This window comes from Rathayibacter festucae DSM 15932 (genome assembly GCF_004011135.1).
In the GTDB taxonomy this organism is placed as follows: Bacteria; Actinomycetota; Actinomycetes; order Actinomycetales; family Microbacteriaceae; genus Rathayibacter; species Rathayibacter festucae.
This window is the reverse complement of the sequence record NZ_CP028137.1, coordinates 221,038-277,084: the sequence shown is the minus strand read 5'-3', so window position 1 is coordinate 277,084 and position 56,047 is coordinate 221,038. Positions and strand designations below refer to the sequence as shown.

The window sequence follows — 56,047 nt, the reverse complement described above, 5'->3', positions numbered from 1 at the left end:
CGAGTCAGCCCTACATCTCATTTAACGTTCCCCTGAGCAAAACTACCCAACCCGCTACGCCGCAAGAGACCTGCACCTCTTTCGAGGGCGACAATTCGACGCTTGAAGAGCGGTCTATTGCAAATCCCTCACGTGGATGGCACGGTAGCATCGAGTGGCGCCGATTGAGCGTTGCGTCATGACCAGATGGGGGCTCTGATGACGAAAACCATTGCAATGTTCAACAACAAAGGCGGCGTCAGCAAAACGACCACGACGTTCAACTTGGGGTGGATGCTCGCGTCGCGTGGCAAAACAGTGATCATGGTGGACGCCGATCCCCAGTGCAACCTCACAGGAATGGTCCTTGACCTGAAGGAGGAAGACGCCCTCGCAAAGTTCTACGGGGACCATCCCAAGCAGAATCTTCGCGATGCGCTTCAACCAGCTTTCGCATCTCGACCCGTTCCCCTGGAAGCCGTTGACTGCATCGAAGTTGAAGGTCGTTCAGGACTTTTCTTAATTCCTGGCCATGTTGGCCTGGCCGAAGACGAAGTCTCGCTAGGCATAGCACAGCAGCTATCCGAATCCGTACAAGCACTTCGAAATTTACCGGGAAGCTTCCACCGGCTGTTCGCTCTCACTGCCGAGAAGTATCATGCTGATTACATCATAGTCGACCTGAGCCCTGGTCTTGGCTCAATTAACCAGAATTTAGTGTCGACCGCCGACTACTTCCTGGTCCCGGCAAGCCCCGACGTGTTTTCCGTAATGGCAATGGACTCTCTTTCGCGAGTTCTGCCACGCTGGGCCTCATGGGCCCGCAGTGCGTCACAGCTTGAAGCACTAATTGAGGCAGACTATCCCTTTCCGGAACCTAATTTGAAGTTCCTAGGCTCCGTAGTTCAGCGGTACAGGCTCCGCGACGGATCACCAACAAAGGCCTTCAAGTCCTACTTCGACGCATTGGATGCCGCACTCGACAAGTCACTGCTGCCCGCTCTCGAGAAAGCTGGGCTTTTACTTGAACCAGCCGAATACACCGAAGCGGGTCTTGAAGGAACCCTCCGATTGGCCTCTATTCCCGACTTTAATACACTAATCGCGGAGTCACAGAAGCTTCGCAAGCCCGTATTTACTCTGACCAAAGCGGAACTGGCGACCCGAGGGGTTGTCTGGGACAACTACGAACAAAGCATCGACTCTTTCTACAGTATTTTCACGACGCTCGCAGAGCGAGTTGAAAAACTTACGGGTGACCAATGAGCACTCGGCACGCAATCTTCATGCAGAATGCCACGAGAGCGCGGGATCTTGTGGGGTTGGGTCAGGCGACTGTAACCCTGACCACAGGGCGCGTCGATGGGTCGGAAATGTATCGCTCGGCGGTCGTCCTTGCCGTAGCGGCGCTAGATTCTTATGTCCACGGCATTGTTATCGACCGATCCGTAGATATTATCCTCGGCAAGTTGCCCTCGGGATCTTTCGATAGGAAGATTGGCCTACACTTCAAGGCGGTCTTTCATATCGTCTCTGCAGCGTCTGAAGGAGACATGGAGTTGGCGGCTAAAACGCAAGTCGCTCAGCGCATGTCTCTGGAGACGTTCCAAACACCCGATGATATCGCCAAAGCTTTAGCGACGGTCGGGATCGGAAGGGTTTGGTCGACACTCTTCCCAACAACAGCAGAAGCAGAGAAGACTAAGCTCAGTCTCGTCGTGCGCCGTCGGAACGCAATAGCACATCAGTGCGACCTCGACGCAATTAATCCGTCGTCACTCACGCCAATGACGGATTTTGATTCGTTGTACTCGATTGAAGTCGTCGAGAAGTTAGTAGCAGCCATCGATACTCTTGTCTAAATATTAAGAGCTGGATTTCGTTCGAGCATAGTTGTAAACAGAGGCCTGTACAATCGCGCAGACTTCGTCAGTTGCGGTTCAGCTCGAATGCCCAATCCCCATCTAATACTCGAGCCAGCGGATTAGCTTTAGTGATTAGCACACACGGCGAACTGCCGAACGTCGGCCGCCCGGTGGAATGAAGAACGAGCATGAAGGAGCATCTTCGCGGCTGCGAGCGCTCGACGGAGGCAATCCCGGCGAAAGATATTATTGATCGGTCATTGCCCGGTGAGCGCGTGCGCTAACCGACCGGAAGCGCTGAATGGGCGGAACAAGCCACGACGAAAAGATTAGCGATGAGCCGCGCCATCTCTGTCGTCATTCTCAACTCGAGTCACGGCAAGCCCATCGATGTGGTGCACGTTCTCGAGATGATCGACCGGCAGGTGCGCCCTACCGTCGAGATCGTTGTGACCGGGGGCATTGCCAGCGCACCCGACTTCGGCCGACGCCTGTCGAGTACGTGGGCCCGAAGATCAGCCTCCGAGAGCCTTCTTTACGACCCCAAGCCGAAGTGACGCAAACCGTGCTCGGGGGCCTCGCGCTTACTCCGACGGGAGAGACTGCTCTTAGACCTCGGGTTGGCGGTTCGAGCCACGCTGGACTCACCCAAACACATGTATCCCGCTCGGTCGGAGTCCGCATTCAGCCTTGCGCGAAGCGCGCCGCTGGAGAGCAGGCGGTAATTGAGCTCGTCGCCGTAGGACGGCGGCGTCCGCGCTTACTCGTGGCAGAGGGACCAGGCGGCGTCGGGGTACTCGCGCTCCTCGCCGTCCTCGGTCGAGAGCAGGCGCCAGACGCCGTCGTGGTGCTCGAGGAGGCGGCCGCGGACGATCTCGGACTGCCAGCCGTCCACGGTGCGGAACCAGCGGACCAGGCGGACGGTCGTGCTCTGGTGGGGCTGGAGGCGGTGGGTCATCGGGGGGTGTCCTGTCGGGGCGGGGTGGTGGGTGCGTCGGGTGGTGCTGCTCGGGCGGTGGGCTGGTCTCGATACGCCGCCTGCGGCGGCTACTCGACCAACATGGATCGGTGGCGGGGAGGGGCTGCTCGAGAGTCGGGTCGACTGGGAAGAGAGGCCGCAGATCTTGCTGGTCGAGTAGCCCCGCAGGGGCGTATCGAGACCCACCTCCCCAGGAACCTCGGTCTCCTCCTCGCCCTGCGATGGCGGCTGAGCGATCAGCAGGGGTGGCCGCGGGGCGGGGCGACCGGCGGAAGGGGACACCGTCGGCCGCCCCTGCGGGTCAGCGCGTGGGGTCGACGCGCCAGTGGCAGACCATCGTGGTGGTCGAGCGGTAGGAGTAGGTGACTGCGTCGACCCTCGGCACCTCGCGCTCGTAGTCCGGGTAGAGCTCGGAGGCGGAGTCGACGCCGGGCGGGAGGCACGAGCCGAGGGAGACGTACCGGGTGAGCCGGGTCGGCGCCGTGTAGTCGTCACCGGTGACCGTGTCGTCGGCGGGCACGAAGGCGGGGATGCCGGTGAAGACGCAGACGAGCGTCAGCGACGTCCCGGACCGGACGAAGCGGTAGTCCTTCGTCTGGAGGCTGTAGCCGGGCGCGGCGGGCAGCAGGGCGCCGTAGTAGCAGGAGCCGTTCGACGAGATGTCGGTCGAGGCGTAGCCGTCGAGGTTGGCGCCGGCGTTGTGATCGGCGAGGGCGGGGGTGGCGGCGGCGCCCACGAGGGCGACGGAGGCGGCGAGGGCGAGCAGGGTGGAGCGGAAGGACGGCATGACGGTCTCCTCATCGAGACGGCGTCGGCGCTGAGCGTCGGCAGGGAGCGGTCGCTCGTCGTGCGAGCGGACGGCGGGCCCGGTTCGTGAGACGGCGTCGTCCCCGTGCTCGGCCCCGCGGGCGTCCGGCGGACCGGATGACCCGAACTCTAGACCGCTGCGCGCGCGCTGTCTGCCCCCTGCGAGGTCACGCAGGCGCTCCTGGCACGGCCCTCACACCAGGCGACCGGCGCGCAGCCTGCGGGAGCGGCGGCGCAGCGTCCGGTCGCTCGGACCGAAGCTGTCGGACTCGAGGAGGAGTCTCAGCGAGAGCGAGACCTGGCGGGCGAGACGCGGGTCGATCCCCTCCGGGATCCGTACCGCGTCGATGAGATCGAGAGCCGTCTGCGTGGTCCGGGACATCGCCATGCCCGTGACCCTAGAGAGGGTGGGCGCGTCCTGACGGCCCCGACACGGGGGCGCACGACGGCAGCAATTCTCAGCCGTCGTGCGCCCGGGTGCGGGTGGTGCGGGTGACTACTTGCTGCCGTCGCCGCGGCCGGTCGCGGACTGCAGGCGGTCGATGTGCTCGGACGCCTCCGCCTTCGTGATGTCGGCGGGGAGGGTCTCGCCTGCCTCGCGGGCGAGGGTGTCGAGGTAGCTGCGCTGCGGGCCGGTCATCGGCTCGTCGCCGGTGACCCAGTCGGACGGGTCCTTGCTGGCGCTGGTGTCGCTGCCGTCATCGGCACGGGCGCCGAGGACGTCGCCCTCGGTCTTGACGTCGGGATCGGTGGTGTTGGGGATGTCGTCGCTCATGCTGCGACCGTACGCCCGACCACCGACACCGGCGAGGGCTTGCGGAGCGGGCCCGAGCGACCCGTTCCGATCGCGCGCCCGATCCGGCGGGCGTCCCGCGTCAGGAGCCGAGGAGAGCGTGGGCGACGGTGAAGATCACCAGGCCCGCCAGCGAGCCGACCACCGTGCCGTTGATCCGGATGAACTGCAGGTCCTTGCCGACCTGCAGCTCGAGCTTCTCGGAGGTCTCCTGCGGGTCCCAGCGGCCGATCGTCTCGCCGATGATGCTGGCGATGTCGCCCCGGTAGCGGTCGACGAGGTTCGCCGCGACGGTGCCGATCCAGGTGTCGACGGTCGAGGCGAGCGCCTGATCGGTCGAGAGCCGGCGGCCGAGGTCGACGACGATCGACTCGATGCTCGCGCGCAGCGGGCTCTCCGGGTCGTCCATCGCGCCGAGCAGCGACGACTTCGTCGACTCCCAGGCGTCCCCGGCGAGCTCGCGCACCCGCGGGCTGTCGAAGGCGCGGTTCTTGATCTCCTCGACGCGCGCGATCAGATCCGGATCGCTGCCGAGGTCCTTCGCGAGCGTCGCGAGGTAGCCGTCCACCGCGATCCGGAACGGGTGGCCCTGGTCGTCGCGGATCGTCTCGACGAGGACGAGGGCCTCGCGGTAGAGCCGCTCGTCGACCGCCCGGCTGACCGCGGAGGGCAGCCAGCTGGGGAGCCGGCCGCTGACCATCCTCGTGAAGCTCTCGGGATTCGCGATCAGCCAGGCCTCGGCCTGCTCGACCAGCGTGTCGACGAGCCGGCGGTGGTGCCCCGCCTCGACGACGCTGCCGACGAGCGAGCCCAGCGGCGGGCCCCACTGCGGGTCGAGCAGGTGGCGCCGGGCGAGTGCCTCGATCACGCGCTGCACGTCGGAGTCGTCGAGCAGCGCGATCGCGGAGCGGACCGCCGCCGCGCTCTCGCCGCCGACGCGGTGCGCGTTCTCGGGCTCGGCGAGCCAGAGCCCGGCACGGCGGGCGATGCCGAAGGAGTCGAGCTTCTCGCGGACGATCGCGCCGCGGAGGAAGTTCTCCTCGACGAACTGGGCGAGGCTCGCGCCGATCTCGTCCTTCTTGGTCGGGATGATCGCCGTGTGCGGGATCGGCAGCCCGAGCGGCCGCCGGAAGAGCGCCGTCACCGCGAACCAGTCCGCGAGCGCGCCGACCATGCCGCCCTCGCTCGCCGCGCGCACCCACTGCAGCCAGGGGTAGCGGTCCTGGAGCGCGAAGGACACGGCGAACACGATCGCCATCAGCACCAGCAGCCCGGTGGCGAGCCGCTTCATCGCGACGAGGGCGGCGCGCTTCGCCTCGTCGTCGCGCCCGGCGGAGGTGCCGCCGGCGGAGGTGCTGACGGCGCTCGTGCTGCTCGTCGTCATGACGAGGCGGGGAAGCCCTCGTGGCGGATGCCCCAGGCGACGCTCCACTCCTCGCCCGGCTCGAGCCAGCGCAGGCCCTGACCGGAGTTGAGCGCCTCGGCGGGCGCGGTCATCGGCTCGACCGCGATGGCGGTCTTGACGTCGTCACCGTCGGGGAAGATCCGGGTGATGAAGACCTGGATGAAGTTGTGCGAGGCGTCGGCCCAGAGCAGCACGCGGCGGCCGTCGTCGGCGCGGAGGCCGTGGACGCTCTCGCCGTCGACGATCGTGACGTCGGCCCAGGCGTCGTCGAGCTCGAGCTCGCCGATCCGGCGGCCGCGGCGGAGATCCCACTCGGTGCCGTCGACCGGGCTCTGACCCGTGGGGTTGAGCCGCTCGTCGACCTCGATGTGCACCGCCGCGTCGACCGTGATCTCGAGCTCGTCGGTCGGGACGTCGCCGATCGCGAGGAAGGGGTGCGTGCCGATCGCGACGGGCGCCTCGTCGGCTCCGACGTTGACGACGCGGTGCACGACCTTCAGGCCGTCGGCCTGCAGCTCGTAGCGGACCGAGGTCTCGAGGTGGAACGGGTAGCCCGCCTGCGGGACGACGGGCGCGGCGAGCTCGACGAAGGACGGGCCCTGCTCCACGACGCGGTAGGAGGCGCTGCGCAGCAGGCCGTGGATCGCGTTGTGGTACTTGGGCTCGGTGATGTCGAGCTGCTGGGTGCGCCCGGCGTGGTGCCAGCGGCCGTCCTTCACGCGGTTGGGCCAGGGCATCAGGACGATGCCCGAGCCGAACGGCGGGACGACGGTCTCGGGGTATCCGGCGGTGATCTCGACGCCGTCGACGGAGAGGTGGCGCAGCCCTGCGGCCACCTCCGTGACGACGGCGTGCAGGGTGCGTCCCTCGGCGGTGAGGTCGAGGGCGAACTGGCGCCCGGTTGCGGGGGCGGGAGTGAAGTCGGCCATCCCTGAATCCTACGGACCGGCACCGCCGTCGGCCTGCGGACCGGGCCGGAGCGCGCCGCAGCGGGTGACGGCGAGGCCCGCCGCCTCGAGCCGCTCCACGACGGCGTCGCCGGCGGACGCACCGGTGAGCAGGCGGTCGAACTCCTCGGTGCCGGCGACCCGGCCGAGGTCGACGACGCCGAGCTTGCTCGAATCGGCGACCACGACGCGGCGGGTGGCCGCGTGCAGCATGCGGCGCTTGAGCGTGGCCTCGGGTAGGTTCACGTTGGTCACGCCCGCCTCCGGATGGACGCCCGTGCAGCCGACGAAGACGACGTCGGCGCGGATCCGCTCGAGCACCTCGGAGGCGAGCGGCTCGACGAGGGAGTGCTGCAGCGGGCGCAGGGTGCCGCCGGTGACGACGACGGTGAAGCGCGGGATGGCGGGCTCGAGCGCGAGGGCGATGCTGAGGCCGTTGGTGACGACGGTGACGTCGCGGAGGTCGTCCCGCGCCACGAGTGCGTGGGCGATCGCGAGCGTCGTGGTGCCGACGTCGAGGATCACGCTCTCGCCGGAGGCGACCGAGGCGGCGGCCTCGCGGCCGATCGCGGCCTTCTCGTCGGAGGCGGAGGCGAGGCCCTCCTCGAACGAGCGCTCCCCCGAGCGCTCGCCGGTCGGCACGGCTCCCCCGCGGACGCGCTGGACGGTCCCCTCGCCGGCGAGCCGATCGAGGTCGGAGCGGACGGTGACGACGGAGACGCCGAGGCGATCGGAGAGGTCCGCGACGGAGACGAAGCCCTGCTTCTCGGCGAGCAGCCGCATCTCGAAGCGGCGCTCGAGCGCCGAGCGGCTCTCCTGCTCCCCGTCCGTCCTCATCGCTCCATCGTGTCCTTCGCGCCATCGACTTGTCAAAGAGAAACCGCGCTTTCCTTTCCGAAGGTCGCGGTCTATCGTGGGCGGTGCCATGAACGAAGCGATCCCCCTCTCCGCCGGCGTCGTCAAGCGCCCGCACGTCCTCGCCGACGGCCGCGACCTCATCTACTTCGATGACGCGGAAACGTCCCTCCCTCCCGAGCGCTCGGCGGATGCCCGCGAGCTCGATCCCCGTCCCGCGACCGCGCGCATGCGCCAGGACGTCCTCACCGGGGAGTGGGTCTCGATCGCCGCCTCCCGGCAGAACCGCGTCTTCCTCCCGCCGGCCGAGCTCGACCCGCTCGCCCCGGCCTCCCCGACGAACCCGTCGGAGGTGCCGAGCGTGTACGACGTCGCCGTCTTCGAGAACCGCTCGCCGTCCTTCGGACCGCTGCTCGAGGACGAGGACGCGCCCGCGTCCCTCGAGGACCTCCGCACGCTCGGCCTCGGCCGGACCCTGACGAGCGTCGGCCGCTGCGAGGTCGTCTGCTTCAGCCCCGAGCACGAGGGGTCGTTCGCGACCCTCTCCGCCTCGCGGGCTCGCACCGTCGTGGAGGCGTGGGCCGACCGCGTCGCCGCACTGTCGGCTCTGCCCGGGGTGCAGCAGGTCTTCCCGTTCGAGAACCGCGGAGAGGCGATCGGCGTCACCCTGCACCACCCGCACGGCCAGATCTACTCCTACCCGTACGTCACCCCGCGGACGACGCGACTGCTCGCGTCGCTCGACGCCTACGGCCCCGGGATGTTCGCGGACATCCTCGCCTTCGAGCAGGCCGGCGAGCGCGTGCTCGTCCGCGGCGAGCACTGGACGGCCTTCGTGCCCTTCGCCGCGCGCTGGCCCATCGAGGTGCACGTGCTGCCGCACCGCCACGTGGCCGACATCAGCGAGACGACGCCCGAGGAGCGCGACGAGCTCGCCGTGATCTACCAGCGGCTCCTGCGCGGGATCGATGCGCGCTACGACTCGCCCACCCCCTACATCTCCGCCTGGCACCAGGCGCCGGTGCACGAGCGGCGCGACGAGGTGCGGCTCATGCTGCAGATCACGTCGCCGCGCCGCGCCGCCACCAAGCTCAAGTACCTGGCGGGCAGCGAGGCGGCGATGGGCGCCTGGATCGGCGACATCGCTCCTGAGACGAGCGCCGCCGCCCTGCGCGAGGCGATCGAGCGCGCCGACGCCGCCACCCTGGCCGCCGAGACGGCCGCGAACCCCGACGCGTCGCTCCCCGCCGCCGACACCACCCCCGAGGAGAACCGATGACCACCTCCGCCTCCCTCGACGCCGTCGCCGAGCGCGCCGCGCAGGACTTCGAGCGCGCCTACGGCCACTCGGCCGTCGGCGTCTGGGCCGGACCCGGCCGGGTCAACCTGATCGGCGAGCACACCGACTACAACGACGGCTTCGTCTTCCCCTTCGCCATCGACCGCGCCACCGCGATGGCGGTCGCGCCGCGGGAGGACCGGGTCGTCCGGATCTCGAGCGCCTTCTCCCCCGAGCACGTCGAGATCTCGCTGGACGACCTCGGGCCGGACGCGCTCGACGGCTGGTCGGCCTACCCGCTCGGCGTCGTCTGGGCGCTCACCGAGTACGGCGTCGACCTCGGCGCGCGCTCGGGCTTCGACGCCTTCGTCGACTCCGACGTGCCGGTCGGCGCCGGGCTCTCCAGCTCGGCCGCGCTGATGTGCGCGATGGCCGTGGCGCTGAACGAGCTCTGGGAGCTCGGGCTCGACCGCGCGACGCTCGCCCGCGTGGGCCGTCGCGCCGAGAACGTGGCCGTCGGCGCGCCGACCGGGATCATGGACGAGTCCGCCTCGCTGTTCGGCGAGCGCGACGCGGCCGTCTTCCTCGACTGCCGAAGCCTGGACACCGAGGTCGTGCCGCTCGGCTTCGAGGAGGCCGGGCTGGTGCTCCTCGTCATCGACACCCGGGTCGAGCACGCGCACGCCACTGGCGGCTACGCCGAGCGCCGTGCGTCCTGCGAGCTCGGTGCCTCGACGCTCGGGGTGGAGTCGCTGCGCGAGCTGTCGGTGGACGACCTGCCGCGCGCCGAGGAGCTCCTCGACGACGTGACCTACCGCCGCGTGAAGCACGTGGTGACCGAGGACGCCCGCGTCCTCACCACCGTCCGCACCCTCCGCGAGCAGGGGCCGCGTGCGATCGGCGAGCTCCTGGACGCCGGCCACGTCTCGCTCCGCGACGACTTCGAGATCTCGATCCCCGAGCTCGACACCGCGGTCGAGGCCTCCCGCGGCGCCGGCGCGATCGGTGCGCGGATGACGGGCGGCGGCTTCGGCGGCTCCGCCATCGCGCTCACCCCCGTCGAGAAGGAGGAGGAGGTCCGCGCGGCGGTCCTCGCCGCCTTCGCCGAGAAGGGCTTCCGCACCCCCGAGCTCTTCCTCGTGACGGCGGCCGACGGCGCGGGCCGCGTCCGCTGACCCTCCGATCTCCTAGGAGGGATCACCTGGTAAGCAGGGGCGAACCATGCTGATGGAGTAGCCCGCGGAGCAGGCGTATCGAGATCCACCACCGTCAGAACGCGAGTCTGCAGACCCGCCCTGTCGAGGACGGTGGGTCTCGATACGCCCCTGCGGGGCTACTCGACCAGCATGAGAGGGGGCGCGGCGCGTCCTTTCTTCGCCGCTCGATACGCCCGCGGAGCGGGCTGCCCGAACAGCATGAGGGGCGGGCTGCTCGAACAGCGGCCTACTGAGCCGGGGCCGGCGGGACGACCGGGCGCAGGGCGCCTCCGGTGACGTGGACGAGCTCCGCGGCGCTGGTCGGGTAGACGGTGTGGGCGTGGCCGGCGGCCGCCCAGACGGTGTTGAACTCGGCCAGGGCGGAGTCGACCACGGTGGGCAGCAGGGTCGGGTGACCGACCGGCGCGACGCCGCCGATGGTCTGGCCCGTGGCCGCCTTGACGGCCGCGGCCGAGGCGCGGGTGATCGTCCCGCCGAGCTCGGCGCCCAGCCAGTCGGTGTCGACGCGGTGCGCGCCGCTGGTGAGGACCAGCAGCGGTGACCCGTCGAGGAGGAAGATCAGCGAGTTCGCGATCTGGCCGACCTCGATGCCGAGGGCCGCTGCGGCGAGCGCCGCCGTCGACGCCGCCTCGTCGAGCCAGCGGACCGGCGGCCGTACCCCGTGCACCTCGAGATCGGCCAGGACGCGGTCAACCGCGGGGTGGCTGCGCTCGCTCATGCGAACGACCGTAGCCGACCCCGCGGCCGGTGGAACCGCTACTCCGTGAGCGTCGCGATGTCGATGACGAAGCGGTAGCGCACGTCCGAGGCGAGCACGCGCTCGTAGGCCTCGTTGATCTGCGACGCCGAGACGACCTCGACCTCGCTCGCGATGCCCTTCTCCGCGCAGAAGTCGAGCATCTCCTGGGTCTCGCGGATGCCGCCGATGCCCGAGCCCGCGAAGGAGCGGCGCGCGGCGAACAGGGTGAAGACGTGCAGCGGCAGCGCCTCGGCCGGAGCACCGACGTTCACCATCGTGCCGTTGCGGCGCAGGAGGCCGAGGTAGGCGTCCAGGTCGAGCGGCGCGCTGACCGTGTTGATGATGATGTCGAAGGTGTTCTTGAGCGTGGAGAACGTCTCCTCGTCCTTCGTCGCGTAGTAGTGGTCGGCGCCCAGACGGAGGCCGTCCTCCTTCTTGCTCAGCGACTGCGAGAGCACGGTGACCTCGGCGCCCATCGCGTGCGCGAACTTGACGGCCATGTGGCCGAGCCCGCCGAGACCGACGACGGCGACCCGCTTGCCGGGGCCCGCCTCCCAGTGCGAGAGCGGCGAGTAGGTGGTGATGCCGGCGCAGAGCAGGGGCGCGGCGGCCTCGTAGGGGATCGACTCCGGGACGCGGAGCACGAAGTCCTCGACGACGACGACGTGGGTGGAGTAGCCGCCCTGCGTGACGGTGCCGTCGCGGTCGACGGAGGCGTAGGTGCCGGTGTTGCCCTTCAGGCAGTACTGCTCCTCGCCGGCGAGGCAGTTCTCGCACTCGCGGCAGGAGTTGACCATGCAGCCGACGCCGACGCGGTCGCCGACCTTGTGCTTGGACACCTCGGAGCCGACCTCGGCGACGACGCCGACGATCTCGTGGCCGACGGTGAGGGGGTACTGGACGGGGCCCCACTCGCCGCGGACGGTGTGGATGTCGGAGTGGCAGATGCCCGCGTAGGCGATCTCGATGAGCACGTCGTGCGCTCCGACGTCGCGGCGCTCGATCGTGGTGGGGACGAGCGGCTCGGTGGCGGAGGGGGCGGCGTAGGCGTTGACGGTCAGCATGTTTTCTCCTTCGTGGGGGCGCGCTCGAGCGGTGGTCCGGAGGGGGTGGGAACGCGAGCGCGTCTGCCCACGCTAGCGAGCCCCGGCTGGACGCCGCCCGTAGGCTCGGAGGATGCGGAGGACGATCGATCTGAACGCCGACCTCGGCGAGGGCTTCGGCGTGTGGTCGCTCGGCGATGACGACGCGATGCTCCGGCTCGTCACGAGCGCCAACGTCGCCTGCGGCTTCCACGCGGGCGACCCCTCGATCATGCTCGCCACCTGCCGCACCGCCGCCGAGCGCGGTGCGGCGATCGGCGCCCACGTCGCCTACCGCGATCTCGCCGGCTTCGGCCGGCGCGACCTCCCCGTCGACCCGGCCGAGCTGCACGCAGACGTCGTCTACCAGCTCGGCGCTCTGCAGGCCGTCGCGCGGGCCGCGGGCACGGAGGTGCGCTACGTGAAGCCGCACGGGGCCCTCTACAACCGCATCGTGCACGACGAGCGGCAGGCGGAGGCGGTGGTCGCCGCCGTCCGGGACACCGCTCCCGCACTGCCCCTGCTCGGCCTCGGGTCCTCCGCCGTCGAGCGCGCGGCGGCGAGCGCCGGCCTGCCGTTCCTGCGCGAGGCGTTCGTCGACCGCGGCTACCGGGCCGACGGGACGCTCGTCCCGCGCGGCGAGCCCGGCGACCTGCTGACCGACCCGGCGGTCGTCGCGGCCCGGGCCGTGCGGATGGTCCTGGAGGGCGCCGTGACGGCCGCCTCGGGCGAGGACCTGCAGCTCGACGTCGACTCCCTCTGCGTCCACGGCGACACCCCCGGCGCCGTCGCGATGGCGGAGGCGGTGCGCGCGGCCCTCTCCGAGGCGGGCGTCACCCTGGTGAGCGCTGCGCCGTGATCCCGGTGCGGCTGCTGCCCTCCGGCGACCGCGCCGTGCTGGCCGAGGTCGACGGCCTCGACGAGGCGCTCGCCCTCGCGGCGGCGCTCGACCGCTCCCGCCCCGCAGGCGTCCTCGACCTGGTCCCCGCCGCCCGGACGGTCCTCGTCGTGCTGGACGAGTCACTGCCGGTCACGACGGCGTCCCCGTGGATCCTGCGGACCGCGGAGGCGACGGAGCCGAACGGGCCGGGCACCGTCGGCCACCGGCACGAGATCGCCGTCCGCTACGACGGCGCCGACCTGGCCGAGGCGGCGGACGCCCTCGGCTGGACGACCGCCGAGCTGATCCGCCGCCACACGGCGACCCCGTGGCGCGCGGCCTTCGGCGGCTTCGCCCCCGGCTTCGCCTACCTCGTCGCGCTCGCCCCCTGGCCGGAGGTCGCCCGCCGCGCCGAGCCGCGCACCCGCGTCCCCGCCGGCGCGGTCGCCCTCGCGGCCGGCTACTCCGGCGTCTACCCGCGCTCCTCCCCCGGCGGCTGGCAGCTGATCGGCTCGACCGACGCGGAGCTCTGGGACATCGAGCGCCTGCCGCCCGCCCTGCTCGCCCCCGGCGACGAGGTCCGCTTCCGAGCGCTGCCGTGAGCCTGCGCATCCTCGACCCCGGCCCCCTCGCCCTCGTCGAGGACCACGGCCGCCCCGGCCACGCCGCCGTCGGCGTCGGACGCTCCGGTGCGATGGACCGCGGCGCCCTCCGCCTCGCGAACCGCCTGCTCGGCAACGCCCCGGACGCGGCTGCGCTCGAACTGCTCGGCGCCGGCTTCACCGCCCGCTTCGAGACCCCCGCCTGGATCAGCCTCACCGGCGCCGCCGGAGCCGCGACCCTCGACGGCGCCGCCCCCGCCCGCGTCCTGCCGACGCTCGCGCCCGCGGGCTCGGTCCTGCGACTCGGCCCCCTGACGACGGGCCTGCGCCGCACCCTCGGCGTCCGCGGCGGTATCGCCGCGCCACCCGTCCTCGGCTCCCGCTCCCGCGACACCCTCTCCGCCCTCGGCCCGGCCCCCTCCGCCCCGGCGACCTGCTCGCGTTCGGCACCCCCGCCGGCGAGGTCCTCCTCCCCGACTGGTGGCCCTTCGACCCCCCTCGGAACCCGGTCCTGCGCGTCCTCCCAGGCCCCCGCCTCGGCCTCCTGCCCCCCGGCACGTGGCAGCGCCTCCTCGCCGGCCCCTGGCACCTGAGCCCCTCCGCCGACCGCATCGGCCTCCGCCTCTCCGGCACCCCCCTCCCCACAGGCGACGCCCCCGAACTCCCCAGCGAGGCCCTCGTCCCCGGCGCGATCCAACTCCCGCCCTCCGGCCTCCCCGTCCTCTTCGGCCCCGACCACCCGACAACGGGCGGCTACCCCGTCCTCGCCGTCATCGCCTCGACGTCCCTCGACGCCCTGGCCCACCTGACCCCAGGCGACGAGGTCCACTTCCACGCCTGACCACGGAGGTCGGCCTGCACCTGGTCCCTTACCTCGGGCTCCGCACCGCGCCGCCCGAAGGGCGCGCCCCTCTGCAGTCGCCGCCCCGGAGGGGCGCGGTGCCTCGTCGCGGCTCCTGGCTCGGGTCTGGCGGGCGCGCCGCAGGCGCGCGGGAAGGAGCCGCGACGAGGCACCGCGCCCCTCCCCCCGTCAGACCGCCGGCAGCAAGCACCCCCGACGACTCACGAGCGAAGAGCCCGCTCCGCCGCCCCCACCACGTTGTGGATCAGCATCGCCCGCGTCATCGGCCCGACCCCGCCCGGCACCGGCGACAGCCACCCCGCGACCTCGGCCACCCCGGGAGCGACGTCGCCGGTCAGCCTCGCCTTCCCCGTCTCCGGATTCTCGACCCGGGTGATCCCCACGTCGAGCACCGCTGCCCCCGGCTTCACCCAGTCCGCCGCGATCAGCCCCGGCACGCCCACGGCAGCGACGACGATGTCCGCCCGCCGCACCTCCGCCGCGAGATCCGTCGTCCGCGAGTGCGTCAGCGTCACCGTCGCGTCGAGCCCCTTGCGGGTCAGCAGCAGCCCGAGCGGGCGGCCGACCGTGAGCCCACGCCCGACGACCACGACGTGCTTCCCCGAGATCGGGATCTCGTGGCGCTTCAGCATCTCGACGATGCCGTTCGGCGTGCAGGGCAGCGGGCTGTCGAGCTCGCCCTCGACGCCCAGCACCAGCCGGCCGAGGTTGGTCGGGTGCAGTCCGTCGGCGTCCTTGTCCGGGTCCATCAGCTCGAGCATCGCGTTCTCGTCGATGCCCTTCGGCAGCGGCAGCTGGATGATGTAGCCGGTCACCGAGTCCGACTCGTTGAGCTGCCGGATCGCCGCGCGGATGTCCTCCGCGGAGGCCGTGGCGGGCAGGTCGACGCGGATCGACTCGATGCCCACCTCCGCGCAGTCGCGGTGCTTGCCCGCGACGTAGGAGCGCGAGGCCGGGTCGTCGCCGACCAGCAGCGTGCCGAGGCCGGGCACGACGCCCTTCTCGCGGAGCACCGCCACGCGCTCGGCGATCTCCGCCTTGACCGTCGCGGCGGTCGCGACGCCGTCGAGTACCTGTGCCGTCATCGTGGAACTCCTCGTTCGTCGGCGCTCCCGCGCCTGTCGTGCAGTAGCGCTCGGCGGGGTCCGGAGGCGCGCTCGGCGCTCCGGACCCCGCCGAGCGCAGGGTCACCCGGAAGGGGCGGGGCGGCCTACAGCCCGGGGTACAGCGGGAAGTCGTCCGTGAGCCCCTTGACCCGGGCGCGCAGCGCCTCGAGGTCGGCCGAGGGCTTGAGCGCCTCGGCGATCACGTCGGCCACGACGGTGAACTCGGCGTCGCCGAAGCCGCGGGTCGCGAGCGCGGGGGTGCCGATCCGCAGGCCCGAGGTGACCATCGGCGGGCGCGGGTCGAACGGCACCGCGTTGCGGTTGACCGTGATGCCGACCTCGTGCAGCCGGTCCTCCGCCTGCTTGCCGTCGAGCGGGGAGTTGCGCAGGTCGGCGAGCACGAGGTGCACGTCGGTGCCGCCGGTGAGCACGTCGATGCCCTCGGCCTTCGAGTCGGCGGCCGTCAGGCGCTCGGCGAGGATCTGGGCGCCGCGGATGGTGCGCGCCTGGCGGTCGGCGAACTCCTGCTCGCCCGCGAGCTTGAAGGCGGTGGCCTTCGCGGCGATGACGTGCATGAGCGGCCCGCCCTGCTGGCCCGGGAAGACGGCGGAGTTGAGCTTCTTGGCGTACTCCTGCTTGGCGAGGATGAGGCCCGAGCGCGGGCCGGCCAGCGTCTTGTGCACGGTCGTGGTCACCACGTCGGCGTGCGGGACGGGCGAGGGGTGCAGGCCCGCGGCGACGAGTCCGGCGAAGTGGGCCATGTCGACCCAGAGCTTGGCGCCGATTTCGTCGGCGATCGCGCGGAACGCCTCGAAGTCGAGGTGACGGGGGTAGGCCGACCAGCCGGCGATGAGGACCTGCGGGCGGACCTCGAGGGCCTTCTCGCGAACGGCGTCCATGTCGATGCGGAAGGTCTGCGGGTCGACTCCGTACGCGGTGGCGTTGTAGAGCTTGCCCGAGAAGTTGAGCTTCATCCCGTGGGTGAGGTGGCCGCCGTGCGCCAGCTCGAGACCGAGGATGGTGTCGCCCGGCTGGACGAGGGCGGCGAGCGCCGCCGCGTTCGCGGTCGCTCCCGAGTGCGGCTGGACGTTCGCGAACTCGGCGCCGAAGAGGGCCTTGGCGCGGTCGATCGCGAGCTGCTCGGCGACGTCGACGTACTCGCAGCCGCCGTAGTAGCGGCGGCCGGGGTAGCCCTCGGCGTACTTGTTGGTGAGGACCGAGCCCTGCGACTCGAGGATCGCGCGCGGCACGAAGTTCTCGCTGGCGATCATCTCGAGGTAGCCGCGCTGGCGGTCGAGCTCCTGCTGCAGGACGGCGGCGATCTCGGGATCGACGACGGAGACGGGCTCGTTGAACGAGGCCGAGACACCGGTGCTGGCGGTGCTCGAGGCGGGAGAAGAGGACACGTGCGCTCCTTGGCTGCGAAACGGATGGCGTCCGCGAGGCGACGAGGCACGCTCGGGCACGCAGGACAACGGTATCCGTTCCGGCCCAGGCGAGCGGCAGGAAAAGTGTCCGGAAGAGGTCTCCGGAGAGGGTGCCGCTCCCTGATGGTCACCCATCCGAACGCCAGTCGCGACGCGGCAAGTGTAGCAACGGGCGGCCGATATCCTGAGCGGATGCAGACCGATTCCGCCGCGCCCGCTTCCGACCGCACCGCCGCCGCTGCGGCGATCGGCGGCCCCGACGGCGGTCCCGGCAACCACTGGACGCTCACCTTCGCCTGCCCCGACCTGCCCGGCATCGTGCACGCGGTCTCGGGAGCGGTGGTGCAGGCCCGCGGCAACATCACCGAGAGCCAGCAGTTCTCCAGCGCCGACACCGGCCGCTTCTTCATGCGCCTGCAGGTGCAGTCGCCCGTCACCCGCGACGCGTTCGAGGCCGCGCTGCTCCCCGTCACGGAGCACTACGGCATGACCTGGCGGCTCGACGTCGTCGGGCGTCCGCTGCGCACGCTGCTGCTCGCCTCGACCGCGGGGCACTGCGTGAACGACCTGCTGTTCCGCCAGCGGGCCGGGCAGCTCGCCATCGACGTCCCGCTGATCCTCTCGAACCACGCCACCCTGCAGGACCTGGCCGGCTTCTACGGAGTGCCGTTCGAGTCGCGCGCGGTGACGTCGCCCGAGACCAAGCGCGCCTTCGAGGACCGCGTCGTCGAGGTCGTCGAGGAGCACGACATCGAGCTGGTCGTCCTCGCCCGCTACATGCAGATCCTCTCCCCCGAGCTCTGCGCGCGCCTGGCCGGCCGGGCGATCAACATCCACCACTCCTTCCTGCCCGGCTTCAAGGGCGCGAACCCCTACAAGCAGGCGCACGCCCGTGGGGTGAAGCTGATCGGCGCGACCGCGCACTTCGTGACGAGCGACCTCGACGAGGGCCCGATCATCGAGCAGAACGTGGTGCGGGTCGACCACTCGCACTCCCCCGCGCAGCTGGTCGCGATCGGGCAGGACGAGGAGAGCCGCACGCTCACCCAGGCCGTGAAGTGGTTCGCGGAGGACCGCGTGCTGCTCGACGGCGCGCGGACGATCATCTTCCACTGACCCCGCGCCGGTCGCGGGCGGCGTCGAGTCGCCCGGAACGGCTGTCCGCAGGGCGGGAGAACGAGCCCTCTCGGGCGACTCACCGCGGGCGGATACGATGGTCCGCGTGAATCGAGCGACAGCGGGCACTGCACGGACCGATCCGAAGGTCGGGCCGAACGACGTCCTCCGCCTCGTGCTCGAGCTGTTCGCGTTCGTCAGCCTCGGGCTGTGGGGCTTCCTGTCCTGGGACCTGCCGTGGAGCATCGTCTTCGGCGTCGGCGCACCGGTGCTGGCGATCCTGCTCTGGGCGCTCTTCCTGTCGCCGCGCGCCGTCCTCGCGATCGACCTCTACGGCCGCTCGCTGATCGAGCTGCTGATCATGGGCGCCGCCGCCCTCGCCTGGCTCGACCTCGGCCAGCCGGTCGTCGCGATCGTCTTCGGCGTGGTCGCCGTGGTGTCCGGCGTGATCTCGGGGCGCCGCGCGCTGAGCTGACGCCGCTGTGCGAGTGCACCTCTGCTGATCGAGTAGCCCGCGCAGCGGGCGTATCGAGATCCACCACCGTCCGAACCGGAGCCTGCAGACCACCCTGCAGGCGACGGCGGGTCTCGATACGCCCCTCCGGGGCTACTCGACCAGCATGCAAGGGGCTGCGACTCAGCAGACGAGGGCGTCGCACCATGCTGATCGAGTAGCCCGCGCAGCGGGCGTATCGAGATCCACCACCGTCCGAACCGGAGCCTGCAGACCACCCTGCAGGCGACGGCGGGTCTCGATACGCCCCTCCGGGGCTACTCGACCAGCATGCTCCAGCGATTCGGCTCCCTGCTCACGCGGATCGAGTAGCCCGCGCAGCGGGCGCATCGAGATCCCGCGCGCAACGAGCGACGGCCGCCCCGCCGCCCCCGGAGGGGCGTGCGGAGCGGCCGTCGACGGGCTGCGGAGGGCTACTCCGCGGCGCCCGCCTCACGCTGCGCGAGTGCGCGGCGACGCAGTCCCGTCAGCACCGCTCCGGCGCCGATCAGCGCCAGGGCGCCCGCTCCGAGCAGTCCGCCGCCGAAGCCGGTGGAGGGCAGGCCGCCCGCTCCGTGGCCGGGCGCGCCCGGTCCGGCGGTGGGCGTGGAGGTCGGCGCGGGAGGCGCGGTCGGTCCGGCGGTCGGCGTCCCGGTCGGAGCCGGCGTCGCCGTCGGTCCGGCGGTCGGCGTCGCGGTCGGCTCGGCCGTGGGTCCGGCCGTCGGCGTCGCGGTCGGAGCCGGCGTCGCCGCCTCCGTCACGTCCACGCTGACGAGGGTCCGGAGACCCGAGTCCGCGTAGTCGACGCTCCCGAGGTACTGCGCCGGGCCGGCGAGGCCGGTCCAGGACACGGAGTAGCTCGTCGGCTCGCCGAGGACCGCGTCGACGGTCTCGGGCGCGGTGGTCAGCGAGCCCTCGCCGCCGTCCGCCGCGATGAGGAAGCTCCGGAGGTCGAAGGTCGCCTCCGGCTCCGCGCCCGCCGCGTAGATGTCCGCGGAGACCAGGTAGCGGCCGGCCTCGGGCGCGTAGAGGTCCACCCGCTCGTCGGCCGAGCCCGTCGCACTGGTGGCCGTGACGACCGGCTTCCCGTCGACGATCTGCGCGACCGTCAGATCGAGGTCGGCCGTGTCGTCGAGCGAGTCGAGGTCGAACCGGGCGAACTCGGTGCCCTCGGGCACCTCGACGGTCGTCTCGAACGTCACGCCCTGCGGCAGCGTGCCGGTGTGGCCGTCCGCCGCGGTCGTGTCCTCGGCGAGGACTCCCACCGCGAGGCCGCTCGGAACCAGCGGCAGGGGGCCGTCGATGCCGGGGATGATCTCGACGCTCGTCGAGCCGGTCGAGCCGGAGCCCGACACCTCGTACGGCGCGTCGAGCAGCACGGGACGCACGGCCACGGGGCTGCGCACCTCGTGCTCGGCGCTCGACCAGGTGAGGTAGCCGGTCGCGAACTCGGTGAGCTCGGCGTCGGTCCTCGTGAAGGTCACCGTGTACTCGGCGGTCTGGCCCGCTCCGGTGAAGGAGAGGGTGGACGGCGAGACGACGGCGTCGATCCCGGGGATGTCGAGGCTGGCGGTGTAGCTGCCGGCCTCGGTCGAGGTGACCGCGCGGGTGACCGTCTGGCTGCCGGCCAGCGCGCCGATCGCGATCGAGGCCTGGTTGAGGTCGGACGGGTCGATCGCCTCGACCGCGTCGAGCTCGGGGTCGGCGAAGACGTAGCCGGCCCCCTTGAGGAACGCGATCCAGTCGCTCGTGCCGCTCTCGTAGAGCAGTCCGGGGTCGAGGAACGCGGTCGGGTCGACGTGTCCGGCGCCCTGAGCGAAGACGTCGTCGGACGCGGCGCCCGACTGGTCGACGCTGTCGTAGGAGGTCGTCATCATGGCCGACTTCACCGCCGACGGCGACGCGTTCGGCGTCACGCCGAGGATGAGGGCGGCGAGGCCCGCGATGTGCGGGGAGGACATCGAGGTGCCGGACTCGAACGCGAAGGCGGGGTCGTCGCCCTCGGCGTTGAAGCTGTCGGCGAGGATCGCGACGCCGGGCGCCGTGAGGTCGGGCTTGAGCACGTCGGTGCCGTCCGCCTCGGCCGGTCCGCGCGAGGAGAAGCCCGCGACCTGCGGCACCGGGATCTCGGTGCCGGTCGCGTTGCCCTCGGTCAGCGTCGCCGTCGCGCCCGCGGTGCCGGCGTACGCGGTGATCGCGTCGTAGGCCTGCGAGTCGATCTGGATGCTCGGGACCGAGTGGTCGTCCACGTGCAGGGCGTTCGGGAACGGGTTCAGCAGCAGCATGCCGATGCCCCCGGCCCGGTCGACCTCGGCCGACTTGGAGACGCGCGCGGTGACGCCGGCGGTGCAGGCGACGATCTTCCCGGTGACCTTCGCGGCGTCGAGCGAGCCCGGCGCGCAGATGTCGGCGTTCTCGGTCCCGGCGACGACGACGTCGGCGCTGTTCACGAGGGGGCCGGTCACGTCGTCGTGCACGCTGATCGATCCGCCGACGAAGGCCTGGCCGTCACCGAGGGTGGCGGTGGCCGTGTAGGTCGGGATCGAGGACGCGGCGACCGTGGTGTACCAGGGCGAGGCGTGGTCGAGGGTCGAGACGCCCGGGCCGGAGTTGCCGGCCGAGGCGGCCACGAAGACACCCGCTGCCGCGGCGTTCAGGAACGCCTCGTCGTAGGGGGTCAGCGTCGAGACGGCGGAACCGCCGCCGATCGAGAAGTTGATGACGTCGACGCCGTCCGCGACGGCCGCGTTGATCGCGGCCAGGATGCCCTCGCCGGAGCAGTAGTCGTCGTCGTCGGTGCCGTTCTCGTCGCCGTTCCAGCAGACCTTGTAGGCAGCGACCTTCGCGGCGGGTGCGACACCGGAGATGGTGCCGTAGTCGTAGCCGTCGACCGAGGCCTCGACGTCGGCGTTGCCGGCCGCCGTGCTCGCGGTGTGCGAGCCGTGGCCGTCCGCGTCGCGCGGCGAGCGGTACTCGGGGTTGTCGGTCGAGCCGGCCGCCTCGTTCTGGCCGAGGAACCAGCGCGCGCCGATCAGCTTCTGGTTGCACTCGCCGCCGTCCCACTGCTCGGACGCGGCGAGGCCGGGCGAGCAGGAGCCGGCGAAGGTGGTGCCGTCCGACTTGGCGTAGCGGACGGTCGTGCCGTCCGTGTACGGAGCGGCGCCCGGGGAGGTCGCGAGCGGAGCGCCCGCGAAGGACGGGTTCTCGGGTGCGATGCCGGAGTCGATGACGCCGACGACGATGCCCTCGCCGGCCTTCTCGACACCGCCGACGGTGTCCCAGACTCCGCCGTCGCCCTCGAGGCCGAGGAAGCTCGTCGAGGACTCCTGCCCGGTGTCCGGAACGGGGATGCCGGCGTCGGCGGCGGCGGTCGGAGCCGGCGCGGTCGAGGCCGCGGCGCGGTCGAGCTTCAGGTCCTCGAGCTCCCGCACCTGCGCGACGTCCTTGCGGCCGGCGAGCGCGCTCGCCTGCTCGGCGGTGAGCGAGGCGGAGAAGCCGTTGAGGGCGACCGTGTAGTGGTAGCCGATCGCGGCGTCGACGGCGGCGGCGACGTCGTCCTGCCGCTGCTCGAGGTGAGCGGAGTAGTCCTCGACCGGAGCCGAGCGGGCCTGCAGCTGCGCGCCGGCGTCCGGAGCGGTCCGGGCGAAGCGGGCGTCGGTGCCCTCGTAGGTCGCCGCGGACGGCTCGACGAGCGTGACGACGTAGTCGCCGTCGTCGAAGGTCTGGAGGGTGGAGAGTCCGCCGACGAGAGCGGCCCCGCCGACGAGCGGGGCGGCCGAGGCGGCCGAGACGGCGAAGGCGCCGGAGGCGGCGATGCCGAGGGCGGCGAGGCCGGCGAGGATGCGCTTCTCGGCGCGGCGGACGGGTGGACGGTGGGACAAGTGAAGCGGCAATCGATGTCCTTTACTCACAGTTGCTGAGAACCGGATCGGTTCTCGCACAGAGTCGACCCTACGAACTGGATCGCCCGGCTCTGTTACGAACAGGTAACGAAGTCCTTGTTCGGGGGACAACGGCGTCCGATCTCCGGGGATCCCGGTGCCCCCATTTCGGGGACTCCACCCCGCCGGTCCTACGCTGGCGGGATGCGCACCCCGAATCCCGACGCCGCCGTCGGCGTCCTGCTCCCCCGCGATCTCCCCGCCGCCGAGGTCCTGCCCTACGCCCGCCGGGCCGAGGAGCTCGGCTTCGACGAGCTCTGGGTCGTCGAGGACCTCGGCTTCCGCGGCGGCATCGCCCAGGCCGCGGCCGTCCTCGCCGCGACCGAGCGGATCGTCGTCGGCATCGGCATCCTGCCCGCCGCGGTGCGCACCGCCGCCTTCACCGCGATGGAGCTCGGCACCCTCGCCGAGCTCTTCCCCGGCCGCGTCCACGCGGGCATCGGCCACGGCATGCCGGGCTGGATGCGCGGACTCGGCGTCTGGCCGAAGAGCCCGCTGACCCTGCTCGCGGAGCAGTTCGACGCGATCCGCGCGCTGCTCGCCGGCGAGGAGGTGACCCGCGACGGTCGCTACGTCCACGTCGACGGGCTGCGGCTCGAGTCGCCGCCGCAGGTCGTGCCACCGCTGCTGGCCGGGGTCCGCGGACCGCGCTCGCTCGAGCTGGCCGGGCGCATCGCCGACGGGGCGATCCTCGCCGAGCCGGTCGCTCCGGAATACCTCGCCCGGGCCCGCGAGCAGATGGGCACGCCGGGCCGCGTCGTCGCCTACAACGTGGCCGCCGTCTCGGACGACGCCGGAGAGGCCCGCGCCGCCGTGCGCCCCGGACTGGAGTGGGTCGGCGAGCCGGACTGGGCACCGCACATCGAGCCGCTGCCCTTCGCCGAGGAGTTCGCGCAGCTGCGCGCCCGGAGCGCCGACCGCGCCGCCTTCGTCCGCGATCTGCCGGACGAGTGGGTCGACCGGCTCGCCGTCGTCGGGACGCCGGAGACGGCCCGCGCGCGGATCGACGCGCTGCACGCGGCCGGAGCGGCCAGCACGGTGCTCATGCCGGTCGGCAGCGACCCGCGCGCGGCGATGGAGCAGCTGGCGCGCGTGCTCTGACGCCGACCGCCACCCCTCCGGTGCCCGGCACGCGTAAACGGCTCCGGCCCGGGGAATCCGAGGATTCCCGCGGGCCGGAGCCGTTCGTGCGAGCCGGAGATCAGCTCGCCATGCGCGCCTTGAGGTTCTCGTCGAGCGTGGCGAGGAACTCCTCGGTCGTCTGCCAGGCCTGGTCCGGGCCGACGAGGAGCGCGAGGTCCTTCGTCATGCTGCCGGACTCGACCGTCTTGATGACGACGTCCTCGAGGGTCAGCGAGAAGTCGATGAGCTCCTGGTTGCCGTCGAGCTTGCCGCGGTGCGCGAGGCCGCGCGTCCAGGCGTAGATCGAGGCGATCGGGTTCGTCGAGGTGGGCTTGCCGGCCTGGTGCTGGCGGTAGTGGCGCGTGACGGTGCCGTGCGCCGCCTCCGCCTCGACGACGCTGCCGTCGGGGGTGGAGAGGACCGAGGTCATCAGGCCGAGCGAGCCGAAGCCCTGCGCGACGGTGTCGGACTGGACGTCGCCGTCGTAGTTCTTGCAGGCCCAGACGTAGCCGCCCTCCCACTTCATGGCCGAGGCGACCATGTCGTCGATGAGGCGGTGCTCGTAGGTGAGACCGGCGGCCTCGAAGCGCTCCTTGAACTCGGTCTCGAAGATCTCCTCGAAGATGTCCTTGAACCGGCCGTCGTAGGCCTTGAGGATCGTGTTCTTCGTGGAGAGGTAGACCGGGTAGTTGCGGGTCAGGCCGTAGTTGAGCGAGGAGCGCGCGAAGTCGCGGATCGACGAGTCCTGGTTGTACTGGACCTGCGCGATGCCGTCGTCGGGGGCCTTGTAGACCTCGAACTTCATCGGCTCGGAGCCGTCCTCGGGGGTGAACTCGACGGTGAGCGTGCCCTTGCCCTTGAAGACGAAGTCGGTGGCGCGGTACTGGTCGCCGAAGGCGTGGCGGCCGATGATGATCGGCTTGTTCCAGCCGGGCACCAGGCGCGGGATGTTCGAGATGATGATCGGCTCGCGGAAGATGACGCCGCCGAGGATGTTGCGGATCGTGCCGTTCGGCGACTTCCACATCTTCTTCAGGCCGAACTCCTCGACGCGCGCCTCGTCGGGCGTGATGGTCGCGCACTTGACGCCGACGCCGTGCTTCTGGATGGCGTGGGCGGCGTCGATCGTGACCTGGTCGTCGGTCTGGTCGCGGTACTCCATGCCGAGGTCGTAGTACTCGAGGTTCACGTCGAGGTACGGGTGGATCAGGGTGTCCTTGATCTTCTGCCAGATGATCCGCGTCATCTCGTCGCCGTCGAGCTCGACGACGGTTCCTTCAACCTTGATCTTCGACATTGCACTCCCAGGGTCTCGTTGCACCGCCCCGCTGCTGCGAGGGACGGGTGGCTCCGCGGCCGCTCCAGACGGCCTCGACCAGCCTACCCGAGGCCGGAACTGTCTCGACGTCGAGACAGTTCTCCGCGGGGAGGAGCCCCGCACCCTGCGCGCCGCGACGCTCGTCCGCGAGGAGGATGACCGCCGCCGAGCCGGGCCGCTAGATTGGGCGGCATGAGTGACCTCCGCCTGGAAGAGCTGTCGGCCGCGAACATCTCCGCCGTGAACGGACTGAGCCTCAAACCGGGTCAGGAGCAGTTCGTCGCACCGGAGTCGTACTCCGCGGCCGCCGCCGTGATCGACCCGGGCGCCGCCTGGCAGCGGGCGATCCTCGACGGCGACGAGCTCGTCGGGTTCATCCACGCGCACTTCGACCCCCAGGCGCCGGAGGAGTTCCGCAGCTGCATCTGGCGGATCAACATCGACGCGGCCAAGCAGGGCCGCGGTGTCGGCACCTTCGCCGTCCGCGCGGCCGCCGACGAGGCGCGCGCCCGCGGCTTCGACACCCTCACCGTGATCTGGGAGTCCGGCGCCGACGGCCCCGAGCAGTTCTTCCGCTGGATCGGCTTCGAGGTCATCGGCGAGACCCCGTACGGCGAGAACATCGGGGCGCTGAAGCTCTGACCGGCACTCCGGCGGCCTCCTCCGCCGACCCGGATCCCGCCGACTTCGTCTCCGCGGTGCTCGCCGTCGTCGACGCGATCCCGCCCGGCCGCGTGATGGCCTACGGCGAGATCGCCGCGGTGCTCGGCACCCGGGCCGCCCGCGCCGTCGGCACGGTGCTCGCCCGCTACGGCTCCGACGTCGCCTGGTGGCGGGTCGTCCGCTCCGGCGGCGCTCCCGCGATCGGGCACGAGGACCGTGCGCGCGAGCACTACGCGCGCGAGGGCACGCCGCTCGTCACGACCCCGAGCGGCTACCGGGTGGACGTCCGCGCCGCGCGCTGGACGCCCTGACGCGGCGGCGGGCCGCTCCGGGTCAGACCAGGGAGTCCCGCCAGGCCGCGTGCAGGGTGGCGAAGCGGCCGTCGCCCGCGATCAGCGCCTCCGGCGTCCCGTCCTCGACGATGCGGCCGTGCTCCATCACCAGCACCCGGTCGGCGATCGCGACCGTCGACAGCCGGTGCGCGATGATCACCGCGGTCCGGTCCGCGAGCAGCGTCTGCAGGCCGAGCTGCACCAGCCGCTCGCTCGGGATGTCGAGCGAGGAGGTCGCCTCGTCCAGGATCAGCACCGCCGGGTCGGCCAGGAACGCCCGCGCGAACGAGATCAGCTGGCGCTGACCGGCCGAGACCCGCCCGCCGCGCTTGTTCACGTCGGTGTCGTAGCCGTCCGGCAGCGCCTGGATGAACGCGTGCGCGCCGACCGCCTTCGCCGCGTCGACGATCTCGTCGTAGGAGGCCGAGGGCCGGCCGATCGCGATGTTGTCCGCGACGGAGCCGGAGAAGAGGTAGGCCTCCTGGGTCACCATCACGATCGCGCGCCGAAGGTCCTTCGGGTGCAGCTGCCGGAGGTCGACCCCGTCGAGGGTCACCACTCCATCGGTCGGGTCGTAGAAGCGCGAGACGAGCTTCGCGAGCGTCGACTTGCCGGCACCGGTCGAGCCGACGAGCGCGATCGTCTGGCCTGCGGGGATCCGCAGGTCGAAGCGCGGCAGGATCTCCCGGTCGGTCGTGTAGGCGAAGCGGACGCCCTCGAAGCCGAGCGCCCCGCGCGCCTCGCGCAGGTCGACGGGGTGCGCCGGGTCGGGCACGCTCTGCTCCTCCGCGAGGACGCCCGAGATCTTCTCGAGCGCGGCCGCGGCGGACTGGTAGGAGTTGTAGAACATCGCCATCTCCTGCACCGGCGCGAAGAACCGCCGCGTGTAGAGCAGGACGCCGAGCAGCGCGCCGATCTCGAGACCGCCGTCGAGCACCCGCATCCCGCCGAAGAACAGCACGGCCGCCATCGTGACGTTCCCGATCAGCACGAGACCGGGGTCGAAGGTGCCGAAGACGCCGAAGACCTTCTTGTAGGCGACCCGGTAGCGCTCGACGACGACGCCGAAGGCCGACTCGTTGCGCTGCTGGGTGCGGAAGGTCTGCACGGCGCGGATGCCGGTCATCGTCTCGACGAACTGGACGATCAGTCGGGACGACGCGACGCGGGTGCCGCGGAAGAGCGACTGCGAGCGCTTCTGGAACCAGCGGGTCAGGATCGCCAGCGGCACGAGGGCACAGGCGAGCACGAGGCCGCTGACGCCGTCGAGCGAGACCAGCGCGATGGCGACGAAGCCCATGTAGAGGGCGCCCTGCACGAGCTGGTTGATGCCGGAGTCGAGCAGCTCGCGGATCGAGTCGAGGTCGCTGGTCTGCCGGGAGATGATCCGGCCGGAGGTGTAGTTCTCGTGGAACTCCAGGCTCAGCTTCTGGGTGTGCAGGAAGACGCGCTTGCGCAGGTCGATCAGGATCGCCTGGCTCACCCGGGCCGACAGCACGGTGTACCAGGCGACGAGGACGGCGCCGACGACGCCGGTCAGGACGTAGGCGATCACGGTGAGGACCAGCGGGGTCGCGTCGCCGTCGAGGATCGCCGGCAGGCCGTTGTCGATGCCCAGTGCGATCAGCGCCGGCCCGGCGACCTGGGCGGCGGTCGAGATCACCACGACGACGGCCGTCAGCACCAGCCGCATCCGCAGCGGGCGCAGCAGCGACCCGAGCAGCGCGAGCGAGCGCCGGCGCAGGGCCGCGGACTCCGCGCGCGTGAGGTCGTCGCGCTCCTCGGTGGATCCGAGAGTGCTCATGATCGGGTCTCCAGCTCCGTGAGGTCGGCCAGGTCCGTCAGCTCGGCCTCGGCGCGCGGGCGCGAGCCGACGCGCTCGGTGCCCCGGGGACGGGCGAGCTCGTCCTCCTCGAGGCTCGAGATGACGAAGCGGTAGTGCGGGCTGCTCGCGAGCAGCTCGGTGTGGGTGCCGACCGCCGTGACGCGGCCCTCCTCGAGGAGGGCGACGCGGTCGGCGAGGGCGACGGTCGAGGGGCGGTGCGCGACGATCAGCGCGGTGGTGTCGCCGAGCACGCGGCGCAGGCCCTTCTCGACCCGCGCCTCGGTGTCGACGTCGAGGGCCGACAGCGGATCGTCCAGGACGAGGACGGCCGGCCGCGCGGCGATGGCGCGCGCGAGGGCGAGCCGCTGGCGCTGGCCGCCGGAGAGGCTCATCCCCTCCTCGCCCACGGTGGTGTCCAGCCCGTTCGGCAGGGAGTGCACGAAGTCCGCCTGCGCGATCTCGAGCGCCTCGAGCAGCTCCGCCTCGGAGGCGTCGGGGCGGCCGAGCAGCACGTTCTCGCGCACGGAGGTGGAGAACAGCGTCGCGTCCTCGAAGGCCATGCCGACGTGGGAGCGCAGCTCGTCGCGGCGGAGGTTCCGCACGTCGACGCCGTCGATCTCGATCGCTCCGCCGGTCACGTCGTAGAGGCGCGGCAGCAGCGCGGTGAGCGTCGTCTTGCCCGAGCCGGTGAGGCCGACGAGCGCCATCGTCTCGCCGGGCTCGACCTCGAGGTCGACGCCGTCGAGCAGGTCGGCGAAGCGCTCGGGCGCGTCCTGGTAGCGGAAGTGCACGTCGCGGAAGCGCACCCGGCCGAGCGGGCGGGCGATCGTGGCGGGCGCCTCCGGATCGGTGATCGTGTTCCGGCTGTCCATCACCTCGAAGTAGCGGTCGACGGCGGTGCGCGCGTCGAACGTCATCGAGAGCAGGAAGCCGATCGACTCCACCGGCCAGCGCAGCACCGTGGCGGTGGCGAAGAAGGCGAAGAGCTCGCCGACGCTGAGCTGTCCGTCGGCGGCCAGCCAGACGCCGGCGAGGAGGCAGAGCGCGAAGGCGATGTCGGGGATGAGCAGCAGGACGACCCAGATGCCCGCGATGGCCTTCGCCTTCTCCACCTCCGTGCCGCGCAGCTTCTCCGCCTGGTCGGCGAAGCCCGCGAGCGCGTGCTGGTGGCGGCCGAACGCCTTGATCACGCGGATGCCGTGCACCGACTGCTCGACCGTGGTGGCGAGGTCGCCGGCCTGGTCCTGGCTGCGGCGCGCGATGCTCGAGTAGCGCTTCTCGAAGGCGAAGCCGTAGATCCAGACCGGGATCGAGCAGGCCACGAACAGCGCGCCGAGGATCGGGTTCCAGTAGACCAGGACACCGAAGCCGACGACGATCGTCAGCGCGTTGACCACCAGCAGCACGAAGCCGAAGGCGATCCAGCGGCGGATGAGGCTGAGGTCGCTCATCGCGCGCGAGAGCAGCTGCCCGCTCTGCCAGCGGTCGTGGAACGAGACGGGCAGGTCCTGGAGCTGGCGGTACAGCGCGGTGCGCATCCGCGCCTCGACCCGCGTGCTCGGCGTGAGCACCATCCGGCGGCGCAGCGCGATGGCGGCGGCCTCGAGCACGCCGAGCAGGAGCACGACGACGACCGGGCCGATCAGCGGGCCGAGGTCGCCGGAGCCGGCGGCGGTCGCGCCGTCGCCGAGCGGTCCGTCGACCAGCTGCTGGAGGACGATCGGGATCGCCAGCGAGACGAGGCTGGCCACGAGGGCGATCGCGATGCCGCCGACCAGGCGGGGCAGCGCGTCGCCGACGAACGGGACCAGGCGCAGCAGCGTGCGGAGGGTGTTCGGGCGCTTCGGAGCGGCGGGCGGAGAGGACTGTGCGAGCACGGTGCTGGGCTTTCGCGACGGAGGACGGAGCCCTGCGGCACCGTGGCGTCGCGAGGGCGGGGATGCCGCCGGCCCGTTGAGGGCTTCTGGGCAGCCTTGAAGGCTATACCCGGTCCGTCGGCGGCGTCCACCGCTCGGCGACCGCGGGCGCGGATCGTCGGGTCCCTCCCTCCTCCACGACCGAGCCCGCTGGACGAACCCGCGCGAGCGGCGCCGAGGCCGTCAGCGCACCCGCACCGACAGGCAGGTCACGCAGCCCTCGAGCTTCTCGAACTCCGAGATGTCGACCGTCACGACGCGGTAGCCGAGCTCGCGGAGCAGCTCCGCGCTCCGCGGCGCGGACGCCGCCATCAGCAGCGTGTCCGGGCCGAGCACGACCACGTGGGCACCGCCCTCCTCCGGCATCGGCAGGAAGGAGGGGAAGAGCCGCGGCTCGTCGACGACGGACTCCCAGCCGATCACGGTGCCGTCCGGCAGAGCGGTGACGGCGCTCTTGAGGTGCAGGGCGCGGGTGAGCGGGACCGCGACGACGCTGAGGCCGAGCGGGCGGAGCAGGGCCCGCAGCTGCGCGACGCCCTCGGCGTTGGTGCGTCCGCCGCGGCCGACGTAGACGGTCGAGCCGACGCGGAGGACGTCGCCGCCCTCCAGGGTGCCGGGCGCCTCGATCCGGTGCACGATCAGGTCGAGGGCGCGGGCCGCCTCCTCCGCGCCGTCGACCTCGCCGCGGCGCGACTCGGCGCCCGGGCGGGTGAGGACCGCGTGCCCGTCGACGACGAGCAGCGCGTCCTCGAGGAAGACGGAGTCGGGCAGCTCGGGCGCCGTGGCGACCTGGACGGTCTCCCAGCCGGCCTCCTCGAGCGCGTCGACGTACTCCTCCCACTGCTGCAGCGCCTTCACCCGGTCGACGGGGACGCGCTCGAGGTGGGTGAGCTCGCCGGCGTCGAGGTCGTCCGCGGGCTGCCGGATGAGGGCGATGCGGCGCTCCGGACGGGCGGCGGCGGCCGAGGACTTCCGGGCGCGGGCAGGTGTCGATGCGACGGCGATGCGGTGGCCGAGGGTCGCGGCGGCGATCACGAAGGCGAGCAGGAAGACGAGGTTGAGCCCGCCGAAGGTCGCGACGATCGATCCCCAGACCTCCCCGGTGATCGGGGTGCCGCTCGCGCTCGCCTGCACGAGCGTGCCGAAGACGGCGCCGACGAGCCCCGCGACGAGTCCGGCGATCGCCGCCGTCCAGGCGCGGGCGAGCAGCCCGGCCGCCGCGAGCACGAGCACCACCACGAAGGCGAGCACGCTCGAGAGCAGGAAGTAGGCGTTGACCTGCGGGATCGACGTCGGCGCCAGCTGGTTGCCGATGAAGAAGGCGAGCAGGTTGGCGAGGTGGGCCGCGACCGCCGTGGCCGCCGCGGAGGCGAGCGCCGTCAGCAGGCGCCGCCCCACGGTCGGGGAGGTGGTGGCGGTCGGGGCGGTGGGCGCGTTCAGCGTCGAGTCGGAGGGCACCCGGAGACCCTACGCGCCCGCACCCCTGCGCCCCCTGCCCAGACCCTTGCAGCCGTCTGAGAGCCGCGCGCCGCGCCGCGCCGCGCCCCCTCCCCCGCCACTCCTCAAAAGTTGCGGTAGTCGCGCGCCACCACCGCAACTTCCCGAGTCTGGAGCCCCCGCCCCGCGCTCGCCGAACACCGACTCAGCACAAGTTGCGGTAGTCGCACCCCACTACCGCAACTTCTGAGGAGTCGAGCCACCCGCCCGCCTCGCGCCGCCAGTGCGCAGAAGTTGTCGCACTCGACGCCCCCCTACGACAACTCCTGGAGAGCGGAGCGGGCCCTCCACGCTCGGCAGCCGCCGGATCCGCAGAAGTCGCGGTAGTCACACCCCACTACCGCAACTTCTGAGGAGTAGCGGCGCGCACCGAGTCCGCTCCCTCGAGTAAGCGGAAGTTGTCGTACTCGACGCCCGACTACGACAACTCCTGGCGAGCGGAGAGACTCGTCCGCGCTCGGAGGCCACCGACTCCGCAGAAGTTGCGGTACTCGCGCCCCACTACCGCACCTTCTGAGGAGTGGAGCAAGCAGACCCCGACTCCCGAAGGGAGAGGCCGCGTGCGGGGATCGCGTGCCAAGCGATTCCCGCGGCGGCCGACGCGACCCGCTCTTCGGAACGCACCACCCGCGGAGCCGACCGCGCCACGCCGCGCAGGGAGCGGCGTGGAAGACAGCACAGGGAGAGGCGCTTCATCGGGGATCGCGTGCCAAGCGATTCCCGAGAGCGCCGACGCGACCCGCTCTGCGGAACGCATTACCCCGAAAGGCCGACCGCGCCACGCCGCGCGAGGAGCGGCGTGGAAGACGAGCAACTTCTTCCACTGAGCGCCTGCGGCGCTCAGTGGAAGAAGTGCCGCTCCCCCGTCGTGTACATGGTGACGCCGGCGCGCTTCGCGGCCTCGATGACCTCGGGGTCGCGGACGGAGCCGCCGGGCTGGACGACGGCCTTCACGCCGGCGGCGAGGAGGACCTCGAGGCCGTCGGCGAAGGGGAAGAACGCGTCGGAGGCGGCGACGGAGCCGGGGGCGCGGTCGCCGGCGCGGGAGACGGCGAGGTGGCAGGAGTCGACGCGGTTGACCTGGCCCATGCCGACGCCGACGGAGGCGCCGCCCTTGGCGAGCAGGATCGCGTTGGACTTGACGGCGCGGCAGGCCTTCCAGGCGAATTCGAGGTCGAGCATCGTGTCGGCGTCGGCGGGCTCGCCGGCGACGAGCTCCCAGCCGGAGCTGACCTCGCCGGGGCCGCCGACGAAGCGGTCGGGCTCCTGCAGCAGGATGCCGCCGGAGATCTGCTTGAACTCGGTCTCGACGGGGGCGTAGAAGTCGGGGAGCTGCAGCAGGCGCAGGTTCTTCTTGGTCTTCAGCACCTCGAGCGCCTCGGGCTCGAAGCCGGGGGCGACGAGCACCTCGGTGAAGATCTCCTTCACCGTTTCGGCCATGGCGAGGGTGACGGTCCGGTTCGCGGCGATGACGCCGCCGAAGGCCGACACCGGATCGCACTCGTGCGCGCGGCGGTGCGCAGACGCGATGGGGTCGATGGCCTTCGCGCCGGCGATCGCGATGCCGCACGGGTTGGCGTGCTTGATGATCGCGACGGCGGGGAGGACGAAGTCGTAGGCCGCGCGGACGGCCGCGTCGGCGTCGACGAAGTTGTTGTACGACATCTCCTTGCCGTGCAGCTGGCGCGCCTGGGCGATGCCGGTGCCGTCGGGCGAGACGTAGAGCGCGGCCTTCTGGTGCGAGTTCTCGCCGTAGCGGAGCACCTGCTGCCGAGTGCCGCGGATCTCGACCGAGCCGGGGAACTCGGACTCGCCGCCCGCCTCCTGCCCGGCGAACCAGGCGGCGACGGCGGAGTCGTAGGAGGCGGTGTGCGCGAAGGCGCGCGCGGCGAGCGTGCGGCGGGCGGCGAGGGTCGTGCCGCCGCTGCCGAGCGCGGCGACGATGCCGGCGTAGTCGGCCGGATCGACGACGATCGCCACGTTCGCGTGGTTCTTCGCCGAGGCGCGGACGAGGGCGGGTCCGCCGATGTCGATGTTCTCGACCACGGTCGGCGCGTCGGCGCCGCCAGCGACGGTCTCGCGGAAGGGGTAGAGGTTCACGACGACGAGCTCGAACGGCGCGATCTCGAGCTGCTCGAGCTGCTCGCGGTGCGAGGCGAGGCGCACATCGGCGAGGATGCCCGCGTGCACGCCGGGGTGCAGGGTCTTCACCCGGCCGTCGAGCGACTCCGGGAAGCCGGTCACGGCGGAGACATCGGTGACCGAGTGGCCCGCGTCGCGGATGGTCGCGGCGGTCGAGCCGGTGGAGACCAGCTCGACGCCGGCGCCGGCCAGAGCCGAGGCGAGCTCGAGCAGTCCGGTCTTGTCGCTGACCGAGATCAGCGCCCGGCGAACGGGGACGACGTCGCGGTCGTCGTAGCTGCTGGGGTCGTGTGCGGTGATGCTCATGCGCGGGCGAGCTCCTCGAGGTCGACGGTTCCGTGGGCGATGTCGAGCACCGTCTGCACCAGCAGGCGACGCTCGATGGTCTTGATGCGCTCGTGCAGCGCGTGCTCGCTCTCGCCGGGGAGCACGGCGAGGCTCTCCTGGGCGATGACCGGGCCGGTGTCGACGCCGGTGTCGATGACGTGCACCGTCACTCCGGTCTCGGTGGCGCCGGTGGCGAGGGCGTCGCGGACGGCGTGCGCGCCGGGATACAGCGGCAGCAGGGCGGGGTGCGTGTTGATCATCCGCGGGCTGAGCGCGTCGACGACGACGGGTGGCAGGATCCGCATGAAGCCGGCGCAGACGACGAGGTCGGGCTGCCAGCCCTGGATCTGCTCGAGCAGCTCCGCGCCCCAGGCGTCGCGGGAGGCGAAGGCGCCGGGCGTCACGGTGAAGGAGGGGACGTCGTGCGCCTCGGCGTGGCGCAGGCCGTCGGCGTCGGTGTCGCTGCCGACCGCCACGACGCGGGCGGGGAAGCGGTCGTCGCGCGTCGCCTCGAGCAGCGCGCGGAGATTGGAGCCACCGCCGGAGATGAGGACGACCAACTTCAGCACTGCGCAAGTCTAGGGGGACGCCTCCGCGGCGACCACCGGCGGTCGGGCCCGGCGCTCAGCCGCGGCGGATGCGGCCGGCGGCCAGCCCGAGACCCGCGGCGAGCGCCAGCTCGAGCGCCGCGAACGCCCCGACGAGCAGCGGGTCGGGCCCGACCTGGACGAGGCGCCCCGGCCCGGCCGCTCCCGCCGAGAACCAGGCGAGCAGGCCGAGCAGCACCCCGCCGATCACGCCGATGCCGCCCGCCGCGGCCGCACCCCAGCGCAGCAGCGACCGGCCGTCGAGCCCGTCGACGACCTCCGCGCGCATCCGCCAGCCGGCGAGGAAGCCCGCCAGCAGCGGCACCAGCAGGCCGAGAAAGGCGAAGGCGAGCTCGCCCTGCGGCAGCGCCGCGAGCACGGGGATCGAGGGGATCGGGCCGAGCAGCGTCCCGGCCGGAGCGACCGACGAGCCGGCGCCGAGGGCGAAGCCCGGTCCGATCAGCCAGCTCGCCGCCCAGATCACCAGGTTCGGGAGGATCGCCAGCTGCCCGAGCGTCAGCGCCAGGCCGCCGAGTGCCTCCCCGCCGAGACCCTCGTAGAGCGCGACGACGGCGGCGTAGTCGGCGACCAGCAGCACCGCGACGAGCACGCCGGCGACCCCGATCACGCCGGCCGCCGCGAGCGTCCCGCCCCGCAGTGAGGCGAGGACGAGCGGCGCGGCCGGCTCGGGCAGGCGGTGCAGCGTCCGCTCGGCGAACTCGCCGATCGGGTCGCGCTCGCCGCTCCTGGCCGAGTGGGTCGCGGCTCCGATCACCACGCCGAGGCCGAAGACGAGCGGCGGGAGCAGCGTGCCCTGCAGGACGTCGACCCGGGCGACGTCGGTGGTCGCGCCGAGGGTCACCAGCAGCGCGACGAGGAGGTAGGTGGCGATCGCGGAGCCGATGCCGAGCAGGCGGTAGGGCGACTCCTGCGCGCGACGGCCCGTGCGGGCGCCGAGCAGGATCGCGAGGAGCGCGAAGGCGAGCGGCGCGATCGTGATCGCGAACGGCTGCCCGCCGTCCGGCAGCCCGAGCGCGAGCGGGGAGTCGGGGGCGAAGGCGGCCTGCAGATCCGCGCCGTGACCGAGCAGCCAGGCGTCCGCGGCGACGCGCCAGAAGACGCTCCAGTCGACCGCTGTGTCGTACTGGACGGCCCAGAGGATCGTCAGCGGCACGAGCGGGATCGCGAGCCCGATCAGCGCCGAGAGCGCGGCGTCGAAGGCGGCGAGGAGTGCGACGGTGATCCGGTTCATGAGCCTGTCGAGCCTATCGGCGGCCCCGCCCGGCACCGCTCAGCGACGCCCCGGACGAGGAGCGGAAGCCCTGCCCGACTGACGACGTCGGGTCTCGATACGCCCCTCCGGGGCTACTCGACCAGCATGGGCTGCTCATGCTCATCGACGCGCGTCGGGACGGCCCCATCACGCTGTGAACGAGCAGCCCGCGCAGCGGGCGAATGCATGCTGATCGAGTAGCCCGCGCAGCGGGCGTATCGAGATCCACCCGCCTCACGGGACGGACCGTCCCCTAGGGTCGAGCCGTGACGACCAGCGCCTCCCGCACCGAGCGCGGACTCGACCGACTGGTGAACTTCACCGACGCGACGGTCGCCATCGCGATCACGTTCCTCGTGCTCCCCCTCGTCGACGTCGTCGAGGAGGGCGGCGCGACCGACCTCGGCGCGCTGCTCGCCGGCCACTACGGCACGCTCTCGGCGTTCTTCATCACCTTCGCCGTGATCGGTCGGCTGTGGCTGGTGCACCACGCGGTCTTCGAGGGCGTGGCCCGCTACTCCCCCGCGCTGGTCGCGGTGAACTTCGTCTGGCTCGCGGCGATCGTGCTGCTGCCGTTCGCGGCGAATCTGCTGTCCAACGTCTTCACCACCGACCCGAGCGTGTTCGCGCTCTACATCGGCACCATGATCGTCGCGAGCACCGCGACCCTGGCGATGCAGCTGATCCTGCGCCGGGACCCCGCCCTCCTCGTGCCCGGCACGGACCCGCTCCGCTCGCTCTCGCGCTCGCTGATCGTGATCGCGCTGCTGGCGGTCGCGCTCGTGCTCGCCGTCACCCTCCCGAGCGTCAACATGTTCGCGCTCCTGCTGCTGCTGCTCTCCGGCCCGATCGAGCGCCTGGTGCTCCGCGGGCACGCGCCCGAGCGGCACCGCCCGGCGCGCACCGAGCGGGGCCTAGACCGCCTGGTGAACTTCTCGGACGCGACCGTGGCCATCGCGATCACGATCCTGGTGCTCCCGCTGGTCGAGCTCGCCCCCGAGATCGGCCGCGACGGCGGCGGCGTGGGCGAGGTCCTCGGCCGGCACCTCGACTCGGTGCTCGCCTTCGCGCTCTCCTTCACGCTGATCGCGGTGTTCTGGATGCCGCACCACCGGGTCTTCGAGCTGGCCGGCGACTACGACGCGGGGCTGGTCTGGCTCGATCTGCTCTGGCTGGTCGCGATCGCGTTCTTCCCGTTCTCGACCAGCGCCATCGCCCTGCTGCCCGACTCGCGCGCGACGATCGGCCTCTACATCGGCACGATGGTCGTGGTGAGCGGCGCACTGCTGCTGATCGAGCTGCGGCTGCGGCGCCGGCCGCACCTGCTGCGGGAGGGCGCCGGGCCGGTCCGGCCGGCCCCCGCCGTCGTCCCGTTCGCACTGCTTGTCCTGGCCCTCGCGCTCGCACTGCTCGTGCCCTCGGTCGGGCTCTGGTGGCTGCTGCTGCTGATCGCCCAGCGCCCGCTCTCGCTGCTCCTGCTGCGCCGGGGCTAGGCGGCGGGCGTCCAGCCCAGCCGCGGCGCGATCTCCGCGGCGATCGTCCGCAGGATCCGCCGGTGCGACTCGACCCCGCCGACCGCGGGCAGCGTGATCGTGAGCGAGTCCGCCTCCGCCAGCGCGGGGTCGGCCGCGAGCGACGCGACGATCTCGTCGGCCGTGCCGAGGTGCAGCGGACTGAAGCGCATCGGCGCCGCGATGATCGAGCGGTCGGCGGTGCGCGGCCGGCCGTCGTCGTCCATCCGCGCGAGGTAGCCCTCGATGAAGGGGCGGTGCGCCTCCTCGTCGGCGGGTCCGGTCAGCGGCAGCACGATGCGCCCCGCCGTGACCCGCGAGGTGCGCCCGGTGTGGGCGGCGGCGAAGGCCTCACGGTAGGCCCGGATCTGCGCGGCCTGCTGCTCGGCGAACGGCAGCCCGGTCTCCTCCGTGTTCAGCGTCGAGACCTGGAGGTGCATGCCCTGCTCGCCGGCCCGGACCGCGGAGGCGGTGGTGCCGGCGCCGTACCAGAGCCGGTCGGCGAGCCCGGGCGCGTGCGGCTGCTGCACGAGCGGATCGCCGACCGGCACCGACATCAGCGCGGACTCCGCGATGCCGAGCACCGAGCCCGAGAGCGCGTCGCGCAGGCGCTCGATCCGCTCCTGCGCCTCGGCGCGGAACTCGCGGTCGGCCTGTCCGAAGACGCCGTCGAAGACCGAGGCGAGGTGCGCGAAGCCGCTGCTGACGCCGAGGTCGAGCCGGCCGCCGGAGAGCAGGTCCACGGTGGCCGCGTCCTCGGCGAGGCGGACGGGCGACTCGTAGCGCGCGCCGATCACGGCGGTGCCGAGGCGCAGGCGCCGGGTGCGCTGCGAGGCGGCGGCGAAGAAGGTCATCGGCGAGGCGAGGAAGCGCTCGAAGTGCCGCACGCGCACCCAGCCGGTGTCGTAGCCGAGCTCCTCCGCGAGCTCGAACAGCGCGAGGCCGTCCTCGAGGCTCCGCGCCGCGTCGCCCGGCTGCTCGGGGCCCTCCGGGTAGGGCACGAAGGTCAGGAAGTCGAGTCCGAGGCGGCGGGTCACCCCTGCACGCTACCGCCGCCGGGGCCCGCGACGACCGACGGGACCCCCTGCCGAGGCAGAGGATCCCGTCCGATCGTGTCCCGCGGCGCGCGCGGGACGGGGGTGCGCTACAGCGCCGCGTAGACCTCGCGGAGCAGGTCGGCCGTCTCGGAGGGCGTCTTGCCCACCCGGACGCCGGCGGCCTCGAGGGCCTCCTTCTTCGCCTGCGCGGTGCCCGCGGAGCCGGAGACGATGGCGCCGGCGTGGCCCATGGTCTTGCCCTCGGGAGCGGTGAAGCCCGCGACGTAGCCGACGACCGGCTTGGTGACGTTCGCCTTGATGAAGTCGGCCGCGCGCTCCTCGGCGTCGCCGCCGATCTCGCCGATCATGACGATCGCCTTGGTCTCGGGGTCGGCCTCGAACGCCGCGAGGGCGTCGATGTGCGTGGTGCCGATGATCGGGTCGCCGCCGATGCCGATGGCGGTCGAGAAGCCCAGATCGCGCAGCTCGTACATCATCTGGTAGGTCAGCGTGCCCGACTTGGAGACGAGGCCGATCGGGCCCTTGCCGGTGATCGTCGCGGGGGTGATGCCCACGAGCGACTCGCCCGGCGTGATGATGCCGGGGCAGTTCGGGCCGATGATCCGGGTCTTGTTGCCCTTCTCCTGCGCGTAGGCCCAGAACTCGGCCGAGTCCTGCACCGGGATGCCCTCGGTGATGACGACGAGGAGGCCGATCTCGGCGTCGATCGCCTCGATGACGGCGTCCTTCGAGAAGGCGGGCGGGACGAACGCGATCGAGACGTCGGCGCCGGTGGCCTCGATGGCCTCCTTGACGGTGCCGAAGACGGGCAGCTCGACGTCGCCGTGGGTGACGGTCGTGCCGGCCTTGCGGGCGTTGACGCCGCCGACGACGTTCGTGCCGGCCTTGAGCATCAGCGCGGTGTGCTTGGTGCCCTCGCCGCCGGTGATGCCCTGGACGATGACCTTGGAGTCCTTGTTGAGGAAGATCGACATGCTTGTTCTCTGATTCCTTGAGTCGAGGGGGTCGTTACGCGGCGGCGAGTGCGGCGGCCTTGTCGGCGCCCTCGTCCATCGTCGCGGCCAGGGTGATGAGCGGGTTGGCGGCGGCCTCGAGGATCGCGCGGCCCTCCTCCACCTTGTTGCCGTCGAGGCGCACGACGAGCGGCTTGGTCGCCGAGTCGCCGAGGATCTCGAGGGCCTGCAGGATGCCGTTGGCGACCGCGTCGCAGGCGGTGATGCCGCCGAAGACGTTGACGAAGACGCTCTTGACCTGCTCGTCGCCGAGGATCACGTCGAGGCCGTTCGCCATCACCTGGGCGGAGGCTCCGCCGCCGATGTCGAGGAAGTTGGCGGGCTTCACGCCCTTGTGCTTCTCGCCGGCGTAGGCGACGACGTCGAGCGTGGACATGACCAGGCCCGCGCCGTTGCCGATGATGCCGACCTCGCCGTCGAGCTTCACGTAGTTGAGGTCGTTCTCCTTGGCCTTGGCCTCGAGCGGGTCGGCCGCGTCCTTGTCCTCCAGCGCGGCGTGCTCGGGGTGGCGGAAGCCGGCGTTCTCGTCGATCGAGACCTTGCCGTCGAGCGCGACGATGTCGCCCTCCTCGGTGAGCACGAGCGGGTTGACCTCGACGAGCGTGGCGTCCTCGCCGGTGTAGACGTCGTAGAGCTTCACGAGCACGGGGGCGACCTTGGCGATCAGCTCCTCCGGGAACTTCGCCGCGCGGGCGATCTCCTCGGCCTTGGCCTGGTCGATGCCCTGGCCGGGGACGACCTCGACGCGCGCGAGCGCCTCGGGGCGCTCGACGGCGAGCTGCTCGATCTCCATGCCGCCCTCGTAGGAGGTGAGCGAGAGGTAGGAGCGGTTCGCCCGGTCGAGCAGGACCGAGAAGTAGAACTCGCGGTCGATGCGGGCGCCACCGGCGACCATGACGCGCTTGACGACGTGGCCCTTGATGTCCAGACCGAGGATCGACTTCGCCGCCTCGAACGCGTCGTCCGCGGTCTTCGCGACCTTCACGCCGCCCGCCTTGCCGCGGCCGCCGATCTTGACCTGCGCCTTGACGACGGTGACGCCGCCCAGCTTCTCCGCCGCGGCGCGCACCTCCTCCGGCGTGTCGGCGATGATGCCGGGGAGCACGGGCACGCCGTACTTCTCGAACAGATCACGGGCCTGGTATTCGAAGAGATCCACGCTGCATTCCCATTCCGCGCCGAGCGCGCTTGCGTTCCGAGTCCGAGGTCGGCCCACGGCGCCGGCGGTCCGTGCTGTCCGGATCCGCGCTGGTGGTCCGCTGCGCTGTCCGGAGTCTCGGCACGGTTCTGTGTCGGCACTCTTCCTGGGCCGCGCCAACTCTACTCCGGACCCCGCGAGCGCTTCCTGCGCCGGGGGGCGCGCAGCCGCGGACTGTGGAGAGACCAGCGGAGTTCCGCGTGTGGAGGGACCTGCCCCGCGTACCGTGGAGGGATGCCGCTGCGCGCACCCGCCGACCGCGACGTCTTCCGCGAGGGCGTCTTCCTCGTCGCGGGCGCGCGCGCCATCCTCCTGCAGATCGCGCACCCCGCGGTCGGCACCGGCGTCGCCGAGCACTCCGACTTCGTCCACCGCGCGCTCGGCCGGCTGTTCGGCACCCTCTCCTACCTCTACGCGCTCCAGTTCGGCAGCCCCGAGGACGTCCGCTCGGTCCAGCGCCGGGTGAACCGCGCGCACGCGCCGGTCCGCGGCCACGGCTACACCGCGTTCGATCCGGAGCTCCAGCGCTGGGTCGCCGCGACGATCACCCAGTCGATGCTGCAGCTCCACGAGGGCGCGTTCGGCCCGCTCGGCCGCGAGGAGGCGGACGAGATCGTGCACCGCTCCCGCGTCGTCGGCACCGCGCTGCAGATGCCCGAGGAGCTCTGGCCCGACTCCCGCGCGGCCTTCGACGCCTACTGGGAGCGGGAGCTCGCCCGGCTCGAGGTCACGCCGGCCGCGCGCCGGGTCGCCCACGACCTGCTCGACGGCGGGATCGCCGCCTGGTGGCTGCGCCCGGTCGGCCCCTACCTCCGGCTGATGACGGCGGGCCTCCTGCCGCCCGAGCTCCGCGCGCCCTTCGGCTTCCGCTGGAGCGCGCGGCAGCAGAGGCGGTTCGACCGGGCGCTCGCCGGCACCTTCGCCGTCTACCGCGCCCTGCCGACCGCGGTGCGCACGGCGCCGAGCCGGTTCTTCCTGGCCCGGGTGCGCGCGGAGTCCGACCGGGGTCTCAGAAGCCGGCCGTGATCGTCCAGCCCGCGTAGGCGGCGAGCTCCAGCCCGAGCGCCTGCGCGGCGGCCCGCGCCTCGTCCTGCCCGCGCTCGTCGCGGACGTCGACGCTGATCGGCACGCTGTCGCCGAAGCCCGCGACCGAGACCCGCGCGCTGGTCGGGCCGCTGTAGAGCGGGACGTGCGCATCCGCGGTGCGCGCGCCGACCACCCGCGAGCCGGTCGCCTCCGCGATCACGGCCAGCGCGAACGGCGCCGTCGCGATCGTCTCGGTGTAGAGCGTCGCCTCGCCGCGCATACCGTCCTCCTCCGTGCTCGTCGCTTCGCCGGCGCGGTCGTCCGATCGACCCGGCGGCTCGACCGACTGTACGGGCGCCGGCTCGGGAGCATCGGCACTGCCCTTCTCGCCGTCCGGAGAGGATGATGACGCCTGCGGGCACTCGAAGAGGAGGCGTTCATGGACGCGGTCGTGGTCGGGATCGGCGGAGCGGGCCGGAGCGGGGCCGCCCTGCACTGGGCGCTCGAGTTCGCGCGGGCGCATCGCCTGCCCGTCGAGCTCGTCGCCGTGGTCGAGCCGCCCCGGGCCGGCCTGGGCGGCGCGGGCTCTGCTCAACGCGTGCTCGCGGACGAGGCCCTCGACGAGGCCCGCTCGGTCGCCGCGGCGGACGCCCCGGAGGTGACCGTGCGCTCGCGGGTGCTCGAGGGTGCGACCGTCCACGTGCTCGCCGACGCCGCTCCGGCCGGCGCCCTGCTCGTCCTCGGCGCCCATCCGCTCAGCCGCCGCGCCGTCGCCCGGAGCGCCCCGGTCGCCGTGCGGGTCGCCGCGGCCTCCCGCTCGGCCGTCGCGCTGATCCCCGAGCCCGACGGCGGGGAGCGGACCCGGACGGGAATCGCCGTCGGCGCGGACGGCTCGGAAGTCTCGCTCTCGGCGATCCGCTTCGCCGCCGACGAGGCCGACCGCCGGCACGAGCCGCTGCTCGCCCTGCACGCCTGGCAGCTCCCCGGCGCCTGGAGCGACTCCGTGCCCGTCGAGCGCCGCGTCATCGAGGCGATCGAGGAGGACGAGAACCTCCTGCTCGCCGAGTCGCTGGTCGGCCTCGGCGACTCGCACCCCGATCTCGAGGTGCGCCGCTCGCTCGTCCGCGGCGACCCGGTCGAGCGCCTCACCGCGCTCGCGGCCTCCTCGCGCCTCCTCGTGATCGGGAGTCACGGACGCGGCGCGTTCCTGCGCCTGCTGCTCGGCTCGGTCAGCCACAGCCTGGCGCTGAGTGTTCCGGGCCCGCTCGTCGTGCTCCGGCACCCCGAGCGCGCACGCTGAGCATCCGGTGCGGCGCCCTTGAACGGCGCCTCCCCCGGATCTACCGTGGAGAACCCGGCACACCGCCAGGGCCGTCAACGACGACTGGAGCCCCGATGAGCATCACCGAACCGCGAACCGCCGAGGCACCCGCCGCACCCCCGCCCCCGGCCGGGTTCGGCAGCGTCTCGGTCGCGGCGATCCTGGCGGAGGCGGCCCGCCGCACGCCGCGGACGATCGCGGTCCGGGTCGGCCCGCAGGCCATCGACTACGGGACCCTCTGGGAGCAGACCCGCGCCTACGCCGGTGCTCTCCGCGCGCAGGGCATCGGCCCCGGCGACCGGGTCGCGCTGCTGATCCCGAACGTCCCCGACTTCCCGCGCGGCTACTTCGCCGTCCTCGCCCTGGGCGCCGTCGTGGTGCCGGTGCACGCGCTGCTCAAGCACGACGAGATCGCCTACGTGCTGCGCGACTCCGGAGCGACCGCTCTGATCTGCGCCGCCCCGCTGCTGGCCGAGGGCGCCGCCGGAGCGGCCCTGGCCGACGTGCCCGTGCTGAGCGTCCTGGTGCCCGACGGCACGGAGAGCCCGTTCCCCCGCCTCGAGGACCTCGCCGCCGACGCGACGCCGATCGACACCTACGTGCCGCGCTCGCCGTTCGACACCGCGACGATCCTCTACACCAGCGGCACCACCGGGCGACCCAAGGGAGCCGAGGGCACGCACTTCGCGATCGTCTCGCAGTCCGACGTGCTCCTGATGAACACCTTCGACCTGCACCAGGGCGACGTCGTGCTCGGCGCGCTGCCGCTCTTCCACACCTTCGGCCAGGTCTGCGCGATGAACACCGCGTTCCGCACCGCCGCGACCGTGGTGCTCGTGCCCAAGTTCGACGGCGACGCCGCGCTCGAGGCGATGATCGCGCACGAGTGCACCGTGTTCGAGGGCGTCCCGACGATGTACGTCGCGCTGCTCGACGCCGCGACCCGCCGCGAGGACCGCCCACCGCTGCGCTACGCGGTCTCCGGAGGAGCGGCCCTGCCCGTCGCCGTGATCGAGCGCTTCCGCGAGGTGTTCGGCGTCGAGATCTACGAGGGCTACGGCCTCACCGAGACCTCCCCCGTCGCCACCTTCAACCACGTCGGCGTCCCGCCGCGCGCCGGCACCGTCGGCACGCCGATCTGGGGTGTGGACGTCGAGGTCGCCCGCGCCGAGGTCGTCGACCGGATCGAGCTGCTCCCCCCGCGGCGAGCTGGGCGAGATCGTGGTCCGCGGCCACAACCTGATGAAGGGCTACCTCGGCAACCCCGAGGCCTCGGCCGCCGCGGTCGTCGACGGCTGGTTCCGCACCGGCGACCTCGGCACCAAGGACGACGAGGACTACATCCGCATCCTCGACCGGACCAAGGACATGATCATCCGCAACGGCTACAACGTGTACCCGCGCGAGGTCGAGGAGGTCCTGATCGGGCACTCCGCCGTGGCCAACGCCGCCGTCTTCGGCGTCCCCGACGAGAAGCACGGCCAGGAGATCATGGCCGCCGTCGTGCTGCTGCCCTCGGCGACGGCGACCGCGGAGGAGCTGATCGCCTACGCGAACGAGCACCTCGCCGCCTTCAAGTTCCCCCGCCGCATCGAGCTCGTCGACGCTCTCCCGCTCGGCCCCAGCGGCAAGATCCTGAAGCGCGAGCTCGTCGCCCAGTACTCCTGACCCCGGCCCGGGTCCGCCCCTCCCCGCGAGATGCCACTTGTGCACGCCTTTCCCGGCGTGTCGCGCTCATAAGTGGCATCTCGCGGGGGCGGGCGTCCTTCGGATGCCGCCCTGTACGGGGGACACGGAGGCGGGGTCTCGTGGGGCATGCTGAGGCGTCCCGCCGCGCCACCAGGAAGAAACGCCGATGAGCCCCCGCCACCCGCACCTCCCGCCCGATCTGCCGGGTCGCGCCCGCCGGAACGCCCGCTCCGCCGATCCGCGTTCCGCCGTCCGCCGGCGGGCGGCCGCCCTGCCCGCCCTCCTCCGGTCCGCGGGTCGCCCGCAGGACAGCGTTCCCGCCGCCCCCGCCTCCGCGGACCGCAGCCCGTCCGGGCGCCGGCCGCTGCGGGCGGGATCGCTGCGGCTCACCCGCCTCCGCCTCACCCCGCTGCAGTGGGTCGTCGGTGGCGTCACCGCCTTCCTCGCCCTCGTCGCCTGGCTGACGGGCGGGCCCTGGTCGGCGCTGATCCTGGCCGCTCTCGTCGTGCTGATCACGGCCGCCTACGGCGTGCTCCTGCGCCGGCCGACCTGGCTCGGACTGCCGCGCCGCCGCCGCGCCTCAGCCATGACGGGGGCCGCCGCGATGCTCGTGCTCGTCCTGAGCACGTCGGCGTTCGGAGCCACGTCCGCGCCGGCCGACGAGCAGGCGGTGGCGTCCGGTACCGAGAGCCCGGCGTCGTTCGCCGCCGCTCCGATCCGCACGACCACGCCGGCGCCCACGCGCACGCCGACGCCGACCCCGACCCCGACCGTCGTGATCACGACCGAGCAGGTCACCGAGACCGCTCCCATCGCCCGCTCCTCGCGCACCGAGGACGACCCGAGCGCCGCGCAGGGCACGAGCACCGTCGTCGCCGGCGTCGACGGCGTGCTCACCCGCACCTTCGAGGTCGTCAAGCACGACGGCGTCGAGGTCTCCCGCGCGCAGCTGTCGGAGGCGGTCACCACACCCGCGGTCGACGACGTCACCCGCGTCGGCACGCTGGTCCCGGCCCCCGCCCCGGTCGCCGCGGCAGCCGACGCCGGCTGCCACTCCAGCTACGCCGGCGAGTGCGTCCCGATCGCCTCCGACGGCGACTGCGCCGCGGGCTCCGGCAACGGCCCGGTCTACATCCAGGGCCCGGTCACGGTCGTCGGCCCCGACGAGTACGACCTCGACAACGACGGCGACGGCATCGCCTGCGACAAGTAGCCCCCTCCCCCGCCGCGAGATGCCACTTGTGCACGCGACACGCCGTGTCGAGCGTGCACAAGTGGCATCTCGCGGCGGGGGTCAGCTCAGGAGGGACCAGACCAGCGAGGCGAGCACGGCGCCGACCAGGGCGCCCGCGATCACCTGAGCGGGAGTGTGCGCGCTGAGGCGCACGCGCGACCAGCCGGTCCAGAGCGCGATCGGCACGGTGATCAGCAGCGACCACGGGCCGTAGGCGATCAGCACCACCACCGCGCAGGTCGCGACGACCGCGGCGTGCCCCGACAGCTTCCAGCCGAGGTTGACGATCCCGATCACCGCGAGCACCGCGACCGTCACCACGCCGAACGTCGTCACCGCGGCCGGCGCGCCGAGCACGGCGAGCAGCACGAGCCCGACCACGATCGAGACCAGCGCGAGCCCGATCGGCAGGGCCCGCTCGCGGCGGTCCGGCACGTGGTGATCGCCGCGGATCCGCCCCGCGCGCATCAGCAGCCGCACGACGAGGTACGGCAGCACGCCGACGAACAGCGCCGCGAGTGCTCCCCAGGCCACGCCGAGCAGCGGCGGATCGGCGACCCGCGCGCCCACGATCAGCGGGACGACCATCGCCAGCACCGGCGGCGCGAACGCCTCCGTCGCCACCCGCGCCGCGAGCGGCCCGCGCCCCCTCGACCCGGAGTCGCCCGCAGGGCCCCTGAAGCGGCTCACGACTCGTCGACCGGCACGGGGCATTCCGACCGGCTCAGATCTTCTCGATGGGCGCGACCTTGATCAGCAGCTTCTTGGCGCCGACCTGGTCGAAGAGCACGTGCGCGACCCGCTTGCTGCCCTCGCCGGTGACCGCGTTCACGCGGCCCTCGCCGAAGTCGGTGTGCCGGATGCGGTCGCCCGCGATCAGCTCGAGGTCGCCGTTGTCGCGCACCATCCCGGTGATCCGGTTGGGGAACTCGCCCTTCGCCTTCGGCGCCGCGGCGAGCGCCTGGCGGAACTCGGTGTTCGACTTCGAGCGGCCGAAGCCGGGACGCTGCGCGTTCAGCGCCCGCGGCTGCGTGCCGCCGCGCGAGGTCGCCGCCCCCGGCGACTGCCGCCACTCGATCAGCTCGGCCGGGATCTCCTGGAGGAACCGGCTCGGCATCGCGACCGAGGTCTCGCCGTACTGCGCCCGGGTCATCGCGAGCGAGAGGTAGAGCCGCTTGCGCGCGCGGGTGATGCCCACGTAGAACAGCCGCCGCTCCTCCGCCGGGCCGCCCGGCTCGTTCGCCGAGATGCGGTGCGGGAGCAGGTCCTCCTCGATGCCGGTGAGGAACACCGCGTCGTACTCGAGCCCCTTCGCGGTGTGCAGGGTCATCAGCGACACGGTCCCCGAGTCGTCGTCGAGGTCGTCCGCCGCGGCGACCAGCGACACCTCGGTGAGGAAGTCGACCAGACCGCCGTCGGGGTTGTTGCGCGCGAACTCCTTCGTCACGGCGATCAGCTCGTCGACGTTCTCGGCGCGCGCCTCGTCCTGCGGGTCGCGGCTGGCGCGGAGCATGTCGATGTACCCGCTGCGGGAGAGCAGCGCCGACAGCACCTCGTGCACCTTCGCCTCGCCCTCGGGCCGCCCCGGGTCGAGCATCAGCGCGCACTCGTCGAGGAGCGTCGCGAGGTCGACGATCGCCTTCGTCACCTTCGGGCCCATGCCGAGCGACCCGGCGTTCCGCATCGCCTCGCGCAGCGTCACCGCGTTGGTGTCCGCGAAGGACTGCAGCTGCGCCTCGGTCGCCGGGCCGATGCCGCGCTTGGGCGTGTTCATGATCCGCCGCAGCGCCAGCACGTCCGCCGGGTTGGCGACGGTGATCAGGTAGGCGAGCGCGTCCTTGATCTCGGCGCGCTCGTAGAACTTGGTGCCGCCGAGGATCCGGTAGGGCAGCGCCGAGCGGATGAAGATCTCCTCCAGCGCGCGGGTCTGCGCGTTGGTGCGGTAGAACACCGCGATCTCGTCGTAGCCGGTGCCGGCCGCGTGGATCCGGGCGATCTCGTCGACGACGAACTGCGCCTCGTCGTGGCCGGAGTACCCGGTGTAGCCGATGATCTTCTCGCCCTCGCCGCTGGCCGACCAGAGGTTCTTCGCGCGGCGGTCGAAGTTGTTCGAGATGACGGCGTTCGCGGCCGAGAGGATGTTCTGGGTGGAGCGGTAGTTCTGCTCGAGCAGGATCACCCGGCAGCCCGGGAAGTCGCGCTCGAACTCGACGATGTTGCGGATGTCCGCTCCGCGGAACGCGTAGATCGACTGGTCGGAGTCGCCGACGACCGTGAGCGAGGCCCCGGGGATCGATCCGTCGGCCGTCACCGGGCCCCGGTAGGGCCGGTCGAAGGCGGCCGCCGCGATCGTGGCCGGCGGCACGGCCCGGGTCAGCTCGTGGATCAGCGAGTACTGCGCGTGGTTCGTGTCCTGGTACTCGTCGACCATCACGTGCCGGAAGCGGCGCTGGTACTTCGCCGCGACGTGCGGGAAGGCGCGGAAGAGGTAGACCGTCTGCGCGATCAGGTCGTCGAAGTCGAAGGCGTTCGCGCTCTCGAGCGCGCGCGAGTAGGCGCGGAAGACCTGGAGGAACATCTCCTCGTTCGGGTCGCTCATGTTCGCGGTCCGCGCGTAGGAGTCGACGTCGGCGAGCTCGTTCTTGAGCTTCGAGATCTTCGAGGAGGCGCTCGCGACCGTGATGCCGAGCGAGTCCGCCTCGAGGTCCTTCACGATCCGCTTGAGCAGCGCCCGCTGGTCGCCCGAGTCGTAGATGGTGAACGAGGAGGTCATCCCGAAGTTCTCGGCCTCGCGCCGCAGGATCCGCACGCAGGCGGAGTGGAACGTCGAGATCCACATCCCCTCGGCGGCCTGGCCGACGATCTTCTCGACGCGCTCGCGCATCTCGGCGGCGGCCTTGTTGGTGAAGGTGATCGCGAGGATCTGGCTGGGCCAGGCCTCGCCGCTGCCGAGCAGGCTCGCGATGCGCCGCGTCAGCACGCTGGTCTTGCCCGACCCGGCGCCCGCGACGATGAGCAGCGCGTCACCGCGGTACTCGACCGCCTCGCGCTGCTGCGGGTTGAGCCCCGCGACGAGGCGCTCGTGCTCGGGGTCGGTGCGCGCGGAGTCGCCGGAGGGCCCGCCGGGCGCGCCGACGATGACCGGGGTGGCGCGGGAATCGCTCGGATCGAAGAGGAGGCTCATGTCCCTCCGAGTGTAGATCGCGCCTCCGACACCCCGCCGCGGGACGCCGCGCGGTCGGGCCCCGATCAGGCGGCGCGCGGCCGCCGCACGGGCGCGGAGAGCGTCCCGCCGATGTCCAGACCGCGCCAGGCCAGCGCGAAGCCGACCACCGCGACGGTGGAGGTCGCCACCGCGAGCACCTGCAGCAGCACGAACGCCGTGAGGTCCTTCGTGTCGTCCGGGTAGTACTGGATGCCCTGCACGGCGAGCGCCCCGAGCGTCAGCACGAGCACGACCGAGCAGACGAGCAGCACCCGCAGCACCGCCCGGCGCGGCGGCTTCCGCGGCGCCCGCCCCACCTGCGCCCGCGTCGACAGCCAGGCGCAGGCCAGGGAGGCGGAGGCGAGACCGACCAGATCGGCGCCCAGCACATCGCTCGCGCGGTGCCAGGAGGCGGCCATCGTCAGATTCCCGACCAGCACCACCACGGCGCCGCCGATCGCCAGCACGACCGTGCGCCCGCGCCCCGGGACGACCATCGCCAGCGCGAAGACCACCGACACCGCCGCCGCGGTGTGCCCGCTCGGGAAGCTGCCGCCGGTGTACCAGGAGTCGGTCTCCACGAGCAGCGGCCGCTCGAGCACCACGTTCTTCAGCAGCTGCGTCAGCCCGGCCGTGACCACGATCGAGCCGACGGAGGCGAGCGCCAGCGCCGGACGCCGGCGGATCAGCGCGATCGCCGCGACCAGCAGCGCACCGCCGATCATCGACACCGGGGTGACGTCGGCGAGCGCGCCCGCCGCGGTGCCGGTGGCCCGGCCGAAGACCAGGTCGGCGCCGCGCAGCCCGGAGTTCTCGGCCGCCTGCCCCTGCGGGGTGAGCACGGCGAGTCCGTAGACCACGGCGACCCCGAGCGCGGCGAGCACGGCGAACACGATCCAGCGGCGGGTGATGCGGGCGCGGGTCTTCACGGTCGGGCTCCTCTCGGGATGCGCGGGGCGGGGTCGGTCGGCACGGCGGGAGGCGCCGGGCGGCGGGGTCGTCGGCCCGATGATGCCAGCGGAGGCTCCCGGTCGCCTGCGCACTCGCCGGACCGCGCGCTCGGGATCAGCCGGCGGACCCCGCCCAGGCGTCGTCCTCGGCGGCGCGCGCCTCGATCGCCAGGTCCGGCTGATCGGCGAACACCCCGTCGATCCCGGTGCGCAGGATCGCGCGGAACTCGTCCTGCCAGGCGCCGTACGCCTCCGGCTCCTTGCCGATCCGGTGCACCTTCTCCAGGAAGCGGTTCTCGGCGCGCAGCGTCCAGGTGTAGACCTGCAGCCCGACCGCGTGGGCGTCGGCGACCAGCGAGTTCGTCCCCACGGCCCGCCCCGCGCCATCCCGGCCGAACAGCATGCTCTTGTCGACGCTGACGCCGTCGACCGTCCCCGCCAGTCCGCGGAGGCCGGCGGGAGTGACGAAGTCGGCGTAGGGCGTCGCCCGCGAGCCGTGCGCCGCCACGAGGTCGGGCGGAGTGCCGCGCGACTCGATCAGGTAGACGCGCCGGGCGCCCACTCCGCGGACGGCGAGGCGCTCCAGGACGGTCTTCTCGAAGCTCTCGATCGTGAGACGCGGATCGGTGCGCGCCCAGCCCGCCGCGGCCAGCTCCTGCTCGAGGAGGACGTCCAGCGGCAGACCCAGCGCATCGAAGTACGTGGCGTGCTTGATCTCGGCCACGAGCCCCGGCGGCGACAGGGGCGACTCCTCCCCCGCCCGGTCGAGCAGGGCGAGGAGATCGCTGAAGCGCAGGATCGGGAACTGCCCGTCGAAGGTGGCGCTCGAGGCGCGGACGGCCGGCAGCCGCTCCCGCGCCCGCAGGGTCGACAGCTCGGCCCAGGTGAAGTCCTCGGTGAACCAGCCGGTGATCTCCTTTCCATCGACGCGCTTCGTCGTGCGACGCTGCGCGAACTCGGGGCGACGTTCCACGTCAGTCGTGCCGGAGATCTCGTTCTCGTGCCGGAGCACCAGCACCCCGTCGCGCGAGGCGACGAGATCCGGCTCGACGGCGTCGGCGCCGAGCGCGATCGCGAGCTCGTAGGCCGATCTGGTGTGCTCCGGGCGGTAGCCGCTGGCCCCACGGTGGCCGATGACGAGCGGGACGGGACGGGTCGGCATGCGGCGATCCTACGGGCGGCGGCAGCCGACTCCGGGCGGAACCGGGGCTCCCGCGAAGGGAATAGCCAGACTCTGAGAGATGTTCTCAGATACTGTGGACCTACCGCCTGTGGCCCGAGAGGGCAGCCGGTGGATCCCGCAGTCACAGCGACTCAGCTCCGCGAGTCCCGACGGATCCGTCCGTCACCGTCGAGCGCACCTGAGAGAAGAGGAACCATGGCAAGCAACAACCCGGCGTTCGGTCGTCCGGAGTTCAGCAACCGGGGCTACGCCGGCCGCGTGCAGGACGTCCCGGACGTGTCGCCCGGCACGCTCGACCAGATGTACAACCGTCCGGCCGCGGGCTCGGCCGACACCAACCGGATGACCGTCGAGGACACCCTCGCGAAGACGGCACTCGCCTTCGTCGTGCTCCTCGCGGGTGCCGCGGTGGGCTGGTTCGTCCCCGGGCTGATGCTGCCGGCCGTGCTCGTCGCGCTGGTCCTCGGCATCGTCAACGCCTTCAAGAAGGTGCCGTCGCCGGGTCTGATCCTCGGCTACGCCGCCTTCCAGGGCATCGCCGTCGGCGGGATCTCGGGCGTCTTCGAGAGCCTCTACGAGGGCGCGGTCGTCCAGGCCCTGCTCGCGACGTTCGTCGTGATCGGCGTCACCCTGGCGCTGTTCATGAACGGCAAGATCCGCACCTCGCCGAAGCTGAACAAGATCTTCTTCATCGGCATGATCAGCTACGCGGTCTTCTCGCTGATCAACCTCGGCCTCGGCCTGTTCGGCGTCGGCGGCGGCTTCGGTCTCCGCACCGGCTTCATCGGCATCGTGATCGGCCTCATCGCCATCGCGCTCGCCACCTACTCCCTCGTGATGGACTTCGAGTTCATCCAGCAGGGCGTCCGCAACGGCGCCCCGCGCATCTACGGCTGGACGGGCGCCTACGGCATCCTCGTCACCGTCGTCTGGATGTACCTCGAGCTGCTGCGACTGATCTCGATCTTCCGCCAGTAGTCACGTCCGCTCCGGAGCGATCCGGACCGGCCCCACGGGCGCTCGACCTCACCGGTCGGGCGCCCGTCCGTCGTTCTGCGGCCGGGCCGCGCAGCCCCGCCCGCCGCTTTTGAGACGATGGAGGAATGATGGCCGCCGCTCCGACCCGCATCGTCGGCCTCGACGTCGCGCGCGGTCTCGCCGTGCTCGGGATGTTCGCGGCGCACCTCGCCCCCGCCGAGCGCGAGATGATCTGGGACGGCCGCAGCGCCGTCCTCTTCGCCGTCCTCGCGGGCGTCTCGATCGGCCTGATGTCCGGCGGGGCGACGCGCTCGACCCGGCCGCTCCTGGACACCGCGTCGATCCTCCTGCGCGGCCTCTACCTCCTCGTCATCGGGGTCGGTCTGACTCTGCTCGGCACGCCGATCGCGGTGATCCTGCCGCACTACGGCCTGATGTTCGTCGTCGCGGCGCTGCTGATGTTCCTGCCGCGGGCGGTGCTCGCCGTCCTCGCCGCCGGCTTCGCCGTCGGCGGCCCCCTGCTCGTCGACCGGATCGTCACCGCCGGGAACGACTGGATCGCCACGCTCTCCCCCGAGGACGCCCTGCTGGCGCGGATGCCGCTCACCTGGCTGACCGAGTACTACCCCGTGCCCTCCTGGCTCGCCTACGTGATGCTCGGGCTGCTGATCGCGCGCTGCGACATCCGCTCGGCCACGACGCAGCGCCGGCTCGTGATCGGCGGCGCGATCGCCGCGGTCCTCGGCTACGGTGTCGGCCTCGCCCTCGGCGGGCCGGAGAGCGTCGAGGCGCACTCGAGCACCACCGCCGAGATCGTCGGCGCCGGCGGTGTCGCGGCCGTCGCGATCGGAGCGCTCACCGCGCTCGCCGCGCGCCTCGCCGTCGTCCGCGCGGTCACCGCGCCGCTCGCCGCGGTGGGGGCCATGCCGCTCACGGTCTACTCCGTGCAGCTCGTCGCGCTGGCGGTCTACCTGATCCCCTACGAGCCCTTCGACTTCGCCGCCTGGCAGAGCTGGACGCTGCTCGCGTCCTTCACCGTCGTCGCGGTGTTCGGCGCCCTGCTCTGGCGTCGCTTCGTCGGCCAGGGGCCGCTGGAGTGGCTGGTCGCGCGGGCGTCGCTCCGGCCGCGCACCCGGGCCGCCCGGCCGGCGCTCGGCTAGGGTGATCCGATGATCACGCGACGCGAAGCCGCTCAGCGCCTCGACATCCCGGTCGAGATGGCGACGCGGCACGGGCTGCCCACCCGCCTCTCCGAGGAGGAGCTCGTCGCCCTGGAGCAGGACCCGCCGGCCTGGCTCGCTCAGTCCCGCGAGAACCGCACCGGGAAGCGCCCGGTCTGGGTGACCCTGGACTGCGCGATCTGCGGTCGCTCCGAGTCGGCCCGCCCGAAGAAGTGGTGGCCCGACTTCAGCTTCCTCGTCTGCGAGGACCACTCCCCCGACGCGTGGCCGCACCACCCCGAGGGCCACCGCCGCGACGAGTACGACGGCATCGGCACCCGCTTCGTCGGCGTCCTCGACACCCCCGTCTGACCCGCCCGTCCCGCCTGCCCCCGTCCGATTCGCAGGCGATCCGGCCGCCCGTTCACGTCCGACGCGGGTGAGCGCGCCCTTGCGCCGGAATCACCTGCTCATCGGACCACCCGCCCGGAAACGAGGAACGGGCCCCCCGCAGGAGGCCCGTTCTCAGACCGCGGTCGCGGCTACTCCCACTCGATGGTGCCCGGCGGCTTCGAGGTCACATCGAGCACCACGCGATTCACGCCGCTCACCTCGTTGGTGATGCGGTTGGAGATGCGGGCGAGCAGGTCGTAGGGCAGTCGCGTCCAGTCGGCCGTCATCGCGTCCTCGGAGGAGACGGGGCGCAGCACGATCGGGTGGCCGTAGGTGCGGCCGTCGCCCTGGACGCCGACGGAGCGGACGTCGGCGAGGAGCACGACCGGGCACTGCCAGATCTCGCCGTCGAGCCCGGCGGCGGTGAGCTCGGCGCGGACGATGGCGTCGGCCTCCTGGAGCAGGTCGAGCCGCTCCTGGGTGACCTCGCCGACGATGCGGATGCCGAGGCCGGGGCCGGGGAACGGCTGGCGGCCGACGATCGCCTCGGGCAGCCCGAGCTCGCGGCCGATGGCGCGGACCTCGTCCTTGAAGAGGGTGCGCAGCGGCTCGACGAGCGCGAACTGCAGGTCCTCGGGGAGGCCGCCGACGTTGTGGTGCGACTTGATGTTCGCGGCGCCGGTGCCGCCGCCCGACTCGACGACGTCGGGGTAGAGCGTGCCCTGCACGAGGAAGTCGATCGACGTGCCCTCGCCCTGCGCCTCGAGCACGAGCGCCTCGGCGGCGCCCTCGAAGGTGCGGATGAACTCGCGGCCGATGATCTTGCGCTTCTGCTCGGGATCGCTGACGCCGGCGAGCGCGTCGAGGAACTGCTCGCGCGCGTCGACGGTGACCAGGCGCACACCCGTGGCGGCGACGTAGTCCTCCTCGACCTGGCGGCGCTCGTCCTTGCGGAGCAGGCCGTGGTCCACGAAGACGCAGACCAGCTGGTCGCCGACCGCGCGGTGCACGATCGCGGCGGCGACGGCGGAGTCGACGCCGCCGGACAGACCGCAGATGACGCGGCCGGTGCCGACCTGCTCGCGGATCAGCGCGACCTGGTCGTCGATGACGTTGGAGGAGTTCCAGTCGGCGGGGATGCCGGCGGCGCGGTGCAGGAAGTTCTCGATGACGGCCTGGCCGTGCGCGGAGTGCTTGACCTCGGGGTGCCACTGCACGCCGTAGAGGCGGCGCTCGTCGCTGCCGAACGCGGCGACGGCGGTCGAGCCGGTCGAGGCGAGCACGTCGAAGCCGGCGGGTGCCTTCGAGACCTGGTCGCCGTGGCTCATCCAGACCGTCTGGTCGACGGGCTGGTCGCCGAGGAGCACACCGCCGTCGGCCGTGACGGACGCGTCGGTCGCGCCGTACTCACGGAGCCCGGTGTTCGCGACCTCGCCGCCGAGCGTCTTGGCCATCACCTGGAAGCCGTAGCAGATGCCCAGCACGGGGATGCCGAGGTCGAAGATCGCGGGGTCGAGCTGCGGCGCCCCCTCCTCGTACACGCTCGAGGGACCGCCGGACAGGATGATCCCGACCGGCGACTTGGCGGCGATCTCCGCTGCCGTCGTGCCGGACGGGACGATCTCGGAGTACACGTTCGCCTCGCGGACGCGCCGCGCGATCAGCTGCGCGTACTGGGCGCCGAAGTCGACGACGAGCACGGGCTGGGCGGCGAGGTGCGGCTGCGGGGCGGACTGCGGCGCGCTGGCGCCGGACTGCTCACTGATGGGGGGCCTCCACGGAGTCGGTCGGGGTCGTCGGCTCGAGGGCGGCGGTGCGCCGCTCGAGGTACTGCTCCACCTCGCGGGCGATGCGGGTCTCGACGAAGAAGGACAGGGTGGGCACGACTCCGCCGAGCGCGATGAGGACGAACCGCGAGAACGGCCAGCGCATGAGGCTCCAGAGGCGGAAGTCGGCGAAGAGGTAGACGACGTAGAACCAGCCGTGCGCGATCAGGATGCCGGTGGACAGGTTCGCGCCCGTCCCGCTCGACTTCCACTCGCCGCCCGGCACCTCGTACATCGGGGCGAAGTGCGCGATCCCCTGCTGACCGAAGACGAACAGCTCGAGGTGGAAGACGTACTTCAGCAGCATCTCCGCGCAGAGCAGCAGGAGCATCACGCCGGTGATGATCGAGGTCACCCGGTAGAAGCGCAGCGCGCTCCGGATCGCAGGGAACTGCGCGGGCTTGGGCTCGAGGGGCATGAGGTCCAGTTTACGGGGCGGAGGCGGTGACCGGGCTCTGCGCGAGCTCCGCGGCCTCGAGGGCCTCCTCGGTCTCGCGCTCCCAGGCGTCGCGGACGAGGCGGAACCACAGGTAGAGCGCGAAGCCGGCGAAGACGACCCACTCGATCGCGTAGAAGACGTTGAGCCAGTTCAGCGAGACGTCGGTGACCCGGGCCGGCGAGTCGATGGCCTCGAGCCCGGAGACCGGCTGGTCGACGACGACGTAGCCCTGGTAGACGTCCAGCGGCGGGTCCGGCCAGCGGTTGATCAGCGCCGGGATCGAGAGCGCGGTGAGGGTCATCGGATCGGTGCCCTCGGCGGGCACCTCGGCGGCCTCGTTCGCGACGAGGCGGCCGGTGAAGCCGGTCGGCGCCGCCTCCGCGCCGTCGTTCAGACGCTCGGCGACGCTCTGCGCCTGCTCCTGGTCCGCGGTCCAGCCGTAGGCGACGACGAGGTCGGCGTCAGCGGTGCGGGTGCGCGCGATGAC

The 56,047-nt window shown here is 72.1% G+C and carries 49 protein-coding genes, 2 pseudogenes and 1 riboswitch (1 of these 52 cut by a window edge); of the genes and pseudogenes, 21 read left to right on the top strand and 30 right to left on the bottom strand.

What is annotated here, in order from left to right; translation table 11 throughout:
- Positions 1-198: 198 nt before the first annotated feature.
- From C1I64_RS01370 to C1I64_RS01360, 3 genes are all read left to right on the top strand, one after another.
- The gene (locus C1I64_RS01370; RefSeq protein WP_127885966.1) at positions 199-1,245 is read left to right on the top strand and encodes a ParA family protein; all 1,047 of its coding nucleotides are present in this window, start codon (positions 199-201) and stop codon (positions 1,243-1,245) included.
- Positions 1,246-1,265: 20 nt separating this feature from the next.
- Complete coding sequence (locus tag C1I64_RS01365) at positions 1,266-1,841, top strand: HEPN domain-containing protein (protein WP_127885965.1); 576 nt, start codon at positions 1,266-1,268, stop codon at positions 1,839-1,841.
- 338 nt (positions 1,842-2,179) lie between these two features.
- Positions 2,180-2,401 (top strand): hypothetical protein, encoded by a 222-nt coding sequence (locus tag C1I64_RS01360; protein WP_127885964.1) that lies wholly within the window; start codon positions 2,180-2,182, stop codon positions 2,399-2,401.
- 203 nt (positions 2,402-2,604) lie between these two features.
- On the opposite strand, the gene C1I64_RS01355 is transcribed toward C1I64_RS01360, so the two are convergent.
- The 7 genes from C1I64_RS01355 to C1I64_RS01325 form a co-directional block, all read right to left on the bottom strand.
- Positions 2,605-2,802, bottom strand: coding sequence for a hypothetical protein (locus C1I64_RS01355; protein ID WP_127885963.1), 198 nt, complete (start codon positions 2,800-2,802; stop codon positions 2,605-2,607).
- 322 nt (positions 2,803-3,124) lie between these two features.
- On the bottom strand, positions 3,125-3,610 hold the full coding sequence (locus C1I64_RS01350; RefSeq protein WP_123445136.1) for a hypothetical protein: 486 nt from the start codon (positions 3,608-3,610) through the stop codon (positions 3,125-3,127).
- A gap of 213 nt (positions 3,611-3,823) precedes the next feature.
- Complete coding sequence (locus C1I64_RS01345; RefSeq protein ID WP_123445135.1) at positions 3,824-4,018, bottom strand: hypothetical protein; 195 nt, start codon at positions 4,016-4,018, stop codon at positions 3,824-3,826.
- A gap of 108 nt (positions 4,019-4,126) precedes the next feature.
- Entirely contained in the window at positions 4,127-4,405 is a 279-nt protein-coding gene (locus C1I64_RS01340) for a DUF3072 domain-containing protein (protein WP_123445134.1), read from the bottom strand.
- Positions 4,406-4,505: 100 nt separating this feature from the next.
- Positions 4,506-5,807: a DUF445 domain-containing protein gene (locus C1I64_RS01335; RefSeq protein ID WP_123445133.1), complete on the bottom strand. Its 1,302-nt coding sequence runs from the start codon at positions 5,805-5,807 to the stop codon at positions 4,506-4,508.
- The gene (locus C1I64_RS01330) at positions 5,804-6,757 is read right to left on the bottom strand and encodes an aldose 1-epimerase family protein (protein WP_127885962.1); all 954 of its coding nucleotides are present in this window, start codon (positions 6,755-6,757) and stop codon (positions 5,804-5,806) included. Before C1I64_RS01330 ends, C1I64_RS01335 begins: the two co-directional genes overlap by 4 nt.
- A gap of 9 nt (positions 6,758-6,766) precedes the next feature.
- The gene (locus C1I64_RS01325) at positions 6,767-7,612 is read right to left on the bottom strand and encodes a DeoR/GlpR family DNA-binding transcription regulator (RefSeq protein WP_244209378.1); all 846 of its coding nucleotides are present in this window, start codon (positions 7,610-7,612) and stop codon (positions 6,767-6,769) included.
- Positions 7,613-7,700: 88 nt separating this feature from the next.
- Between C1I64_RS01325 and galT the strand changes: the two genes are divergently transcribed.
- Positions 7,701-8,909 (top strand): galactose-1-phosphate uridylyltransferase, encoded by a 1,209-nt coding sequence (gene galT / locus C1I64_RS01320; RefSeq protein ID WP_127885961.1) that lies wholly within the window; start codon positions 7,701-7,703, stop codon positions 8,907-8,909.
- Positions 8,906-10,084 carry a galactokinase gene (galK, locus tag C1I64_RS01315; protein ID WP_127885960.1) on the top strand — a complete coding sequence of 393 codons (1,179 nt, stop codon included), beginning with the start codon at positions 8,906-8,908 and terminating at the stop codon, positions 10,082-10,084. The genes galT and galK overlap by 4 nt, the downstream gene beginning before the upstream one ends.
- Before the next feature lie 268 nt (positions 10,085-10,352).
- Here the strand turns inward: galK and C1I64_RS01310 are convergent, their stop codons facing one another.
- A complete protein-coding gene (locus tag C1I64_RS01310) occupies positions 10,353-10,844 on the bottom strand; it encodes a YbaK/EbsC family protein (protein ID WP_127885959.1) in 492 nt (163 codons plus the stop codon).
- 38 nt (positions 10,845-10,882) lie between these two features.
- On the bottom strand, positions 10,883-11,929 hold the full coding sequence (locus C1I64_RS01305; protein WP_123445129.1) for an NAD(P)-dependent alcohol dehydrogenase: 1,047 nt from the start codon (positions 11,927-11,929) through the stop codon (positions 10,883-10,885).
- A 112-nt stretch (positions 11,930-12,041) separates the two neighbouring features.
- Here C1I64_RS01305 and C1I64_RS01300 point away from each other — a divergent pair, with 112 nt between their 5' ends.
- From C1I64_RS01300 to C1I64_RS01290, 3 genes and pseudogenes are all read left to right on the top strand, one after another.
- Complete coding sequence (locus C1I64_RS01300; protein ID WP_127885958.1) at positions 12,042-12,806, top strand: LamB/YcsF family protein; 765 nt, start codon at positions 12,042-12,044, stop codon at positions 12,804-12,806.
- Positions 12,803-13,429, top strand: coding sequence for a 5-oxoprolinase subunit B family protein (locus C1I64_RS01295; RefSeq protein WP_244209377.1), 627 nt, complete (start codon positions 12,803-12,805; stop codon positions 13,427-13,429). The genes C1I64_RS01300 and C1I64_RS01295 overlap by 4 nt, the downstream gene beginning before the upstream one ends.
- Positions 13,430-13,521: 92 nt before the next feature.
- A pseudogene (locus tag C1I64_RS01290) lies at positions 13,522-14,270 on the top strand (5-oxoprolinase subunit C family protein).
- Positions 14,271-14,491: 221 nt separating this feature from the next.
- On the opposite strand, the gene C1I64_RS01285 reads toward C1I64_RS01290, so the two are convergent.
- The gene (locus C1I64_RS01285; protein ID WP_127885957.1) at positions 14,492-15,376 is read right to left on the bottom strand and encodes a bifunctional methylenetetrahydrofolate dehydrogenase/methenyltetrahydrofolate cyclohydrolase; all 885 of its coding nucleotides are present in this window, start codon (positions 15,374-15,376) and stop codon (positions 14,492-14,494) included.
- A 125-nt stretch (positions 15,377-15,501) separates the two neighbouring features.
- The gene (gene glyA / locus C1I64_RS01280) at positions 15,502-16,803 is read right to left on the bottom strand and encodes a serine hydroxymethyltransferase (protein WP_164874415.1); all 1,302 of its coding nucleotides are present in this window, start codon (positions 16,801-16,803) and stop codon (positions 15,502-15,504) included.
- 76 nt (positions 16,804-16,879) lie between these two features.
- Positions 16,880-16,984: riboswitch (ZMP/ZTP riboswitch) on the bottom strand.
- Between the two features lie 32 nt (positions 16,985-17,016).
- On the opposite strand from glyA, the gene purU reads away from it, so the two are divergent.
- Positions 17,017-17,940 carry a formyltetrahydrofolate deformylase gene (purU, locus tag C1I64_RS01275; RefSeq protein ID WP_127885955.1) on the top strand — a complete coding sequence of 308 codons (924 nt, stop codon included), beginning with the start codon at positions 17,017-17,019 and terminating at the stop codon, positions 17,938-17,940.
- Positions 17,941-18,046: 106 nt separating this feature from the next.
- Positions 18,047-18,415 carry a YrdB family protein gene (locus C1I64_RS01270; protein ID WP_243586292.1) on the top strand — a complete coding sequence of 123 codons (369 nt, stop codon included), beginning with the start codon at positions 18,047-18,049 and terminating at the stop codon, positions 18,413-18,415.
- Positions 18,416-18,867: 452 nt separating this feature from the next.
- Here C1I64_RS01270 and C1I64_RS01265 read toward each other — a convergent pair whose 3' ends face one another.
- Positions 18,868-22,314, bottom strand: coding sequence for a S8 family serine peptidase (locus tag C1I64_RS01265; protein ID WP_164874414.1), 3,447 nt, complete (start codon positions 22,312-22,314; stop codon positions 18,868-18,870).
- Positions 22,315-22,518: 204 nt separating this feature from the next.
- On the opposite strand from C1I64_RS01265, the gene C1I64_RS01260 reads away from it, so the two are divergent.
- Complete coding sequence (locus C1I64_RS01260; protein ID WP_127885953.1) at positions 22,519-23,475, top strand: LLM class flavin-dependent oxidoreductase; 957 nt, start codon at positions 22,519-22,521, stop codon at positions 23,473-23,475.
- Positions 23,476-23,575: 100 nt separating this feature from the next.
- Here the strand turns inward: C1I64_RS01260 and C1I64_RS01255 are convergent, their stop codons facing one another.
- A complete protein-coding gene (locus tag C1I64_RS01255; RefSeq protein WP_123445123.1) occupies positions 23,576-24,793 on the bottom strand; it encodes an NADP-dependent isocitrate dehydrogenase in 1,218 nt (405 codons plus the stop codon).
- 213 nt (positions 24,794-25,006) lie between these two features.
- On the opposite strand from C1I64_RS01255, the gene C1I64_RS01250 reads away from it, so the two are divergent.
- A complete protein-coding gene (locus C1I64_RS01250) occupies positions 25,007-25,456 on the top strand; it encodes a GNAT family N-acetyltransferase (protein WP_123445122.1) in 450 nt (149 codons plus the stop codon).
- A gap of 56 nt (positions 25,457-25,512) precedes the next feature.
- Complete coding sequence (locus C1I64_RS01245; protein ID WP_244209376.1) at positions 25,513-25,788, top strand: MGMT family protein; 276 nt, start codon at positions 25,513-25,515, stop codon at positions 25,786-25,788.
- Between the two features lie 22 nt (positions 25,789-25,810).
- Here C1I64_RS01245 and C1I64_RS01240 read toward each other — a convergent pair whose 3' ends face one another.
- The 6 genes from C1I64_RS01240 to C1I64_RS01215 all read right to left on the bottom strand — a co-directional run bounded on the left by C1I64_RS01240 (position 25,811) and on the right by C1I64_RS01215 (position 35,355).
- Positions 25,811-27,613 carry an ABC transporter ATP-binding protein gene (locus C1I64_RS01240; RefSeq protein ID WP_127885951.1) on the bottom strand — a complete coding sequence of 601 codons (1,803 nt, stop codon included), beginning with the start codon at positions 27,611-27,613 and terminating at the stop codon, positions 25,811-25,813.
- A complete protein-coding gene (locus C1I64_RS01235) occupies positions 27,610-29,511 on the bottom strand; it encodes an ABC transporter ATP-binding protein (RefSeq protein WP_127885950.1) in 1,902 nt (633 codons plus the stop codon). Before C1I64_RS01235 ends, C1I64_RS01240 begins: the two co-directional genes overlap by 4 nt.
- A gap of 222 nt (positions 29,512-29,733) precedes the next feature.
- The gene (gene ddaH, locus C1I64_RS20810; protein WP_341867812.1) at positions 29,734-31,008 is read right to left on the bottom strand and encodes a dimethylargininase; all 1,275 of its coding nucleotides are present in this window, start codon (positions 31,006-31,008) and stop codon (positions 29,734-29,736) included.
- A gap of 879 nt (positions 31,009-31,887) precedes the next feature.
- Entirely contained in the window at positions 31,888-33,495 is a 1,608-nt protein-coding gene (gene purH, locus C1I64_RS01225) for a bifunctional phosphoribosylaminoimidazolecarboxamide formyltransferase/IMP cyclohydrolase (protein WP_123445118.1), read from the bottom strand.
- On the bottom strand, positions 33,492-34,085 hold the full coding sequence (gene purN, locus C1I64_RS01220; protein ID WP_127885949.1) for a phosphoribosylglycinamide formyltransferase: 594 nt from the start codon (positions 34,083-34,085) through the stop codon (positions 33,492-33,494). Before purN ends, purH begins: the two co-directional genes overlap by 4 nt.
- A 55-nt stretch (positions 34,086-34,140) precedes the next feature.
- The gene (locus C1I64_RS01215) at positions 34,141-35,355 is read right to left on the bottom strand and encodes a cell division protein PerM (RefSeq protein WP_127885948.1); all 1,215 of its coding nucleotides are present in this window, start codon (positions 35,353-35,355) and stop codon (positions 34,141-34,143) included.
- 287 nt (positions 35,356-35,642) lie between these two features.
- On the opposite strand from C1I64_RS01215, the gene C1I64_RS01210 reads away from it, so the two are divergent.
- A complete protein-coding gene (locus C1I64_RS01210) occupies positions 35,643-36,869 on the top strand; it encodes a TMEM175 family protein (protein ID WP_127885947.1) in 1,227 nt (408 codons plus the stop codon).
- Here the strand turns inward: C1I64_RS01210 and C1I64_RS01205 are convergent.
- From C1I64_RS01205 to sucC, 3 genes are all read right to left on the bottom strand, one after another.
- Positions 36,866-37,924, bottom strand: coding sequence for an LLM class flavin-dependent oxidoreductase (locus C1I64_RS01205; protein ID WP_127885946.1), 1,059 nt, complete (start codon positions 37,922-37,924; stop codon positions 36,866-36,868). The genes C1I64_RS01210 and C1I64_RS01205 overlap by 4 nt on opposite strands.
- Before the next feature lie 107 nt (positions 37,925-38,031).
- Positions 38,032-38,919, bottom strand: a complete 888-nt coding sequence (sucD, locus tag C1I64_RS01200) for a succinate--CoA ligase subunit alpha (RefSeq protein ID WP_123445113.1) — start codon at positions 38,917-38,919, stop codon at positions 38,032-38,034.
- Positions 38,920-38,953: 34 nt separating this feature from the next.
- On the bottom strand, positions 38,954-40,117 hold the full coding sequence (sucC, locus tag C1I64_RS01195; protein ID WP_123702180.1) for an ADP-forming succinate--CoA ligase subunit beta: 1,164 nt from the start codon (positions 40,115-40,117) through the stop codon (positions 38,954-38,956).
- Between the two features lie 273 nt (positions 40,118-40,390).
- Here sucC and C1I64_RS01190 point away from each other — a divergent pair, with 273 nt between their 5' ends.
- Entirely contained in the window at positions 40,391-41,182 is a 792-nt protein-coding gene (locus C1I64_RS01190) for an oxygenase MpaB family protein (RefSeq protein ID WP_127885945.1), read from the top strand.
- On the opposite strand, the gene C1I64_RS01185 is transcribed toward C1I64_RS01190, so the two are convergent.
- On the bottom strand, positions 41,166-41,462 hold the full coding sequence (locus C1I64_RS01185) for a hypothetical protein (RefSeq protein WP_123702176.1): 297 nt from the start codon (positions 41,460-41,462) through the stop codon (positions 41,166-41,168). The two genes, C1I64_RS01190 and C1I64_RS01185, sit on opposite strands and share 17 nt — an antisense overlap.
- Positions 41,463-41,621: 159 nt before the next feature.
- Here C1I64_RS01185 and C1I64_RS01180 point away from each other — a divergent pair, with 159 nt between their 5' ends.
- The 3 genes and pseudogenes from C1I64_RS01180 (at position 41,622) to C1I64_RS20465 (ending at position 45,405) form a co-directional block, all read left to right on the top strand.
- Positions 41,622-42,482, top strand: a complete 861-nt coding sequence (locus tag C1I64_RS01180; RefSeq protein ID WP_127885944.1) for a universal stress protein — start codon at positions 41,622-41,624, stop codon at positions 42,480-42,482.
- 95 nt (positions 42,483-42,577) lie between these two features.
- A pseudogene (locus tag C1I64_RS01175) lies at positions 42,578-44,171 on the top strand (long-chain-fatty-acid--CoA ligase).
- A gap of 187 nt (positions 44,172-44,358) precedes the next feature.
- On the top strand, positions 44,359-45,405 hold the full coding sequence (locus C1I64_RS20465; RefSeq protein ID WP_244209375.1) for a G5 domain-containing protein: 1,047 nt from the start codon (positions 44,359-44,361) through the stop codon (positions 45,403-45,405).
- Between the two features lie 81 nt (positions 45,406-45,486).
- Here the strand turns inward: C1I64_RS20465 and C1I64_RS01165 are convergent, their stop codons facing one another.
- From C1I64_RS01165 to C1I64_RS01150, 4 genes are all read right to left on the bottom strand, one after another.
- On the bottom strand, positions 45,487-46,116 hold the full coding sequence (locus tag C1I64_RS01165; RefSeq protein WP_127885943.1) for a phosphatase PAP2 family protein: 630 nt from the start codon (positions 46,114-46,116) through the stop codon (positions 45,487-45,489).
- 34 nt (positions 46,117-46,150) lie between these two features.
- Entirely contained in the window at positions 46,151-48,610 is a 2,460-nt protein-coding gene (locus C1I64_RS01160; RefSeq protein ID WP_123735062.1) for an ATP-dependent helicase, read from the bottom strand.
- A gap of 65 nt (positions 48,611-48,675) precedes the next feature.
- Positions 48,676-49,560: a phosphatase PAP2 family protein gene (locus tag C1I64_RS01155; RefSeq protein ID WP_127885942.1), complete on the bottom strand. Its 885-nt coding sequence runs from the start codon at positions 49,558-49,560 to the stop codon at positions 48,676-48,678.
- Positions 49,561-49,696: 136 nt separating this feature from the next.
- A complete protein-coding gene (locus tag C1I64_RS01150; RefSeq protein ID WP_127885941.1) occupies positions 49,697-50,743 on the bottom strand; it encodes a glycerophosphodiester phosphodiesterase family protein in 1,047 nt (348 codons plus the stop codon).
- Between the two features lie 216 nt (positions 50,744-50,959).
- Here C1I64_RS01150 and C1I64_RS01145 point away from each other — a divergent pair, with 216 nt between their 5' ends.
- The 3 genes from C1I64_RS01145 to C1I64_RS01135 all read left to right on the top strand — a co-directional run bounded on the left by C1I64_RS01145 (position 50,960) and on the right by C1I64_RS01135 (position 53,274).
- The gene (locus C1I64_RS01145; RefSeq protein ID WP_127885940.1) at positions 50,960-51,742 is read left to right on the top strand and encodes a Bax inhibitor-1/YccA family protein; all 783 of its coding nucleotides are present in this window, start codon (positions 50,960-50,962) and stop codon (positions 51,740-51,742) included.
- A gap of 128 nt (positions 51,743-51,870) precedes the next feature.
- Complete coding sequence (locus tag C1I64_RS01140) at positions 51,871-52,902, top strand: DUF418 domain-containing protein (RefSeq protein WP_164874413.1); 1,032 nt, start codon at positions 51,871-51,873, stop codon at positions 52,900-52,902.
- A 9-nt stretch (positions 52,903-52,911) separates the two neighbouring features.
- The gene (locus C1I64_RS01135) at positions 52,912-53,274 is read left to right on the top strand and encodes a hypothetical protein (protein WP_123445101.1); all 363 of its coding nucleotides are present in this window, start codon (positions 52,912-52,914) and stop codon (positions 53,272-53,274) included.
- A 170-nt stretch (positions 53,275-53,444) separates the two neighbouring features.
- Here the strand turns inward: C1I64_RS01135 and guaA are convergent, their stop codons facing one another.
- The 3 genes in view from guaA to C1I64_RS01120 are tightly spaced (at most 58 nt apart) and all read right to left on the bottom strand, a layout consistent with a single transcriptional unit that may run on beyond the window.
- Complete coding sequence (gene guaA / locus C1I64_RS01130) at positions 53,445-54,995, bottom strand: glutamine-hydrolyzing GMP synthase (RefSeq protein ID WP_208645073.1); 1,551 nt, start codon at positions 54,993-54,995, stop codon at positions 53,445-53,447.
- Positions 54,996-55,053: 58 nt separating this feature from the next.
- Positions 55,054-55,539: a DUF3817 domain-containing protein gene (locus C1I64_RS01125; RefSeq protein ID WP_123445099.1), complete on the bottom strand. Its 486-nt coding sequence runs from the start codon at positions 55,537-55,539 to the stop codon at positions 55,054-55,056.
- Positions 55,540-55,549: 10 nt separating this feature from the next.
- On the bottom strand, positions 55,550-56,047 hold the 3' portion of the coding sequence (locus tag C1I64_RS01120; protein WP_164874412.1) for an SURF1 family cytochrome oxidase biogenesis protein. 321 nt of this gene lie beyond the right edge of the window; the window shows 498 of its 819 coding nt (coding positions 322-819); the start codon falls outside the window, past its right edge — the gene reads right to left on this strand; the stop codon is at positions 55,550-55,552.

Excerpts from the sequence above, each read along its gene's own strand:
- sucD (WP_123445113.1), bottom strand. The coding sequence starts at position 38,919 with ATGTCGATCTTCCTCAACAAGGACTCCAAGGTCATCGTCCAGGGCATC.
- C1I64_RS01145 (WP_127885940.1), top strand. The coding sequence starts at position 50,960 with ATGGCAAGCAACAACCCGGCGTTCGGTCGTCCGGAGTTCAGCAACCGG.
- C1I64_RS01260 (WP_127885953.1), top strand. The coding sequence starts at position 22,519 with ATGCGCACCCCGAATCCCGACGCCGCCGTCGGCGTCCTGCTCCCCCGC.
- C1I64_RS01340 (WP_123445134.1), bottom strand. The coding sequence starts at position 4,405 with ATGAGCGACGACATCCCCAACACCACCGATCCCGACGTCAAGACCGAG.
- C1I64_RS01345 (WP_123445135.1), bottom strand. The coding sequence starts at position 4,018 with ATGGCGATGTCCCGGACCACGCAGACGGCTCTCGATCTCATCGACGCG.
- C1I64_RS01135 (WP_123445101.1), top strand. The coding sequence starts at position 52,912 with ATGATCACGCGACGCGAAGCCGCTCAGCGCCTCGACATCCCGGTCGAG.
- C1I64_RS01215 (WP_127885948.1), bottom strand. The coding sequence starts at position 35,355 with ATGAACCGGATCACCGTCGCACTCCTCGCCGCCTTCGACGCCGCGCTC.
- C1I64_RS01355 (WP_127885963.1), bottom strand. The coding sequence starts at position 2,802 with ATGACCCACCGCCTCCAGCCCCACCAGAGCACGACCGTCCGCCTGGTC.
- purU (WP_127885955.1), top strand. The coding sequence starts at position 17,017 with ATGCAGACCGATTCCGCCGCGCCCGCTTCCGACCGCACCGCCGCCGCT.
- C1I64_RS01190 (WP_127885945.1), top strand. The coding sequence starts at position 40,391 with ATGCCGCTGCGCGCACCCGCCGACCGCGACGTCTTCCGCGAGGGCGTC.
- C1I64_RS01180 (WP_127885944.1), top strand. The coding sequence starts at position 41,622 with ATGGACGCGGTCGTGGTCGGGATCGGCGGAGCGGGCCGGAGCGGGGCC.
- C1I64_RS01185 (WP_123702176.1), bottom strand. The coding sequence starts at position 41,462 with ATGCGCGGCGAGGCGACGCTCTACACCGAGACGATCGCGACGGCGCCG.
- purH (WP_123445118.1), bottom strand. The coding sequence starts at position 33,495 with ATGAGCATCACCGCACACGACCCCAGCAGCTACGACGACCGCGACGTC.
- C1I64_RS01240 (WP_127885951.1), bottom strand. The coding sequence starts at position 27,613 with ATGAGCACTCTCGGATCCACCGAGGAGCGCGACGACCTCACGCGCGCG.
- C1I64_RS01160 (WP_123735062.1), bottom strand. The coding sequence starts at position 48,610 with ATGAGCCTCCTCTTCGATCCGAGCGATTCCCGCGCCACCCCGGTCATC.
- C1I64_RS01325 (WP_244209378.1), bottom strand. The coding sequence starts at position 7,612 with ATGAGGACGGACGGGGAGCAGGAGAGCCGCTCGGCGCTCGAGCGCCGC.
- C1I64_RS01370 (WP_127885966.1), top strand. The coding sequence starts at position 199 with ATGACGAAAACCATTGCAATGTTCAACAACAAAGGCGGCGTCAGCAAA.
- C1I64_RS01250 (WP_123445122.1), top strand. The coding sequence starts at position 25,007 with ATGAGTGACCTCCGCCTGGAAGAGCTGTCGGCCGCGAACATCTCCGCC.
- C1I64_RS20465 (WP_244209375.1), top strand. The coding sequence starts at position 44,359 with ATGAGCCCCCGCCACCCGCACCTCCCGCCCGATCTGCCGGGTCGCGCC.
- C1I64_RS01310 (WP_127885959.1), bottom strand. The coding sequence starts at position 10,844 with ATGAGCGAGCGCAGCCACCCCGCGGTTGACCGCGTCCTGGCCGATCTC.
- C1I64_RS01360 (WP_127885964.1), top strand. The coding sequence starts at position 2,180 with ATGAGCCGCGCCATCTCTGTCGTCATTCTCAACTCGAGTCACGGCAAG.
- C1I64_RS01140 (WP_164874413.1), top strand. The coding sequence starts at position 51,871 with ATGGCCGCCGCTCCGACCCGCATCGTCGGCCTCGACGTCGCGCGCGGT.
- C1I64_RS01150 (WP_127885941.1), bottom strand. The coding sequence starts at position 50,743 with ATGCCGACCCGTCCCGTCCCGCTCGTCATCGGCCACCGTGGGGCCAGC.
- C1I64_RS01330 (WP_127885962.1), bottom strand. The coding sequence starts at position 6,757 with ATGGCCGACTTCACTCCCGCCCCCGCAACCGGGCGCCAGTTCGCCCTC.
- C1I64_RS01350 (WP_123445136.1), bottom strand. The coding sequence starts at position 3,610 with ATGCCGTCCTTCCGCTCCACCCTGCTCGCCCTCGCCGCCTCCGTCGCC.
- C1I64_RS01305 (WP_123445129.1), bottom strand. The coding sequence starts at position 11,929 with ATGCTGACCGTCAACGCCTACGCCGCCCCCTCCGCCACCGAGCCGCTC.
- C1I64_RS01335 (WP_123445133.1), bottom strand. The coding sequence starts at position 5,807 with ATGACGACGAGCAGCACGAGCGCCGTCAGCACCTCCGCCGGCGGCACC.
- galK (WP_127885960.1), top strand. The coding sequence starts at position 8,906 with ATGACCACCTCCGCCTCCCTCGACGCCGTCGCCGAGCGCGCCGCGCAG.
- C1I64_RS01285 (WP_127885957.1), bottom strand. The coding sequence starts at position 15,376 with ATGACGGCACAGGTACTCGACGGCGTCGCGACCGCCGCGACGGTCAAG.
- galT (WP_127885961.1), top strand. The coding sequence starts at position 7,701 with ATGAACGAAGCGATCCCCCTCTCCGCCGGCGTCGTCAAGCGCCCGCAC.
- C1I64_RS01300 (WP_127885958.1), top strand. The coding sequence starts at position 12,042 with ATGCGGAGGACGATCGATCTGAACGCCGACCTCGGCGAGGGCTTCGGC.
- C1I64_RS01125 (WP_123445099.1), bottom strand. The coding sequence starts at position 55,539 with ATGCCCCTCGAGCCCAAGCCCGCGCAGTTCCCTGCGATCCGGAGCGCG.
- C1I64_RS01255 (WP_123445123.1), bottom strand. The coding sequence starts at position 24,793 with ATGTCGAAGATCAAGGTTGAAGGAACCGTCGTCGAGCTCGACGGCGAC.
- C1I64_RS01365 (WP_127885965.1), top strand. The coding sequence starts at position 1,266 with ATGCAGAATGCCACGAGAGCGCGGGATCTTGTGGGGTTGGGTCAGGCG.